Annotated in this window: 42 protein-coding genes and 1 tRNA gene; 21 read left to right on the top strand and 22 right to left on the bottom strand. The window is 50.2% G+C overall.

Annotated elements, in window-relative coordinates:
- Nucleotides 1–305: 305 nt before the first annotated feature.
- Nucleotides 306–1,055, top strand: a complete 750-nt coding sequence (locus EG028_RS27365) for a sensor histidine kinase (protein WP_120519433.1) — start codon at nucleotides 306–308, stop codon at nucleotides 1,053–1,055.
- A gap of 40 nt (nucleotides 1,056–1,095) precedes the next feature.
- A complete protein-coding gene (locus EG028_RS27360) occupies nucleotides 1,096–1,854 on the top strand; it encodes a LytR/AlgR family response regulator transcription factor (RefSeq protein WP_120519434.1) in 759 nt (252 codons plus the stop codon).
- Here the strand turns inward: EG028_RS27360 and EG028_RS27355 are convergent.
- Entirely contained in the window at nucleotides 1,832–4,072 is a 2,241-nt protein-coding gene (locus EG028_RS27355; protein ID WP_120519435.1) for an ATP-binding protein, read from the bottom strand. The two genes, EG028_RS27360 and EG028_RS27355, sit on opposite strands and share 23 nt — an antisense overlap.
- Nucleotides 4,072–5,571, bottom strand: coding sequence for a flavin-containing monooxygenase (locus EG028_RS27350; protein ID WP_120519436.1), 1,500 nt, complete (start codon nucleotides 5,569–5,571; stop codon nucleotides 4,072–4,074). The genes EG028_RS27355 and EG028_RS27350 overlap by 1 nt, the downstream gene beginning before the upstream one ends.
- A gap of 186 nt (nucleotides 5,572–5,757) precedes the next feature.
- Between EG028_RS27350 and EG028_RS27345 the strand changes: the two genes are divergently transcribed.
- A complete protein-coding gene (locus EG028_RS27345; RefSeq protein WP_120519437.1) occupies nucleotides 5,758–6,654 on the top strand; it encodes a class I SAM-dependent methyltransferase in 897 nt (298 codons plus the stop codon).
- Between the two features lie 78 nt (nucleotides 6,655–6,732).
- On the opposite strand, the gene EG028_RS27340 is transcribed toward EG028_RS27345, so the two are convergent.
- The gene (locus tag EG028_RS27340) at nucleotides 6,733–6,993 is read right to left on the bottom strand and encodes a hypothetical protein (RefSeq protein WP_120519438.1); all 261 of its coding nucleotides are present in this window, start codon (nucleotides 6,991–6,993) and stop codon (nucleotides 6,733–6,735) included.
- Between the two features lie 111 nt (nucleotides 6,994–7,104).
- Here EG028_RS27340 and EG028_RS27335 point away from each other — a divergent pair, with 111 nt between their 5' ends.
- The 6 genes from EG028_RS27335 (at nucleotide 7,105) to EG028_RS27310 (ending at nucleotide 12,730) form a co-directional block, all read left to right on the top strand.
- Nucleotides 7,105–7,962 (top strand): helix-turn-helix domain-containing protein, encoded by an 858-nt coding sequence (locus tag EG028_RS27335; RefSeq protein ID WP_120519439.1) that lies wholly within the window; start codon nucleotides 7,105–7,107, stop codon nucleotides 7,960–7,962.
- Between the two features lie 88 nt (nucleotides 7,963–8,050).
- Nucleotides 8,051–8,767 (top strand): siderophore-interacting protein, encoded by a 717-nt coding sequence (locus EG028_RS27330; protein ID WP_120519440.1) that lies wholly within the window; start codon nucleotides 8,051–8,053, stop codon nucleotides 8,765–8,767.
- A gap of 170 nt (nucleotides 8,768–8,937) precedes the next feature.
- Nucleotides 8,938–11,283 (top strand): TonB-dependent receptor, encoded by a 2,346-nt coding sequence (locus EG028_RS27325; protein ID WP_162946650.1) that lies wholly within the window; start codon nucleotides 8,938–8,940, stop codon nucleotides 11,281–11,283.
- 157 nt (nucleotides 11,284–11,440) lie between these two features.
- On the top strand, nucleotides 11,441–11,794 hold the full coding sequence (locus EG028_RS27320) for a DUF6152 family protein (protein WP_120519442.1): 354 nt from the start codon (nucleotides 11,441–11,443) through the stop codon (nucleotides 11,792–11,794).
- A complete protein-coding gene (locus EG028_RS27315) occupies nucleotides 11,794–12,267 on the top strand; it encodes a DUF6644 family protein (protein ID WP_206614530.1) in 474 nt (157 codons plus the stop codon). The genes EG028_RS27320 and EG028_RS27315 overlap by 1 nt, the downstream gene beginning before the upstream one ends.
- A 46-nt stretch (nucleotides 12,268–12,313) precedes the next feature.
- The gene (locus EG028_RS27310) at nucleotides 12,314–12,730 is read left to right on the top strand and encodes a DUF1801 domain-containing protein (protein ID WP_120519443.1); all 417 of its coding nucleotides are present in this window, start codon (nucleotides 12,314–12,316) and stop codon (nucleotides 12,728–12,730) included.
- 2 nt (nucleotides 12,731–12,732) lie between these two features.
- On the opposite strand, the gene EG028_RS27305 is transcribed toward EG028_RS27310, so the two are convergent.
- Entirely contained in the window at nucleotides 12,733–13,152 is a 420-nt protein-coding gene (locus EG028_RS27305) for an SRPBCC domain-containing protein (RefSeq protein ID WP_120519444.1), read from the bottom strand.
- A gap of 103 nt (nucleotides 13,153–13,255) precedes the next feature.
- On the opposite strand from EG028_RS27305, the gene EG028_RS27300 reads away from it, so the two are divergent.
- Complete coding sequence (locus EG028_RS27300) at nucleotides 13,256–14,944, top strand: arylsulfatase (protein ID WP_120519445.1); 1,689 nt, start codon at nucleotides 13,256–13,258, stop codon at nucleotides 14,942–14,944.
- Between the two features lie 21 nt (nucleotides 14,945–14,965).
- Here EG028_RS27300 and EG028_RS27295 read toward each other — a convergent pair whose 3' ends face one another.
- Both EG028_RS27295 and EG028_RS27290 read right to left on the bottom strand, forming a co-directional pair.
- Nucleotides 14,966–15,784, bottom strand: coding sequence for a sialate O-acetylesterase (locus EG028_RS27295; protein ID WP_162946651.1), 819 nt, complete (start codon nucleotides 15,782–15,784; stop codon nucleotides 14,966–14,968).
- Nucleotides 15,785–15,904: 120 nt separating this feature from the next.
- Complete coding sequence (locus EG028_RS27290; RefSeq protein WP_123864815.1) at nucleotides 15,905–16,222, bottom strand: hypothetical protein; 318 nt, start codon at nucleotides 16,220–16,222, stop codon at nucleotides 15,905–15,907.
- A 384-nt stretch (nucleotides 16,223–16,606) separates the two neighbouring features.
- On the opposite strand from EG028_RS27290, the gene EG028_RS27285 reads away from it, so the two are divergent.
- The gene (locus EG028_RS27285) at nucleotides 16,607–18,340 is read left to right on the top strand and encodes a tetratricopeptide repeat protein (protein WP_120519448.1); all 1,734 of its coding nucleotides are present in this window, start codon (nucleotides 16,607–16,609) and stop codon (nucleotides 18,338–18,340) included.
- 23 nt (nucleotides 18,341–18,363) lie between these two features.
- Here EG028_RS27285 and EG028_RS27280 read toward each other — a convergent pair whose 3' ends face one another.
- The 9 genes from EG028_RS27280 to EG028_RS27240 form a co-directional block, all read right to left on the bottom strand.
- The gene (locus tag EG028_RS27280) at nucleotides 18,364–19,449 is read right to left on the bottom strand and encodes a DUF1266 domain-containing protein (RefSeq protein WP_162946652.1); all 1,086 of its coding nucleotides are present in this window, start codon (nucleotides 19,447–19,449) and stop codon (nucleotides 18,364–18,366) included.
- Between the two features lie 126 nt (nucleotides 19,450–19,575).
- Nucleotides 19,576–20,187 (bottom strand): SIMPL domain-containing protein, encoded by a 612-nt coding sequence (locus EG028_RS27275; RefSeq protein WP_120519450.1) that lies wholly within the window; start codon nucleotides 20,185–20,187, stop codon nucleotides 19,576–19,578.
- 32 nt (nucleotides 20,188–20,219) lie between these two features.
- On the bottom strand, nucleotides 20,220–20,645 hold the full coding sequence (locus EG028_RS27270; RefSeq protein WP_120519451.1) for a hypothetical protein: 426 nt from the start codon (nucleotides 20,643–20,645) through the stop codon (nucleotides 20,220–20,222).
- 12 nt (nucleotides 20,646–20,657) lie between these two features.
- Nucleotides 20,658–20,987: a zinc-ribbon domain-containing protein gene (locus EG028_RS27265; RefSeq protein WP_123864814.1), complete on the bottom strand. Its 330-nt coding sequence runs from the start codon at nucleotides 20,985–20,987 to the stop codon at nucleotides 20,658–20,660.
- A gap of 87 nt (nucleotides 20,988–21,074) precedes the next feature.
- Complete coding sequence (locus EG028_RS27260; protein WP_120519452.1) at nucleotides 21,075–21,716, bottom strand: response regulator; 642 nt, start codon at nucleotides 21,714–21,716, stop codon at nucleotides 21,075–21,077.
- Nucleotides 21,706–23,592 (bottom strand): tetratricopeptide repeat-containing sensor histidine kinase, encoded by a 1,887-nt coding sequence (locus tag EG028_RS27255; protein ID WP_120519453.1) that lies wholly within the window; start codon nucleotides 23,590–23,592, stop codon nucleotides 21,706–21,708. The genes EG028_RS27260 and EG028_RS27255 overlap by 11 nt, the downstream gene beginning before the upstream one ends.
- Before the next feature lie 341 nt (nucleotides 23,593–23,933).
- Nucleotides 23,934–24,545, bottom strand: a complete 612-nt coding sequence (locus tag EG028_RS27250) for a DUF5710 domain-containing protein (protein WP_120519454.1) — start codon at nucleotides 24,543–24,545, stop codon at nucleotides 23,934–23,936.
- 97 nt (nucleotides 24,546–24,642) lie between these two features.
- Nucleotides 24,643–25,134 (bottom strand): hypothetical protein, encoded by a 492-nt coding sequence (locus tag EG028_RS27245; RefSeq protein ID WP_123864813.1) that lies wholly within the window; start codon nucleotides 25,132–25,134, stop codon nucleotides 24,643–24,645.
- Nucleotides 25,135–25,290: 156 nt separating this feature from the next.
- Nucleotides 25,291–25,362, bottom strand: a tRNA-Glu gene (locus tag EG028_RS27240).
- A 142-nt stretch (nucleotides 25,363–25,504) separates the two neighbouring features.
- Between EG028_RS27240 and gap the strand changes: the two genes are divergently transcribed.
- Together gap and EG028_RS27230 are read left to right on the top strand one after the other, a co-directional pair.
- Nucleotides 25,505–26,521: a type I glyceraldehyde-3-phosphate dehydrogenase gene (gene gap, locus EG028_RS27235; RefSeq protein ID WP_120519456.1), complete on the top strand. Its 1,017-nt coding sequence runs from the start codon at nucleotides 25,505–25,507 to the stop codon at nucleotides 26,519–26,521.
- A 93-nt stretch (nucleotides 26,522–26,614) separates the two neighbouring features.
- Complete coding sequence (locus tag EG028_RS27230) at nucleotides 26,615–27,808, top strand: phosphoglycerate kinase (RefSeq protein WP_120519457.1); 1,194 nt, start codon at nucleotides 26,615–26,617, stop codon at nucleotides 27,806–27,808.
- A gap of 82 nt (nucleotides 27,809–27,890) precedes the next feature.
- Here the strand turns inward: EG028_RS27230 and EG028_RS27225 are convergent, their stop codons facing one another.
- The gene (locus EG028_RS27225) at nucleotides 27,891–29,264 is read right to left on the bottom strand and encodes a dipeptidase (protein ID WP_120519458.1); all 1,374 of its coding nucleotides are present in this window, start codon (nucleotides 29,262–29,264) and stop codon (nucleotides 27,891–27,893) included.
- Nucleotides 29,265–29,412: 148 nt separating this feature from the next.
- Nucleotides 29,413–29,877, bottom strand: coding sequence for a response regulator (locus EG028_RS27220; RefSeq protein ID WP_120519459.1), 465 nt, complete (start codon nucleotides 29,875–29,877; stop codon nucleotides 29,413–29,415).
- Nucleotides 29,878–30,211: 334 nt separating this feature from the next.
- On the opposite strand from EG028_RS27220, the gene EG028_RS27215 reads away from it, so the two are divergent.
- The 5 genes from EG028_RS27215 to EG028_RS27195 all read left to right on the top strand — a co-directional run bounded on the left by EG028_RS27215 (nucleotide 30,212) and on the right by EG028_RS27195 (nucleotide 33,720).
- Nucleotides 30,212–30,796: a LemA family protein gene (locus EG028_RS27215; RefSeq protein WP_120519460.1), complete on the top strand. Its 585-nt coding sequence runs from the start codon at nucleotides 30,212–30,214 to the stop codon at nucleotides 30,794–30,796.
- 67 nt (nucleotides 30,797–30,863) lie between these two features.
- Nucleotides 30,864–31,319, top strand: a complete 456-nt coding sequence (locus EG028_RS27210) for a TPM domain-containing protein (RefSeq protein WP_120519461.1) — start codon at nucleotides 30,864–30,866, stop codon at nucleotides 31,317–31,319.
- A gap of 29 nt (nucleotides 31,320–31,348) precedes the next feature.
- The gene (locus EG028_RS28040; protein ID WP_120519462.1) at nucleotides 31,349–32,155 is read left to right on the top strand and encodes a TPM domain-containing protein; all 807 of its coding nucleotides are present in this window, start codon (nucleotides 31,349–31,351) and stop codon (nucleotides 32,153–32,155) included.
- Nucleotides 32,156–32,249: 94 nt separating this feature from the next.
- Entirely contained in the window at nucleotides 32,250–33,191 is a 942-nt protein-coding gene (locus EG028_RS27200) for a DUF1835 domain-containing protein (RefSeq protein ID WP_123864812.1), read from the top strand.
- 52 nt (nucleotides 33,192–33,243) lie between these two features.
- Nucleotides 33,244–33,720, top strand: coding sequence for a CHRD domain-containing protein (locus tag EG028_RS27195; RefSeq protein ID WP_123864811.1), 477 nt, complete (start codon nucleotides 33,244–33,246; stop codon nucleotides 33,718–33,720).
- A gap of 233 nt (nucleotides 33,721–33,953) precedes the next feature.
- Here EG028_RS27195 and EG028_RS27190 read toward each other — a convergent pair whose 3' ends face one another.
- From EG028_RS27190 to EG028_RS27170, 5 genes are all read right to left on the bottom strand, one after another.
- Nucleotides 33,954–35,030, bottom strand: a complete 1,077-nt coding sequence (locus tag EG028_RS27190; protein WP_120519465.1) for a dipeptidase — start codon at nucleotides 35,028–35,030, stop codon at nucleotides 33,954–33,956.
- Nucleotides 35,031–35,082: 52 nt separating this feature from the next.
- Nucleotides 35,083–36,156 (bottom strand): D-TA family PLP-dependent enzyme, encoded by a 1,074-nt coding sequence (locus EG028_RS27185; protein WP_120519466.1) that lies wholly within the window; start codon nucleotides 36,154–36,156, stop codon nucleotides 35,083–35,085.
- A gap of 4 nt (nucleotides 36,157–36,160) precedes the next feature.
- Nucleotides 36,161–36,625, bottom strand: a complete 465-nt coding sequence (locus EG028_RS27180) for a RidA family protein (protein ID WP_120519467.1) — start codon at nucleotides 36,623–36,625, stop codon at nucleotides 36,161–36,163.
- Between the two features lie 75 nt (nucleotides 36,626–36,700).
- Nucleotides 36,701–38,023: a gluconate:H+ symporter gene (locus EG028_RS27175; protein WP_120519468.1), complete on the bottom strand. Its 1,323-nt coding sequence runs from the start codon at nucleotides 38,021–38,023 to the stop codon at nucleotides 36,701–36,703.
- A 535-nt stretch (nucleotides 38,024–38,558) separates the two neighbouring features.
- Entirely contained in the window at nucleotides 38,559–41,150 is a 2,592-nt protein-coding gene (locus EG028_RS27170) for a M1 family metallopeptidase (RefSeq protein WP_206614531.1), read from the bottom strand.
- A 133-nt stretch (nucleotides 41,151–41,283) separates the two neighbouring features.
- Here EG028_RS27170 and EG028_RS27165 point away from each other — a divergent pair, with 133 nt between their 5' ends.
- The 3 genes from EG028_RS27165 to truA all read left to right on the top strand — a co-directional run bounded on the left by EG028_RS27165 (nucleotide 41,284) and on the right by truA (nucleotide 44,133).
- Nucleotides 41,284–41,793 carry an acetyl-CoA carboxylase biotin carboxyl carrier protein subunit gene (locus EG028_RS27165; protein WP_120519469.1) on the top strand — a complete coding sequence of 170 codons (510 nt, stop codon included), beginning with the start codon at nucleotides 41,284–41,286 and terminating at the stop codon, nucleotides 41,791–41,793.
- A 35-nt stretch (nucleotides 41,794–41,828) separates the two neighbouring features.
- On the top strand, nucleotides 41,829–43,289 hold the full coding sequence (locus EG028_RS27160; RefSeq protein WP_162946653.1) for a DUF4476 domain-containing protein: 1,461 nt from the start codon (nucleotides 41,829–41,831) through the stop codon (nucleotides 43,287–43,289).
- 85 nt (nucleotides 43,290–43,374) lie between these two features.
- Complete coding sequence (gene truA / locus EG028_RS27155) at nucleotides 43,375–44,133, top strand: tRNA pseudouridine(38-40) synthase TruA (protein WP_120519471.1); 759 nt, start codon at nucleotides 43,375–43,377, stop codon at nucleotides 44,131–44,133.
- Nucleotides 44,134–44,862: the final 729 nt, after the last annotated feature.

Below are 44,862 nucleotides of genomic sequence, written 5' to 3'. Positions count from 1 at the left end.
GGATTAGCATTGCGAACGGTCTTTTGACCAATGACGACAAATAATCTGATTCCTTTTTCCTCTTCTGTTTTTTTTACATAAAACTAAGTTCTTCCTATTTTATAGCCACTACAAACATAGGATGACGTATTTTGCGCCAGCCTGGAGCACTCCTCTCCATATCTAAATCTATGTGGATCATGAAAACCGGGGCACTTCATGTAGCGAGACTCCCTTTCCGTTAAGTCAAACCCGGTATCCGTTAAGTCATCCCTGCCTTACTGCCGTTATTTTGCCAACTTTACCCCCAAAGCAGAGGAGAGGTTATGATCTTAGGATGGATAACAGGTATCATAGGGATTGTCGCAGCCGTATGGGGCTACCGCCTATACCAGGAAAAAAACGAACTGGCCGCCAGGCTGGCCGGCCAGGAAAGGCAAATGCAGCACCAGCGGGAGCAACTATCCAATATGACCAGCTTGTTGAAAATGAAGATATTGCAGGCAAGGCTCAACCCGCACTTCCTGTTCAATTCCCTCAATTCCATACAGTATTTCATTAGTATGGACGACCGGAAGACTTCGCTGCAATACATCAGCCGTTTTTCCGCCTTCCTCCGCAAAATGATCCACTATGGCGATGAGGTCTCCATTCATTTGCAGGACGAAGCGGACCTGATCAAAGATTACCTGGTGCTGGAGCAGTTCCGTTTCCCGGATCGTTTTGAATATAATATCGACCTGCCGGAAGCGCTGTGCCTGGAAGACATTCCGCCGTTCCTCACGCATGGCCTGCTGGAAGAAGCATTGTACAAAGGGGTGCTGCACCTGGGCAAAGAAGAGAAAGGGAAAATATCCGTAGCCCTCCGCTCAAAAGGCGGCAGCCTGGAACTGGAAGTGACGGACAATGGCGTCAGCGGGGCATTTTCACCGGGTATGGACGAACGGGCTGTGTTGTTCAATCACCGGATTGAGCAATTCAACGCGCTGAACCTGCGGCAGATACAGCTGGAGCAGCGCAGCGCCGTAACGACCGGGAACGGGCGGCTGAACAGGGCTGTGATCACTATCCGCTAAACGAAATTTCCTTATATTGTTATCACCTCAAAACCCTAGTATGAAATTCAAGGCTTTAATTGTGGAGGATGAAACGCTGAGCAGGGATTTCCTTTCCAATATGGTGCGCGAATATTGCCCGCAGCTGGAGCTGGTGGCCGTGGCATCCAATGTGGAAGAAGCGCTCCAGCGCATCAGCGCCCATTCCCCGCAGTTGATCTTCCTGGATATAGAAATGCAGACCGGCACCGGCTTCGATGTACTGCAGCAGGCCGGGCATCATGACTTCCACGTGATCTTCACCACCGCATTCGACCATTACGCCATACAAGCGATTAAATTCAGCGCGGTAGATTACCTGCTCAAACCCATCAATCTTGATGAGCTGGAAACCGCGGTGAACAAGGCCGTTAAACAAATGGAAGGCCCAATGCCGGACAACCGGCTGGACCTGCTGTTGAAAAATCTCAACAAACCTGCCGGGGAAGACTTTTGCATCAGCCTGTCCACGTCCGAAGGGGTGGACTTCATCCCGCTGTCCGGCATCATCCGACTGGAAGCCAAAGGCCCTTACACCATCTTTTACCTGAAAGACGGGCGCCAGATCATGGTGAGCAAAAACCTGAAGGAATATGAAATGTCATTGCAGGAGCACGGATTTTTCCGCATCCATAACTCCAATATGATCAACCTGAAGGACGTAAAACGCTGGGTACGCACGGACGGCGGTTATGCCGTAATGAGCGACGGCGCCATGGTGGCTATTTCCCCAAAAAAGAAAGATGAGTTTATGGCACTTATGACAAAGCGGACGGTTTAAGGTTCCGCAGCTCCGATATTGCCTGGTTGCATACCCGCTTTACCATTTCCAACTGCTCCGGCTCCGCGTGTTTTGTTTTTTGCATCTGCGAAAGCGCTTCTCCTATATGCGTTTTCAGCCCAAAGAAACTCACCGATGTGCTGAGTGTATGCGCTATTTTATACACCTGCTCCCCGTTTTTCTGTTTCACGGCTTTCTGCAAAGCTTCCAGGTCTTTAGGCGCCTGGCGCACAAAGGTGCGGATCATGTCTTTGATGAAAGGAATGTTGTGGCGGGTTTGTTCTTTTAAAAATCCGAGGTCTATCACCGATACCTGCTGATAGTTCGAGATCACGGCCAGCAGCTCCTGTTCGCGGAAGGGTTTGGGCAGGTAGTCGTTCATACCCGCTTCCAGGCATTTTTCCCTTTCACCGTTGAAAGCATGGGCCGTGATGGCAATGATCGGCATATCCATCTTCAGTTCTTCCCTGATCTTGCGGGTGGTGAGGTAACCGTCCATGCCGGGGATCTGCAGGTCCATCAGGATCAGGTCCGCCTTTTCTTTTTTCAGGACGGAAATAGCTTTGGTGCCGCTGTTTGCCCCGCTGACCGTAAAACCATTATTAGCCAGCATAATACGGGTCATTTTCTGGTTCAGCACATTGTCTTCCACTACCAGCACATGCATGCCATTGCCATGCACTACCTGTGCCGCGGCCTGTTTGGTTTTGCCGCGTTTGCCGGCTTTCGCGAAAGGCAGGCGCACGGTGAATTCGGAGCCTTTGTTTATTTTACTGCTGAGGGAAATGGTCCCGCCCATCAGCTCCACCAGTTCCCGGGTGATGGCCAGCCCGAGGCCTGAGCCGCCGTATTTGCGGGAAATGGCCGTATCGGCCTGGGTGAATCTTTCAAAGATGGTTTGTTGTTTAGCCGGGGCAATGCCGATGCCGGTATCCCTGATCGTAATTTTCACCTGCATGCCCTGCGTGGTTTCTTCTTCCGTTTCGGCGGTGATGGTGATGCCGCCTTTGTCCGTAAACTTGATCGCGTTGCCGATGATATTGAGCAGGATCTGGGTGAGCCGCGCACTGTCTGCCAGCAGCGGTTTTTGCAGGGCTTTGTCCGTATCGCAGGTATACATCAGTTGTTTGTGCCGCAGCTTGGAAGCAAGCATCAGCTCGATGGACTGTAATAGTTCCGGCAGCACTACCGGGGCTGATTCAAAACTGATCTTGCGCGCATCCAGTTTGCTGAGGTCCATGATGTCGTTGATGGTACTCAGCAGGTTGCTGCCGCTGGCGCAGATGGCATCGAGATATTCAGTCTGCCGGGCGGACAATTTCGTTTTTTTCATCAGCTCCGTAAAGCCGAGAATGGCCGTGAGCGGGGTGCGCAGCTCGTGGCTCATATTCGCCACAAAGTCGGACTTAGCCCGGGAAGATTCTTCCGCCAGTATACGCGCCTTTTCCATTTGTTCCTCCACCGTTTTCCGTAAAAAGAAAGTAGGGATCTCGGGCGGCGCTTTTTTGACCTGGTGTTTGCGGTGCGTTTTCGCGAAGTGCTGAATATGTTCCTCGATGCGGTGCGGGGGGCTCATGATAAAGGTGCATTGTTCATCGCCCTGGGCGCGGCAGCTCACTTCCACGGCGGTGAGCGGGATGCCGAAACTTTCTTCGCACCAGCCGGAGGAATAACCGGTGCTCATGATACATACCGGAAAGCGCGATGCAGCGCCTGAGCGAACCCAGGCGTCTGCTTCAAAGGAAAAAGGATGATGATATATCAGGTAAAAATCATCGTCGGGCGTGGGGTTGCTTTCCGCAAGGATGTCCACAAACGCCCAGCCGGTATAGGCAAAATGCACGGGGCCGGCTGAGAGTTTGGATAGCGGATCGGTTACATGCATCTTGGCGTGAAAAGCCTTGGCATCGTTCATGCCGAGGGCATGAGAGATGTCGAACAGGAAATTGCGGCCGATGCTGAATGCTTCGTTTTCCCCACGGTCCGAGTACAGGCTGAGGATACTGTCCAGGAAATCTTTAGACAGCGCGGAGGCCCTGATGAGCACATATCTTTCGTTGTTGATCTCGATCGTGCCTTCAGAGGGGTTGAGGCGCATATTCGAGAAATATTCCCTTACATTTTCTTCCGCTTTCCTGAAAAGGCCTTCCATTTCTGGCGGCACTTTTACCGAAGGCACATGGGAAGCTGATGCTGCTGGTTTTTTAGCGTTTTTCATTACTGGATGATTTCTGCCGGCTGATACACCGGGATCTGTTGGGGCGCCTTCCGGATAGAGGCTTGCAGCAAAATACGATAATCTTTCGGGTTGATCGGCTTGAAAAATTCATAGGGCAGCCAGCGTGTAGCCCTGGTCTTCAGCCCCATATCTTTCATAAGCATGTCGAGGTGCATGAAGTTGAACGGTGCAATGCAGGTGCCGCTGAACTCCGAGGAAATGGGCCGGCTGGTTTTGCGCCATTGGGCCATATAATCGATATCTTTTTGAATATCTTCTTTGCCAGGCAGTTGCAACGTTCCCTGTACATATCTTACCAACCAGTTTGCGGCGATTTCGGATGTGAGGGTGGTGAACAGGCTGGAGTTGAACCCTACAAATCCCAGCTGCGGCACATCCGGGTTCAGGATATTGCGGAAAAGCCGGAAACCGCCGTCTTCACCAACGATCTTGTTTTTGTACGGCTCTTCCAGGAAGGGCATGGATTGTGTGAAACCCGTTCCGCATATCACCAGGTCCGGCGTGAGCACCGCGCCGTTTTCCAGGAATACCTTGCCGCCTTCAAAATGATCGATCTCCGTTTGCCGGGCCCTGATGGCGCCACATTTTACTTTTTCATAAAACCCTTCCGGCGCTACGCCAAGGCTGCAGCTGATCTGGTCTTCGATGCGGTGTGCCGGCACCATGCCGCAGGCTTTCAGTTTGAACTGTTTTTTTAGCAGCAGCTCCAGCCCGCGCCATTGCGCCCATACCATAGGTTTGCCTACGGTGTGCAGGAATTTCTGGAAACCTGTTTTATAAGGCGCGTCAAAAAATGCTTCGGAGAAACGGGAGAACAGCAGGTAACGCATATTGACCAGGTTACCGAAATAACGGGGCACTTTCCATTGCGCTTTGCGGAACAGCAGCTGGCAGTCTTTGGCAGCGTCCGCGGCCAGCGTGGCGATGTCAGTCGCGGATTTGGCAAATCCTACCACGGCTACGGATTTGTCTTTTAAGATCGTTGCATCGGCTACCTGGCTGGTGTGCAGTACCTGGCCGGTGAAAGTTTCCATGCCTTTGAAAGCCGGGATATAAGGTTTGTGAAAAGTGCCGGTACAGATGGCCACGAAATGAAAACGTAAGGTATCCGTATAGTCTTCTCCTGCATCATAAATATCCATTTCCCAGTTGCCCTGCTCATACCGCAGGCCGGTAACGGCCGTGTTAAAACGGATCGTGGACATAATGCCGAAGTGATGGGCGTAGTCCGCCAGGTATTGCTGCACCTGCGCGCCGGAAGGCCATAATGGATAATCAGAGGGCATAGGGAAATCGGAGAAAGCATATTCATCCCGGGTCGTTTGTGTGGCCACACCGTGATAACTCCTGCTTTTTTCCCAAACGCCGCCAACGGAGGTGGCTTTTTCGATGACAGTGACATGAAATCCTTCGCGGATGAAGGCTTTTGCTGTGGCAAGACCGCTGAGGCCGGCGCCGATAATACCGATATGTTTCATAGTGGGTGGGGTTTATGCTGTAAAAGTACTTTCCCGGCCTATGCACCCGCTGTGTGAATTAATGTATGCGGCATTTTGGTTAACCCAATTCCTGTTTCCGTTAATTGCTTGGTTCACCAGGCCCCTTCCTGCCGCATCTTTACACCATCAAACACAATTCCGCGAACAATTTAAAACATAACCCCAATGACACGCAGTAAAGAGCCTCTGGCTTTCCTACAGGAAGTAATTGCAAACGGCGGCCCGGAAACCCGCCAGTATGAAACTTTACACCAGGTATTTGCAGACATCACCACCGCCTATAGATCCGGCAGCCTGAGCCAGGATGAACTGGCCGTTCTGCAATCTGGTTTCTGTGAAGAGGATGACAGTATGAAAACCATCCTCGGCCACTGCCGCAGCAAACCATTCGGTTATGCCGGCGATTTTCTTATCATCGATAAAATATACCGCCAGCAGGTAACGGCGGACGAGCGCTATGAAAAATGGGACCAGTTCTGGCATGAGCAGCCCGCCTGCAAAGCTGTGCGTAACCGGAAAAGTTATTTTATCCGCACCATCCGCGAAATGCTGGAACGCAAAACACCCCTGCGCCTGCTGAACGTGGCGAGCGGCCCCGCCCGGGACCTCGCGGAAGCATACGCCTGCATTGATCCCGCACTGCTGCAAACCGTTTGTGTGGAAGCGGACGAACATGCCATCAATTTCGCAAAGGAGCTGAATGAACAAAACGCGGGGCAGATAAATTTTGTGCACAAAAACATATTCCGGTTCAATACCGATGAGCAGTTTGATATCGTATGGAGCGCGGGGCTGTTCGATTATTTCGAGGACCAGGTGTTCACCAGGTTACTGCAGAAGTTCATGAGCTGGACGAAACCCGGCGGGGAAGTGATCATCGGCAATTTCGGGGATCACAATCCCACCCGCAACTATATGGAACTGATCGGGGAGTGGTACCTGCACCACCGGTCCGCTGAGGAATTAATAACCATGGCCCTTGAAGCCGGCGCCGGCCACGGGGCTGTAAGTGTCAGACAGGAAGAGGAAGGAGTAAACCTGTTCCTGCATGTGAGGGTCTGAGGGATACAGCAAACAGGTGAATGAAAAAAGGTTGCGGGCTTCTGAAGCCTGCAACCTTTTGTGCTGTAGAGGCTGATATTAACGCAGCCATAATAATTTACCGTATTTGCAGGGTTTGTACTGGCCGCTGGCCGCGTCGTAATAATAAGTGCAAACGGTGAAATGATCCCATTGGCAAACGTAATCCACGCCTATTTCGCCGGCCGGATAAAAAACGCCGTTGGAGCTTCTGTAGTACTGGGCCTGCGAATCGCAGGGGGCTTTGGATGAAGAAGCAACTGCGCTGCCAATGCCGAGCGCGATGGCAATGGCCACCAGGGGGAATCTTACCTTTTTCATAGAACTAATTTTTTGGATGAAGAATCGGGTTAATCAAAATGATGATTGAAGTTAGTGTTTTACACTGCCGGGTGACCACAGTGCTGTTATGATGTATCTTTGCCGGAATTCATGGCAAAAAAGAACACCATACCGGTACATGCAATGAGCAGCCCGCTGGGCGTGCAGGTGAAGCGGATGGGGGGAATTGACCTGAAAAAGGATTCCTTCCTCCTCGACGCTCATCGCGACGATCACTGGATCTTCATTTTCCAGGTTTCGGGTAATAGCCGGATGATGGTGGATTTCAGGGAAGTGGAAGCCAATGGCAGCGGCGCCTATTTTATTTTACCCGGCCAGGTGCATTACGGGATCGGTGCGCTGGATGCGGAACTGTGGTTTGCGGCTGTGGATGCTTCACTGGTGGGCGATGTTTACCGCGCTGTATTCGAAGGGCATGGTACGATCAGCAGCCCTTTGTCGGTTCCTCCCGATGCCTCCGCGATGTTGCAGCAATGTTTTGGTATGTTGAAGGAGAGCCTTGAGCAGGATAATGATACCAGCTTCCGCTACCAGGTAAGCCGCTCCCTGCTGGATGCCCTGTTGGGCATATTTGCCGGGGCTTTCGCGGCGAAAGGAGCGGGCAACAATGGTTCCTCTCAACGGGCCGCTATCATCACCCGGCAGTTCAGATCGCTGCTGGCGCATAGTTACCGTGAGCTGAAGCGGCCTTCGGCTTATGCCAGCGCGTTGAATATCTCCGCCTCTTATCTGAACGAAGCCGTGAAAGAAGTAACCGGCTTCCCCGTCAGTTATTGGATACAGGAAGAGATCATGATGGAGGCAAAACGTTTATTGTTTTATACGGACAATACGGTGAAGCAGATTGCGGACGATCTTGGTTTTGAAGATCACACCTACTTCAACCGTGTTTTTACTAAATCCGCCGGCATATCCCCGCTGGCTTTCCGGAAAGATTGCCGCAAATAGTCCAATCTTTCCTGTTATTCCCCCATTGCCCGCCACGCGGTTTAAGCGTTGTTTTGCAGCAGTATTTTTTTACTAAAAACAGTTTGTAATGGCACATATGCCCAAATGGATAGGCGATGCCATGGAAACCCTCATGGCCTCAAAATTCCTGGCGCTGAATGTTACCGCTGCGGACTATCTCAGTCCGCGCGTGAAGCGCCTCCGGCTGGAAGGCGATCTTGGCGCCGCCGAATATTTCCCCGGTTACGCCGTTTCTTTCCGCGTCAGCAATATGGATTACCGCGACTACACGCCCCTGTATTTCGACAGGGTCAACGGTATCTGCGATGTTGTCGTTCACCTCCACGGAAATGGCCCCGGCAGCAATTTTGCAGATCAGCTGCAGCCCGGTGACCGTGTAAAAATGGTCATACCCCGCGGCAAAAAAATGTACCGCCCCGATGTTTCCCGTCATTTCTTTTTTGGGGATGAAACCTCGCTGGGCACAGCCGTGGCTTTAAAACGGGCGGCGGAGGAAAATAATCAGCCGTATTGGGGTGCATTGGAACTGGAAGAAGAAAATTATACCGTGCCAGGGCTGCTGGGGCTGGATGCCGCTTTGGCAGACAAACGGAGCGGATATAAGGAAACTGCGCTGGAATCCGCCGTGGACAAGTTCCTCGTACAGGGGAGCGATGCGGCGTTTTATCTCACCGGCAATGCTTATTCCATCCAGGTGTTCCGGAAGATATTAAAAGACCGTGGCGTGAAGAATAGCCAGATGGTGACACAAGCATATTGGTCACCAGGCAAACGCGGGCTGTAATGCGATTTTTCCGCATCGCGTAAATCTTTTTCCCGCTTCCGTAAATCCCTCCTGGCTTTGTTACCGAATTTAGCGCTCCGGATAAATAGCCCGATACGGGCGCCGTGGAAAGGATGTTGAGGATGTATGTAGGGTGCTTGTTTGAAGGCTGGTTCGCTAAACTTACCTATATGACAAAGCACCTCTTTTTCCTGGTTTATTTACTGGGAGCACTCAGCATCGCAGCATATGCCGAAGACGGCGCCGGCAATACCGGCAACATCTCCGGTAAGATCACTACTTCAGACGGGCAGCCGGCCGCATCAGTGGCCGTTGAGGTGGAAGGCCTTCGAAAAAACGCCATCTCCAACGACAAGGGGAATTTCCTGATCAAAAATGTTCCTTCCGGCGTCCGCCGCATCCGCATTTCGTTGCTGGGTTACGAAACCGTGATCCGCGAAGTGACCGTGGAAAATGATATGACGGTGAATGTGAGCATCCAGCTGGAGGTTTCGCAAACACAGCTGAAAGAAGTAACCGTAACGGACCAGCGTAACCGTATTGCCGATAAACATTCCGCTTACGTGTCCCGCATGGACCTGAAGAACCTCGAGAACCCTCAATCCTACAGCGTAGCCACGAAAGAGCTGCTGCTCGAAAAAAATGTGCAGGATTACCAGACCGCCGTCCGCTCTATCCCCGGCATCGCGCTGAGCACCGAAAGTTACCAGGGCATCTCGGAAGTGCTGATGCGCGGGTTTACCGCAACGCCCTATATCCGTAACGGCATTTATTTCATGAACCTTATTGCTACGGACGTGCAGAATATTGAGCGGCTGGAAGCCATCAAAGGCCCCTCCGGTACATTGTACGGCTCCCAGGGTATCAGTTATGGCGGGCTTATCAACAAGGTGACCAAAAAACCCTTAAAACGCCACATGGGTGAAGCCGGCCTGAGTATCGGGTCTTTCGGGCTCAGCAGGCTCACGGCGGATTTTAATACACCTTTGAATGAAGACCAGACCGCGTTGCTTCGCGTAAATGCCGGGGCCAGCCGCCAGGGCAGTTTCCAGGACAATGGATACAACCGCTCCCTGATGCTGGCGCCCAGCCTGAGCTACCAGGTGAACGACCGTTTTGAGATCCTGGTGGATGTGGAGCTCAGCAGCGTAAACAGGCCGGCCCTGACATCTTACCCCGTATACAGCGCGTTTGCCGCTGGTTTCGACCGCTACGACAAAGTGCCGCTGGATTATTTTAAAACATATGGCACCAACCGCGCCGATTATCCGCCCAGCACCACTTACAACATCTTCGGGCAGCTGAACTACAAGCTGGGCAGAAACTGGACACTCAGCACAAACATCGCTTACGCGGATTTTAATTTTAACAGCGGCACCATCGGTCTCACGCTGGGTGCGCCCGACACGCTCGTGCGCGATCTCTACGACTTTTACTGGGAATACAACAGCATCGATATCCAGCCGAACCTGACCGGTGAATTCATGATCGGAAGCGTAAAGAACAAAGTGCTGGCAGGCCTGGATTATCAGCATATCAAAACGGTTGCCACCGGTTATTTCCTCGGCCCCCTCGATAAATTCAATTACAAGGATTCTTACCCGCTGTTCCCCGTAAAGGCGATCCGCGCTTCACAGGCTTACAGCGATACATATTACGAAGCGGACTTCAAGCAGGATGCATATGCCGCATATATCTCCGATGTGATCAGTTTCAACGACCGGCTGAACATCCTGCTGAGCCTGCGGTACGATCATTACAAAGACGGAGGTTATCAATACCGGGGTGCGCCGGCAGGATCACCCGGTCCTGATGAAGGCGCCTTTGCCCCTAAGGTGGGCATCACTTACCAGGTGCTGAAAGACAAGATGACCGTATTCGCCAATTATATGCAGGGCATAAAATATGTGGCGCCCGACATTACCGGCAATGTATTCAAACCTGAAAGGGCGAACCAGATGGAAGGCGGCGTAAAGATAGACCTGGTGAACGGCAAGCTGAGCTCTACCATCAGTTATTATGACATACAGGTAAAAGACAAAGTGCGTCCCAGCCCCGCCAATCCCAATATTTCCGTACAGGATGGCACACAGGAAAGCAAAGGCGTGGACGTGGACATTATCGCCAGCCCCGCGGCAGGACTGAATATTGTGGCCGGTTATGGGTATAACAGCAGCAAGTTCAAAAAAGACGCGGCAGGCAAAGAAGGCAAACGGCCCTTTGGCACTCCGCTCAATTCAGGTAATATCTGGGTGAGCTACACCTTGCAACAATCCGCCGCCAGGGGCCTGGGCATTGGCGCGGGGGCCGTTTACAGCGATGAATATTTCGCAACGGACGACAACAACCTCGTGATCCCCGGGTTTACCGTTTTTAACGCAAACCTTTTTTATAACCAGCCCAGGTACCGGCTTGCATTGAGCATGGACAACATTACCGACAAACGTTACTGGAACATATACGGTACACCGCAGATGCCCCGACGGGTGACGGGTACGGTTACTTTCCGTTTCTGAAACCAACCATTCATTATAAAAAGCGCCGGTTTTCCGGTGCTTTTTTTTGATCCATGGCTGTTGAACAGCCGGGGAACAGAATAACAAAACAGGCGCGTAAAAATTTGGTATATTTAGGAAGATGGGAATTTATTAGTAATCATTAAATACTCGCTGTATGACTTTACTAAAAAATATCTTCACGCTCCTGCTTTTCCTGCTTTGCGTTTCCTTCACGCCGTTCCACCATGGATGGGCAAACTACGACCAGACCAAAACACTTGACTACACCGGTACTATCCAGTCATCTGTTTACGAAAACCCGCATTCCGTCATAAAAGTGACCCAGGACAAAAAGACCTGGACGGTGATACTGGCGCCCGTGACCCGTATGAGCGCGCGTGGGGTGACCGCGGAGATGATCAAAAAAGGAAGCTCTCTGCGCGTGGTGGGGTATCCTCACAAGGAAATAAAAGATGAAATGCGCGCGGAAAGGATCTTCATCAACGGCACCAAATACGAGCTGCGTTGATGATGGAAGTGGCCGACTGGCTGCAGGCCCTGGAACAATCCGTGCCCGCGGCCGCCATCCGGCAATCTGCCTGGCTTTACCCTTTCCTTGAGATCGTGCACATTACCGGGATTGTTTTGCTGGTAGGGCCGGCATTGATGTTTGACCTTCGTTTGCTGGGTTTCTCAAAACACCTCCCCATAGCGGGGCTGGGGCGCCATTTGCTGACCTGGTCCGTAAGAGGGCTGTGGCTGGTGGTGCCTTCAGGTATATTGTTGTTTATCACCAATGCTGCTACACTCGGGTATGATCCTGTATTCTGGGCAAAAATGATCCTGCTGGTACTTGCGGCCGGCAATGCATTGCTGTTCCGCGTTTTCAGGCCCACCGGCGAAAACGGTACAGGCCTTCCGCCGGTCACAAAAGTGATAGCTGTGCTTTCCCTCGTATTATGGACGGCCATTATTGCCTGCGGGCGCCTGTTGGCATATTAAAAATGTTCCTTATTTTACCCCTGGTTTACTCAAACCAAATTCTGACATGGCAAAAAACAATAAACCCGCCTCCGAAGAACAAGTCGCAGATTATCTCGGCAAACTCGATCACCCTTTAAAAGATGTGGTGGAAGCGCTGAGGGAAATTGTATTGGCAACAGATACGGAGATCGGGGAGCAGGTGAAGTGGAACTCGCCCAGCTTTTATTACAAGGGAGAGATGAAGGAGTTTGATGCAAAAGAATACAAAAGGGATATCGTCGTGTTTAACCTGCATAAAAAAGATACGGTCCTGCTGGTATTTCCCACGGGCGCCGTGGTGAACGATAAAACAGGCTTCCTGGAAGGGAAATACCCGGACGGCAGAAGGATGGCGAAGTTCTCAGCCATAGACGAAGTGCAGATCAAAAAGAAAGACCTCCAGGCCGTGTTGAAGGAATGGCTGAAACAGGTAGAGAAATAATCCTACTGCGAGGTTTCGGCATATTTTTTAAAAGTCTCCAGCACCGACGCGCAGAAACGCTCCTGCTCATTCAACGGTGTTTTCCGCTCCGGCTCAAAAGTTTCTGTAATGGTGGTGCCGCCTGCTGTTTCAGTGAAGCGGTTGGTCGTTTTTCTCCCGTCGGAAAGCGTATAGCTCATTGTCCGGTGTATGGCCACTTCATCATACACTCCTCCAAAATCAAATCCCCCGCTGCCATCTTTTGCTTTCATGACGAAGAGGAATTTCCCGTCGGTCACCGCGTCGTTTTCCACATGCGTGGTATGCCAGTCGGTTGAAGGCTGGTTCCATTGAATAATGTGCCTGGGCTCGTTCCACAGCCGCCATACTTTTTCTACCGGGGCATCGATAAAGATCTCCACGGTGATTGCCTGTTTTTCCATAAAACAAATGTAACGGGAATGATGCAGATGGATGCGGGGCGGCTGTTCCTTTATGAAGGGGTTTTTGTGCCAAAATGATAAGGAATTTATATTATATTGAAATATGTTTACCCGTCTGCTTTTCATTGGCCTTCTTTTTACGGGCCTGCTTTTCTTATGTGAAGACGCCTCTTCGCAGGCTGCCAAAAAGCCTAATATCATTCTTATCATGGCGGATGACCTCGGTTATTCGGACCTGGGCTGTTATGGCGGAGAGATCAATACACCCAACCTGGATTATCTCGCTTCGCGGGGAGTAAGGTTCAGTCGGTTTTATAATACTTCGCGCTGCTGCCCGACAAGGGCTGCTCTGCTCACCGGCATGGACAATCATAATGCCGGCATTGGCGATATGACTGCGGACAGGCATATGGCGGGCTACCGCGGCGCACTGGGCCGGGATGTGGTGACGATCGCGGAAGTGCTGAAAGATGCCGGCTACCGCACGGCGATGTCCGGCAAATGGCATGTGTCCAACACCATCGAAGAACCGACGCCGAAGGCGCAGCTGGATTGGCTGAATCATAAAACAGACCGCCCGTTTTTTTCACCGGTAGAGCAATACCCGGTGAACAGGGGATTTGAAAAGTATTTCGGAACGATCTGGGGCGTCATTGATTTTTTTGATCCTTTCAGCCTGGTGAGCGGCACGGAGCCGGTAAAACAGGTCCCGGGCAATTATTATCACACCGATGCCATCAACGATTCCGCGGCGAAGTACATCCGGGAGTTCAGCAAAGGGGGACAGCCGTTTTTTATCTATGTAGCCCACAATGCGCCTCACTGGCCTTTGCAGGCCAAACCGACGGATATCGAAAAATACAAAGACACTTACAAAGCCGGCTGGGACGCTATCAGGAAAGCACGGTATGAGAAACTTGCAAAGTCCGGCCTGATCGATCCCGCGAAAGCGGCACTGTCCCCACGGATAAAAAATGCGCTGGCCTGGGAAAACAATCCGGATAAAGAATGGGACGCACACGCCATGGCTGTGCATGCCTCCATGGTGGACTGCATGGACCAGGGTATAGGAAGGATCATTTCCACGCTGAAAGAAACCGGGGAATTGAATAACACGCTCATTCTTTTCCTTAGCGACAACGGCGCCAGCCCCGAGGATTGTTCCCGTTACGGCAAAGGTTTTGACCGCCCCGGCGAAACGCGGGACGGCAGGGACATCATTTATCCGACGGATAAAAAAGTGATGCCGGGGCCGCAGACCACCTTTGCTTCCATTGGCGAGAGATGGGCCAATGTGGCCAATACGCCGTATCAATACGCCAAAATGGAATCGTATGAGGGCGGTGTACGCACTCCCATGATCGCCTTCTGGCCGGAAGGAATAAAAAACATAGGGACAATTGCCCCGCAGGTAGGGCATGTAATGGATTTTATGGCCACGTTCACCGAGCTGTCTGGCGCTGTTTATCCTGTTACGTACAAAGGAAATAAGATACTGCCGATGCAGGGCCAGAGCCTGGTACCGGCTTTTAAAGGGAAAAATGGCGAAGGGCGTGAATACCTGTTTAACGAACATATGAACGGCCGTTATGCCCGCTCCCGTGAATGGAAGCTGGTATCACTGAGCAGGGACACCAGTTGGCGGCTGTACAGGATCTATGACGACGAAACGGAGTTGAATGATCTTGCCGCAAAATATCCCGGAGTCGTGAAAGACCTCGAAACAAGATGGCGGCAATGGGCATTGGAAAACCGTGTATTACCAAAGCAGCCGCCCAAAAACGGGAAGTAGGATATCGATCTTATCCGGGTATTATTTTTTTCTCAGCGATCCCATCGCTTCCGCATATCTTTTGCCGAACATACGTTGGGAGGCCGCGTCAATATGAACGCCATCCGCAAGAGGTGTAAAACCTTTCCCGGAAACTACTGTGAAAAAGGACAAGGATTTCGCGGCGTCATAAATGGTGGGATTCACAGCAGCCGATCCTTTATTAAAATCAGGCAGTTCTCCGGCCACAAACGGCAGGTCCGGCGTGTGGAACGCCTGGCGGAATTTAGTCACGAGCTGTACAAGGTTGTTGCTGTAAGCGGCGGCTTTTTCCGGTGCGGTGTCAGCTTCGCCCTGGTGCCAGAGAACGCCTTTTAATACGCCGTCTTTCATCGCCAGCCGCGTACGAACAATGGCATTGTTCCAGGGATAGGAGCGGGTCTGCTCCCAGAAATGGTCATTCAGCCAGTGATCCATGCCGGAGCCGCCCGCGGCGCAGGGTATCAGCCCGATGACAATATCAGGATCGTGTTTGATCATTTCACGGGCGAAACTTAAACCGGGGCCAACGCCAGCCGCGGTTTTATCGAAGTGTACCGGATCTTTGGCGATTTCCCATTCCCCGTCCCTGTTCAAGGCCAGTATGCGCGGGTCGCCAACTGTATCCTGCGGCGCTACGATCCCTCTGCCGGCCATGTTGGATTGACCGGCCAGCAGGTACAGGTGAAATTTTTTAGCGGGCACTTTGATCACCGCCTTTTCCCTGTTCTTTGGGAATACGGATGACTGCTGGGCATAGAGGATATTTGCGGCTGACAGCAGCAGGGTCAGCACGAGGTATCGTAAGGGTATTCTTTTCATCGGTAGAAACATGGCTTATCCGTAATGTTGAAATTTCCGGCCTATAAAAATAATAAACAGGGGGAGGATTTTCCAGGAATCTGCAAAATAGCCCGGAGAGGCCATGTGGATATTTTCTACCTAAGCGTGTTTTATTTTACGGGCCAGGTAATGAATGGCCAGTGCCAGAACGGTCCAATAACAGGCAAAACCAACAAGAAAGAATGGCGGCGGCGTATCCGGGTCCTGGCGCAAAAAATTAATAAAAGGCAATAGCGGACCGACCAGGATGATTTTGATGGGGGATAGGATGGTGGATACAGTGGATTTCCACGCTGCCTGTGATCCCGATCCCACGAGGGATTCAGGCGGCTGATCCAGTAGTGAGGTGGTGGCAAAGAGAAAAACAAATGCCAGGATGACGAAGAGGAGAACAAATTTTATCCTTGAAATTTTCATACCAGTACAGTTTAAATTAAAGTGGTAAGAATGCTTTTGCTGAACAGCTTGAATAGATTAAAAGTACTTTGAGATACAAAGTTAAATGAAAATATATCTTCTTGCAAAGTATTTTTTGAAGCCTTATTCCGGATGGTTCCCGGGTTAAAAAGAAGAACAATAGGTGTTTATTTACAACCAGTTACGATTATTTCGCTGGATTTAGGCCCCGGAATCTCTGACATAAACGGAATATTTGTAAATTAGGAGCAGCGTGAAGATTGCCTTCCGGACCAGCCCCGCCGGATGCCCCGACAAACTTATGAGCAGTAGAGAACAGGTGACATATACTTATGAATGTATCGTCAATTCCAAAATAACCCCAGGTTCGCAAATCTATTTTTTATGAGACAGATCAACCTCGCACTTATCCCGGTCTTTTTCTTTTTTGCATGCGGTAGCCGCAGCGGGTCGAAAAGTAACCAGCTGCCCGATAAAATTTCTCAGTCCGTCGGTTGCGCTATCCCGCGCACGTCCGATAAAGACTGGTATACCTCCGGTAAAAAGGCCCCGTTATTTGAAGGGCTGGGGGGTATTGATTTTAACATTTCAACTTCCGTTAAAGAAGCGCAGGTGTATTTTAACCAGGGCATGATGTTTTCCTACGGTTTTAATCATGCTGAAGCGGCAAGGTCGTTTTTTGAAGCAACACGCCTGGATTCCACCTGCGCCATGGCTTATTGGGGCTTTGCGTATGTGCTGGGCCCGAACTACAATGGCGGTATGGAAGAGGATAATTTTGAACGTGCCTACGTAGCGGCTGCGAAAGCACAATCGCTTTCGGCTAAATGTACGCCCAAAGAAATTGCGCTGATCGGGGCATTAACTGCCCGGTATGCCCAACAGCCGCCGGCAGACCGCAGTTCCCTGGACGTTGCCTATGCTGCCGCGATGAAAAAGGTATACGCGCAGTATCCTTCCGATCCCGATATAGGAGCGTTATACGCGGAAGCTTTAATGGATCTGCACCCCTGGGATCTGTACGACAAAAAGACAAAAGCTCCGAAAGCATGGACGCCGGGACTGGTCGAAATATTGGAGCGCCTCATGAAGGAACATCCGAAACATCCGGGGGCGCATCATTTTTACATACATGCGCTGGAGGCTTCCGCCACTCCTGAGAAAGCAATAACAAGTGCGAGGGTGCTGGATACACTGGTGCCTGGCGCCGGCCATCTGCTGCATATGTCTTCGCATATTTATATCAATACCGGGGATTATCACCTTGGTTCGCTCTCCAATATCCGTGCGGTGGAGGAAGACAGTGTTTATACGACCGCCTGCCACGCGCAGGGTGCATATCCCCTGGCATATTTCCCGCACAACTATCATTTCCTGGCCGCGACGGCAACATTGGAAGGTAATTCGGCATTGGCCTGGGAGTCCGCAAAAAAATTACAGGAGCATACATCCGAAGAAATTATGCGGATGCCGGGCTGGGGTACATTACAACACTATTATACCATTCCGTATTACATAGCGGTAAAACTATCGATGTGGGATACTATTGCCGCTCTTCCCGCTCCGGGAAAAGACCTCGTGTATCCCCGGGCAATCTGGCATTACGCAAAAGGAATGGCATTTTTAGGGAAACATGATATTGCGGATGCACAAAAAGAAATGGACAGCCTGGGTTTATTAGCCGCGGACACTATTCTTCAAGACCTTACCATTTGGAATATTAACACCACCGCCGATCTTGTACAAATTGCCTCAAAGGTGCTGTCCGCGGGAATAGCGTTGCAGCAGGGGAAAACAGATCAGGCTGTTTCCATGCTGCGGGAAGCAGTGGTCATGGAAGATAATCTCAATTACAACGAGCCGCCGGATTGGTTTTTCTCGGTCAGGCATCACCTGGGAGCGGTGTTGCTCAAAGCCGGGAAATATAAAGAAGCGGAGGAGGTATATCGCCGGGACCTGCAGACCTGGCGGAAGAATGGCTGGGCCTTAATAGGCTTATCCAATGCTTTGACGATGCAAAACAAAAAGGATGAAGCGCAGAAGGCGCGTGTTGCTTTTGATGAAGCGTGGAAATATGCCGATGTGAAAATTAGTTCTTCTTCGGGAATTACTGATTAGCGGGTTTGGGCGTAACGCCAACATTAATTATTGTCATTATTTCCTGGTTGAAAACCAATTGAATTGGGGGCATTTTTTTTGATTTCTTCTTCCACGTAATCTTTACACCCGTTCAGGATCACATCCGGTAAGATGTTATGGTCCTTTCGGGTCCAGCTTACGTCTTTTATGGACCATTTGCAATTATTATTGTATGCCTTTTGTATTTGTGCCATTTCATTGGTTTGTTTAAAGTCGTTGCTCCAATAGGCATGCCCAATGCGGTAATTGTTAAAAAAAGCATCTGGCTCATCAAAAAGGGCATGGATATAATCGGCGGCTTTGAGTATTTGCTCCCAGGCTTTTTGTTCTGTAATGAGGCCGGCCATAAAAGAGGTCCTGGAAAGTTCAATTATGCGTTGGAGGTCAAATGCCCAGACCAATATTGCTGGATTGCTGCCTTGTGGTTCCCAGCAGGAGGTAATATAACGTTCGGGGAGCTGCGTCAGTTCTTCCAGGCGGGAGATCATGGCATTTCTCGTTTGGTCCGTCATTAGCTGTTTATCCGACGCAAAGAGCCTGCTGTGCATACCTGCAAAAAGCTGGTCTATCCGCTCGTTATATGTTTTCTCAGAAAGTACCTTCCAGGCCTCGTCGTTGGCAGCCAGCCGGTCTTCTTTAGTGACTATTTGAAAAGTAGTAAACCGTGTTTTTCGGGGCATCCGTATTTCAGCAGGCCAATATTCCAGCGTTTCCACCCAGCTGCCGGTATGATAACAGGATGGGGCTTCCAGTTGCAGCGCTTCTCTTTTTTCCTGTGGCAACCAGGTGAGCCCCCCGGCCAGCCGGTAGTACTTTTTTTGCTCAGCGGTATTTTTAAACATCATCCTTTTTGTCACCAGGATGATCATGGCGATAGTAAGCAGGCTCAAAACGGCTATAATGCCATACATTGTCCAGTTCTCTATTTTGCCAATGGTTGTCAGCCTTTTTAGAACGGGGATGGTTATCCCCAGCGGAATGCACAGAAGAAGTAATGTCACATAGAGCAGTCCCTGATTATTATGATTGGGATTGCCTTTCGGCTTTGCATCCTGCTCACCGGGGTGGTTTTGAATGAATGTGCTCATTTGCGGCATTTTATTTAACTACAAACGTAAGAAGAAAAAGGACCGGATGCCCATTAAAATAAACGGGTTGTTAACAATGGATGAAAGGCGTTATTTATTTTTCAGCAAACCTGCCGTATGCCGGTACTACTCTATCGCAAATTTGACTGATAGATAGTAGTATTGGTCTGTAGCCGGTTTATAGTAGAAGTTTTCTTCAGATACTAATTCAGGAGAGGTGTAGTCCGTAACGGTAAGAACAGCTCCCAGTTTTTTATTGAGCGCCTTTGCAAGGCTGGCGGCTTTTTCTTTACAGACACTAAATGCAGCATCATAAAGTTTTTCATCATCTTTAACAGGTTTGAACTTTAATCTTGAGCCTGCAATAGTAACAACGCCGCCCCCGTTGGCCAGCCTGGTTGCCTTGAGCAACTCTTCTTTGGTGCGGGTTTCGAAGGTATATAAAGTGCCCTCCCTATAATATTGCAGCGCCTGGTAAGCCATTTTATCTTCTTTAAACCGGCTTTCCTCCAAACCGGCCGCTTTGGCTTTGGCAAAAAAGGCTTTCTTTAAGTCTTCGAAAGGTTTCCTCCCTTCTGTTTCTCCATACTCCTCTGCTATGGCAAAATCTATGTAGTAAGATTCAACTTCCCTGTCTAATTTGGCAACGCCCCTTACTTCTATGGAGGTTTCCTTTTCCTGGGAATAACTGTTCGATGCCGCAAGCAATACCATTGCGGCCAGTAATATTTTTTTCATGGTTTTATTTTTAAGTTGCCGGAATTTTTTTCTTACGCTATCGTAAAGATTAAGGAGGCTACGATCATCCATGCGCCTACAATGATGCCCAGTATGCCCAGTTGGCCCTGTTTCGGCGCAATTTTCGCTCTTATTTGTACCGCTTTTTCCCGGGCTTTTTCATTTTTAGAGAGAAAGAATTTGGTGATGAGGGGGAACCCGAGTAAAAAACCTAAGCAGGCTTCTACCAGGCTGCCAGCCATTAATGTTACCCACCAAACCGGGGCGGATGTAAGCCAGCCCATGTTTAAAACACCTGTTACCAGGCCCCAGATCCCCCAAAAGCAAAAAATAATGCCTATCCATCCCTGGTAAGGCGCTACTTTTTCCAGCAGTTCCTTTGCGTTGGGTTTTCTTGATAAGATCAGAGAGGGTACAGCAATGATGCTTAATAAGATCAATGTAATTCCGTAGATCATGATGATTAGTTTTTATTTTGAAATGAAAAATGCAATGATGAGAAGGAGGAGGGCCAGGCAGGAACCGGTGAACACGTACCAGGGGTACTTTGCCTCCTTTTTAAGTTCGTTTGCCGTGGCATTGAGGTCCGGGGGCATTTCACCACCCGTAAGCACCTTACGGCAATGACTGCAGATACTGTATGTTTTTTTATAAACGGGGAACACTGGTATCCAGAACACATGGAAGTAGATACAGTTGATTTGGATGAGCAGGCTCTCCCTGACTGAACAATGATTGCAGGAGTGCTCAAGAACAGGCTCCAGGTCGATTTTCTTTTCCCTTATTCCAAAAACTATCATACCGTTTTGTTTGAAACAAAGGTAGACCCGGACGATAGGGGTAACAACATCGTTTTCAGTGAAAATCACTACCCTGTTTTCAGGGGGTTAGCTGAGCAGGCCTAGCTTTACGGCATACCTGGTGAGCCCTGCCAGGTTACGCACTTTTAATTTCAGGATAAGGGTTTTGCGGTAGCTTTCAATGGTGTGTTTGCTTAAAAAAAGTTTATCGGCAATTTCCTGGGTAGTATATTCTTCTGCAATTAGTTTTAGCACATCCCTTTCGCGGGAGGTTAACATTTCAAGGGTTTCTTTTTCTTTTGAGAAAACACTTTTAAGATACCCCTGTTTAACGGCTTCTGAAAAATATTTTTCGCCTTTCAGGATCATTTTGATCGCTGTAAGCAATTCGTCTGAATCTGCATTTTTTGATAAAAATCCATCTACATCATGCTGAACAAGGGCATCAATCATGTTATTGTCGGTATGCATGCTCACGACTAATGTGCTGATTTCCGGCCTTTTTTCTTTAATGTGATTATTAAGGGTAATGCCATCCACATCCGGCATGCTGATGTCTGTGATTACAAGATCCACCTGTTCTTCCGGATGCTGATCAAGGTAGTTCATCACCAGTTTGCCATTGTGCGCATAATACAGAACATGCAGGTCTTCCTCCTTCTCTATTAACCTGATGAGACCTTCTAAAAACAATTTGTGATCGTCAGCCAGGATAATATTATGCTTCATGCCATTCCGGTTTTAATGGTATTTCAATATCTATTACTGTGCCTTTCGACGGGAATGAATCAATGGAAAGTACCCCATCGAATAACTTTAACCGCTCCCGTATATTCTGGAAGCCAATGCCATGTTTGGTGGTTTCTACAGAAAAGCCCCGGCCATTATCTTCAAACAGCAGTTTCACCAGGCCATCCATCTTTGTCAGTTGTATCTCCACTTTCGATGCCAGGCTATGTTTTTGGGAATTGGTGATCAGTTCCTGTATTATTTTATATATCTCCACTTTTAGCGTAGTGCCAATAAGGTCTATTTCTTCCCTGGGATAAGCCTGAAAAGATATTTTAGCGTTCCCCGGGATATCAAATTGCCTGAGATAACCCGAGATCAGTTCGGTGAACCCTGTATTGGTAAACTTCTGCGGAATGAGATCATGGGAAAGATCACGGACCTGGTGGTAGGTTTCGTCCACCTGTAGCATCAGCTCTTTTAACCCGTTCACATTGTGCTGGCTGGAAAGCCGGAGCTTAATGGCGGCGAGGTTGCCGCCAATACTGTCATGCAATTCTTCCGCTATCCGTTTTCGCTCTTTTTCCTGCCCGCTTACAGAGGCTTTCAGCAACGCCAGTTCTTTATCCTTTAACAGCGCCGTGATTTTTTGCTGATTCATTTCATCCATTGCCGTATTAAGCTTGCTTTGCGCCTGTAGCTTTTGATAATACAGATACAGCAAGCCGATAACAGGCAGGAGGATCACCAGGAACCCTATTAGCAGGCCATACTTTATGGTTTTTTGTTGCTGCAGTTCATTTTCCTTGTTTAGTATCTCTTTTTCTTTCTGAACAGTCTGGTATTTAATTTCCAGTTCATTGATCTCTTTTTTATTCTGCCGGTTTAATACTTCCCTGGAAACACCCATATACTGGGTCATTAGTGCATAGGCATTTTTATAGTCGCCCGTGGAAGCGTGCAGGGTACGGAGGCTATTCAGCACTTTCAGTTGCGCTTTCAGATCGTTCCATTGCATGGCATTTGCATACACCATGGAGAGAAGTCCTTTGGCATTTTCATATTCCTTCTTTTTAATAAGGAGATCTCCCAGTCTTTGCCCGGCGTTAATGTATATGTCAAAAAACTGCTGGGCCTGTGCATTTTTTATCACTTCATTGTAAATGGAAAATGCTTCTTCCGTATGCTGATCCAGTTCGGCTATAATACCCAGCGTCAGTTTTGTTTGAAGTTCGTTTTTTAGCTGATGTTGCTGCCGGAAGAATAGAAGCGCCTTTTCAGCATACTGTTTTGCCCTGATCAGATCATTTTTCTCCAGGTAGATCACACTTAACCGTTCATAGGCAGTATGTATCAGTTGCTCATCCTGTGTGGTTTTCAGCAGATCGTTGTATGCCTCAATAGCTTTGTTATATTCATTCCGGGCAAAATATACATTGGCGATGCCCAGTTTATTTTCGTTGATAGCCGCGGTATTGCCTAGTATTTCTGCAAGCCGTATGCCCTCCAGGTAATAGCGCAAAGCTTCATCTTGCAACCCTTGTTCACTATAAGCCTTCGCCAAAGTTTGAAAAAGTGCGGATTGATAAAGGTGTTTGTCGCCGGACTTAACAGTACTATTGTTTAATGCATCCACCATCTGTTGTGCATAAAAGATCACCGAATCAGTGGTGCCATGGGTGGCATGGAACGCAATTAAGGGCTGTGCGGCCAACATTTTCTCTTTAATATCGCCGGCATGTTTCAGTTGCTGCAACAGGGAATCGGGGGTATAAACAGGAAGTTTACCAAACCCCACAAAGCTTTCCTGGTTTTGCGCCAGGCAGGAAAGAGAAACCATCAGCATACATATGAAAAACAGCAGACTTTTACTCATTCACATTTATTGGGTTTTTCTTTAATCGTTGTTGGGTTGATCTCAGATCATCCGTAACAACGGGGTTATGTTTTATTTTATTTATGAAAGGTAATAATTAAACAATTCATTATGAACGACATGGGGGAGAAATTGTTGCCGTGAACGAATGGTGCAGAGGTTTAACCAGGCTTCACGTTGGGACAAAAGCAACGGTTAATACGGTATGAGCAAAAAAAGGGAGAATTATCTAACCAGTTTGTGCGAGATTTGCTTAATTTTTACAACCTGGTAGGATGAAAATTGATTGCCAGTTTGTAATTCATTCTTGTTTATGAATATAATGGTTTGATTGTCAATTTTTATTCCGCTTCCTGAAAACCATCCCAATAGTATTCACCTTCATAAATGGCCGAATCTATATAATAATCGAATCTGAGTTGTATTTGTTCCATCTGCTTTCCTCGAAACAATGTTCTCTTTTCATTTTGATAACCACCGAATACATAAGAGCGATCAATATTATAATCATCTCCTTGTATTGTATGGCAATGGATACAGTTATTCACCCACACATTTTTCTTTAATGTTTTGGAGTAAGTTTCCCGGAAAAAGGGAAATCGTTCGCTCAGTATAGAAACAACAGCAATATCTACAGATTTAATGTCTACAAAAAAAGCTGGATAGTCGTATATAGTCCAAATAGAATCAAACACGCTTGTGATATAAACCTTTGCACCTAATCCTATTAGTGGAGTTGTTTTGTGACATTTCCAACATTCTCTTTCGCTTTGGGCAATAAGGTAAGGGTATTTAACAAAAGTACCGCCGTTGGGTGGTAACCATACTTTGAATGGATTGATATCTTTAATATGATCAGGTATAACCCAGGTTTTTACATCAGGTACCCATACTGCACCTAGTTTCTTTGCCTCATCTTTATGGCTAAAAGGAACATCAATTTTTATGGGCATAATGAAAGATTTTACAAACAATAGAAGTTGAAAAAGAATTTTGAAAACTATAAATGAAGCAGGTAACTTTTTATAAGACCGAAGCCCGGTTTTAGAATCACTTCCAGCTAATAGTTAAATCTTTCAACTCAACCTGAAAATGCCCTGCGGAAGGATCGAAGAATTTTAAAGGGACTATTTTTAAGATTTTTACTGAGGGTAATACTTTCGATAATATGATAACTGTTTTGAGTGGAACATCAGTATAAAGATCATTACTTTCAGATACTGATCCAACGGAAATTTTTTCACTTTTATATTCATTGCCCTCTATGTCGGTAGCTTTAACCGGACTAAAGAGAATTCTTCTGTTAGCATCGTGATTCTTCAATGTTAAGATTATACTTATTGTTTGGCTTTTAGTATTTCCCTCGCATTTTATAAGGTTGAAATCAATCTTAGCTGCAGTCACAGTATTAGTTGGCGTATTGATCTGTAATGTTTTCTTGAGGTACTCATTCTCTTTTTTCAGATCATCACAATTGGTTTGAGCTTTTGAAATATAGCCAATTAATAAAAGGAAGGTTGTCATAATAGAAATGGTTCGCATAAATGGAATTTGAAAGGGTTGAAGAGAGCCTTGGATAGCTAGTTAACAAGATGAATTTAAGTATAAAAATCTACTTTGTAAAATTTGTCGGCTCGGAGAGTATCATTAATTGTTTTAAAATAAAAAAGGCCGCCTTTTGGCGACCTTTTATCGTTGTACCGCGTACGGGAGTCGAACCCGTCATTCCTCCGTGAAAGGGAGGCGTCTTAGCCGATTGACCAACGCGGCATTCCTTCATTTGGGATTGCAAAGGTATAATCCATTTCGATATTTCCAAAATAAATTTACTTAACCTAAATATCTATTGATTAATCCCTGCTAAGGACGTAATTTTGCAATTCAATTTTTCATCTACAAACTACAGTGTAAAATGGGAACTTCTCTCAAAATTGGTATTAATGGTTTCGGCCGCATAGGCCGTTTGGCGTACCGCCAAATTTACAATATGCCGGGCATCGACGTGGTGGCTATCAACGACCTGACAAGCCCCGCTGTTTTAGCGCACCTGCTGAAATACGATTCCGCACAAGGTAGATTTGGACAGGAAGTGAAGCACAGCGACAATTCCATCACCGTTAACGGCGATGAAGTGAAGATATACGCGCAGAAAGATCCCTCACAGATACCCTGGAAAGACCATGGTGTGGACGTAGTGCTCGAATGCACCGGCTTCTTTACCGATAAAGCGAAAGCCGAAGCTCACATCACTGCAGGCGCTAAACGCGTGGTAATCTCAGCACCCGCTACCGGCGACCTGAAAACCATCGTTTTTAACGTAAACCACGATATCCTGGATGGCAGCGAAACCGTTATCTCCTGCGCTTCCTGCACAACCAACTGTCTGGCCCCCATGGCGAAAGTGCTGAACGACAAGTTCGGCATCGTTACCGGCCTCATGACCACCATTCACGCTTATACGAACGACCAGAACACCCTGGATGCTCCCCATCCCAAAGGTGACCTGCGCCGCGCACGCGCCGCAGCTGCGAACATCGTTCCGAACAGCACCGGCGCCGCCAAAGCTATCGGCCTGGTTCTGCCCGAGCTGAAAGGTAAACTGGATGGTAGCGCACAGCGTGTTCCCACCATCACCGGCTCCCTCACGGAACTGACCTCCGTACTGGGCAAAAAAGTGACCGTAGAAGAGATCAACGCTACCATGAAAGCCGCGGCCAACGAATCTTTCGGTTATACCGAAGACGAAATCGTTAGCTCCGACATCATCGGCATCAACTTCGGTTCCCTGTTCGACGCTACCCAGACCAGGGTAATGACCCAGGGCGACCTCCAGCTGGTGAAAACCGTTTCCTGGTACGACAACGAAATGAGCTACGTATCCCAGCTGGTACGTACCGTTAAGTACTTTGCAGAACTGATCAGCAAATAAGCGGGTCTACAGATATTTACCAACCCTCCGCGATAAGCTGTATCCACAGCCTACCCGGAGGGTTTTTTTCTTACCTTCCTAAACTCCTTCATTATGAGCAAGTTCTCTGATCATAACTTCAAAGGCCAGAAAGCCCTTATCCGCGTTGATTTTAACGTCCCCCTGAATGATCAGCTGGAAATTACGGACGATACCCGCATGCAGGCCGCCGTGCCCACTATCAAAAAGATACTGGCAGACGGTGGTTCCGTGATCCTCATGAGCCATCTCGGCCGCCCGAAAGACGGCCCCACCGATAAATATTCCCTCAAACACCTGGTGAACCGCCTCGTGAAACTCTTGGACGGTGTTACCGTGAAGTTCGCCGAAGACTGCGTAGGTGAAGTGGCCGAAAAAGCCGCCGCCAACCTGCAACCCGGCGAAGTGCTGCTGCTGGAGAACCTCCGCTTCCACAAACAGGAAGAGAAAGGCGACAAAACCTTTGCAGAACAGCTTTCCAAACTGGGCGACGTATACGTGAACGACGCCTTTGGCACTGCTCACCGCGCGCACGCCTCCACCGCGGTGATCGCTGAGTTTTTCCCCGGGGACAAAAAGATGTTCGGACTCCTGATGGAAGCCGAAACCTCCAGCGCGGAAAAAGTACTGCATAGCTCGGAAAAACCTTTCACCGCCATCCTCGGCGGCGCTAAAGTGAGCGACAAGATCCTCATCATCGAAAACCTGCTGGCCAAAGCAAACAATATCATCATCGGCGGCGGTATGGCGTATACGTTCCTCAAAGCCCAGGGCAAAGAGATCGGCAACTCCCTCGTGGAGAACGATAAACTGGACCTCGCGCTGGAACTGCTGGCGAAAGCCAAAGCTCAGGGCGTGCAGCTGCTGATCCCCGAAGATTCAGTAGCGGCGGACAAATTCGCGGCTGATGCCAATACCCAGGTAGTATCCAACGACAGCATCCCTTCCGGCTGGATGGGCCTGGACATCGGGCCGAAGTCCATCGAAAAGTTCAGTGAAGTGATCGCTGCATCCAAAACCATCCTGTGGAACGGGCCGATGGGCGTGTTTGAAATGCCTGCCTTCCAGGGCGGCACCAAAGCTATCGCGGACGCTATCGTGAAAGCAACCGCCGGCGGGGCGTTCTCCCTCGTGGGTGGAGGTGACTCCGTAGCTGCTGTGAACCAGTTTGGCCTGGCGGACAAAGTGAGTTATGTATCCACCGGCGGCGGCGCCATGCTGGAGTATTTTGAAGGTAAAGTACTGCCCGGTATCGCAGCTATCAAGTAATAAAAGTTTACCGCATAAGAAAAGGCGCCTGGGATTTCCCGGCGCCTTTTCTGTTTCTGCAAATTAGTTGTTGCAGCAGGTATTATTTTTTGCTTCCTTCCGCAAAGTACTGGTGGAAGTAAGGGATCGTTTCGATGCCTTTGTAGAAGTTCGCCAGGTCATACTTTTCGTTGGGCGAGTGCAGGTTGTCACTGTCCAGCCCGAAGCCCATCAGCACGGTTTTCAGTCCCAGTACTTTTTCGAACAGGGCCACGATGGGAATGGAACCGCCGCCGCGTACGGGGATAGGTTCTTTCCCGAAAGTTTCGGTGATAGCCTGGCTGGCTGCTTTAAACGCCAGGTGATCCGTAGGCGTTACATATGGAGAACCGCCATGGTGAGCGGTTACAGTTACTTTTACGGATTTCGGCGCGATCTTCTCAAAGTGCGCTTTGAACAGGTCGGAGATCTTAACCCAGTCCTGGCCGGGCACCAGGCGCATGGAGATCTTGGCAAAAGCTTTGGAAGGCAGTACGGTTTTGGCGCCTTCACCGGTGTAGCCGCCCCAGATACCGTTCACTTCCAGCGTGGGCCGGATGCCGGTACGCTCGATAGTGGTATACCCCTTTTCGCCCCAGAGTTCTTCCACGCCCAGGTCTTTTTTGTATTCGGCTTCGTCAAAAGGCGCTTCGTTCAGCTTTTTACGTTCAGCTGCGCTCAGTTCCTGTACGCCGTCATAAAAACCGGGGATGGTGACATGATTATTTTCATCGTGCAGGGAAGCGATCATTTTCGCCAGGATGGTAGCGGGATTGGCCACTGCGCCGCCGTATACACCGGAGTGCAGGTCGCGGTTAGGGCCGGTCACGCCCACTTCCATATAAGCCAGGCCGCGCAGGCCGGTATCGATGGAAGGTGTATCCAGGCTGATCATGGACGTGTCTGAAATCAGCACTACGTCCGCTTTCAGGCGCTCTTTATTGGAATCCAGGAAAATGCCGAGGTTGTTGGAGCCTACTTCTTCTTCCCCTTCGATCATGAACTTCACATTGCAGGGCAGGGTGTTGGTTTTGATCATGGTTTCAAAAGCCTTCACATGCATATAAAACTGGCCTTTGTCGTCACAGGCGCCACGGGCGAAGATCTTCCCGTCTTTGATCACGGGCTCGAACGGGGGGCTGGTCCAGAGGTCCAGCGGGTCCGGCGGCTGTACGTCGTAGTGGCCGTAAACGAGTACAGTAGGGAAGGAAGGGTCGATGATCTTTTCGCCATATACGATTGGATGGCCTGCTGTAGGGCATACTTCCACTTTCTCGGCGCCTGCTTCCTCCAGTCTTTGTTTCACGGCTTCCGCGCAGCGTTTTGTGTCTTCATTATGCCGGGAATCCGCGCTTACAGAGGGGATTCGCAACAGTTCCAGCAGCTCGTTCAAAAAACGGTCTTTGTGCTGGGCCTGGTAATCTTTCCAAACTTGCATGATTGAGCTATTAAACGTTCACAATGGACGCAATTTAAAGGAAAATGCACTACGGGCCTTATTCCTTTCCATAAAAGTGATAACCGGGAAACAATAAAAAAGGAAGCGCCTTGCGGTGCTTCCAGTTCAAATTATATAGGGAAATATGTTACGAGATCAATTTCTGCCGGAGAAGGAACTCCAGTTTTTCGTTTACATCCAGCAGTTTTTCGGTCAGTTCCCGGTTTTCTTTGCGCAGGGCGTACACTTCGTAGGCCTTTTCGATGTTATGACGAAGCTCTTCGTCGTTCCAGGGCTTGGAGAAATATTTGTATACCTGTCCTTTATTGATCGCATCGATCACGGCATTAATATCCGCATAGCCGGTGAGCAGGATGCGGATCGGTTCCGGGTATTTATTGAGGATACTCTCAAAAAATTCAATTCCCGTCATTTTGGGCATACGCTGATCCGATATAATGATGTGAAAATCATGATCTTCCAGCAATTTATAAGCATCATCCGCAGATTCGGCCGTTTGAACCGTATAAATCCTCCTGAACGATGCCTTAAATGCATTCAGGTTATGTATTTCATCATCGATATAGAGGATGTGAATGTGTTGTGCACTCATTATAACGCAGTAGACTTAATGTAAGTTAATAAAAATAAATGAGTTAGAAACAACGGAAAGTTGCGCAAGTGTCAAAACCAAAAACACAGGCATTAGCATTCTCTATAACTTCAAACCGTAATGTCAGATCCACATCCATCCACGGGAAATCAGGACCAAACATAGATATTTTTTAACATTCGGTTTCCAACTTTCTGATGACTGCCAACATGTAATTCGTAACCGCTGGAAGTTGCCCGGTAACCGTTCCGGTTTGAACCTTGTTTTGCGCTTTCCGTTATTTCTTGTAGGTTTGATAGTACCCGTTACCAAACATTATAAAAAAAGATAGAATATGAAAACTGGAATCATTGTAATCATTGTCCTGGTTCTGCTGGGCTTTTTCGGTTGCAGCAAGTACAACGGATTGGTGAAGAAAGATGAAGTGGTGCAAAAAGCGTGGGGGAATGTTGAAACGCAGTATCAGCGCAGGGCGGATCTGGTCGATAACCTGGTGAGCACCGTAAAGGGTTCCGCCAATTTCGAACAGGAAACACTGACCAGGGTGATAGAAGCACGCGCCAAAGCAACTTCCGTACAGATCAACGCAAATGATCTGACCCCTGAAAAGATCCAACAGTTCCAACAGGCACAGGGCGAACTGGGCGGTGCGCTCAGCAGGCTGCTCGTATCAGTTGAAAAATACCCCGAGCTGCGTACGACAGAACAATTCCAGACGCTCATGGCGCAGCTGGAAGGCACGGAAAACAGGATCGCGGTTTCCAGGAACGATTTTAACGGCGCTGTGAACGAATTCAACAGCAGCGTACGCACTTTCCCGAACAATATCATCGCGGGCCTCGGCGGATTCAGCGCCAAAGGTTACTTCAAAGCTGCTGAAGGCAGCGACAAGGCGCCCAAGGTTGATTTCGGCAAGTAATATATCATACTGAACGGCGGATGAAGGCGTAGACCCTGCATCCGCCGTTAATAATATTCCATTTGAAATGAAATTATTTTCATTCAATAAAAAAGAGCTTTTCTCCGAACCGGAGAAAGAACGGCTGATACAGGCCATCCGCCTTGCGGAGCGCCTGACCTCCGGGGAGATCCGCCTGTTCGTGGAAAGCCGCTGCGAGTACGTGGACCCGATGGACCGTGCAAAGGAAGCCTTTATGGCCCTGGGCATGGACAAAACAAAACAACGGAACGGCGTGCTGCTCTATATCGCCCTGCGCGATCACCAGTTTGCCATCCTGGGAGACCAGGGCATCCATGAAAAAGTAGGGAACGACTTCTGGCAAAAAGAAGCCCTGCTGCTCAAAACACATTTTTCTTCTCACAAGATCATTGAAGGCATCGAAGTATGCGTGAAAGAGATCGGAGAATCCCTGTATCATTATTTTCCATACGAAGCCGGTGACCAGAATGAGCTGCCGGACGATATCGTGTTCGGGAAATAATCACAGCAATGATTCATAAGCACAAAACAATGAAGTTTACCCGCTGGTTACTATTATGGGGTCTGATACTGACAGGATGGAGCGCTATTGCACAACAGATCCCTCAAAAACCTAATCCGCCCCGCCTTGTGAATGATTTCGCGGGCGTACTGCTCCGTTCCGAAGTAGATGAACTGGAACGGAAGCTGGTGGCCTATGACGACAGTACTTCCACACAGGTCGCTATTGTGCTGGTGAAAACCACGGGCGACTACGACATTGCGGAATATGGCCTGAAGATCCTCCGTGAATGGGGCATCGGCGGCGCTAAAAATAACGGCGTACTCATCCTCGCGGCGATAGAGGACCGGAAAGTGAGGATAGAGACCGGCTACGGCATGGAAGGCTCAGTGCCCGACGCCGTTGCTTTTGGGATTATCAATAAGGTATTAAAGCCCAACTTCCGCGACGGTCACTATTATCAGGGGCTGGAAGAGGCTACAGACGATATTATCGCAGCGGCCGCCGGCGAATATAAAGGTGTTCCCCGCAGCACCAAAGGCGGCGGCACCAGTGGCGGCAGTATTTTCGGGATCATTGTCCTGATACTCATTATCCTGTTTTTCGTAGGCCGCGGCGGTGGCGGCGGAGGAGGCGGAGGCAGGGTGATCAGCCGCAGGGGCGACAGCGTATTTGGAGGTATCCTTGGCGGAATGATCGGCAGCGCCCTCGGTGGGGGCGGCGGTGGCTGGTCAGGCGGCGGAGGAGGAGGAGGCTGGTCCGGTGGCGGCGGAGGCGGTTTCGGCGGCTTTGGCGGCGGCTCCGGCGGAGGCGGCGGCGCAAGCGGCAGCTGGTAAAAGGATTGTCAATGGTATAGCATTGCATTGATAATCCGGGGATGTTTAAGCATATTCTGATTATCGGCAGTACTGGCATTGAAAATCTGTTTTTATGATCCTACATATTCTTAACGGGGACGCTACGCGTTCCATTTTCCAGGATAGTGGTATTGAAGGGGACATGATCGTGTGGCGGGAAATGCTCTGCGAAGGCAGAACGCCCGCCACCCGGAACATGTCCCGTTTTTTTGAAGAAAGGGCCGCTTTTCTGCAACAGGCCTACGGCATAGACAGTGCTTCCTATCTCTCCGAAGCGGAGCGCGACAAACAAATACTGCAAAATGCCGCCAGTTACGACGAAATAGTCCTCTGGTTTGAATTCGACCTCTTTTGCCAGGTGAACCTGGTGTTTGTATTGTATTACCTCAGCCAGCTTTCCATCAAACTCCCGCCCGTAAGCATCGTTCAGCTGGACCATCACCCGGACGTGCCCAATTTCCGCGGCCTCGGAATGCTGCAATCCCGTCATCTCCCTCCTTTATTTAACGCCCGTACCCATATCCTGCAGGAAGACTGGGACCTGGCCCGTGCAGCCTGGGAAGCTTACAGCGCAGACGATCCGTTGGCGCTGGAAGAGCTCAGCCGCCGCCCCAGCCGTCACCTGCCTTATCTCGGCAAAGCTTTGCAGGCGCACCTCCGGAGGCTTCCCAGTGCATCAAACGGCCTCAATGCGGTGGAACATTTTTTCCTGGACAGGCTGGCGCTGGGCAAAATCCGTGAGCGCGATCTTTATTACCAGTTCTGGAATGAGCTAAAGATCTATGGATTCGGGGATTTCCAGCTGGACGTGTATACCAACCGCCTGCAACAGGCCGGCGTGGTAAAACGCGAAGACGAAATGCTGAGCATCACCGAGCTGGGAGAAGAAGTGCTGAAGCAGGAAGAGAATTACCTTTCCTTCGCCTCCAGCAAAAACATCTGGATCGGCGGCATCCCGCTGGACCATACCCCCTGGCGCTGGGATGATGAGGAAGGCAAAGTGATCCATTCCTGATAGAGGCAACCCGCGACGCCCCATCGCCGTATACTTCTCTAAACACTACACTATGAAAAAATTGCATGTCTGGATGCTCATTGCCATGGGCTTATTCTGCACGCTTGCGGTCGCATGTAAAAAAGATAAGGACGAAGAAGAAACCAAACTTTACAAAGTAACCAACGCGCCCATGACCGGAGCGCAGGAAAACCCCGCTGTTGTTACCGCCGCCACTGGCAGCTTTGACGCTACCTACAACCCCGAGAGCAAAGAATTTAAGATCACCGTACGCTGGCAGGGCCTTAGTGGTAACGCCACCCTCATGCACATCCACGGCCCGGCTGCGAGAGGTGCAAACATCGGCGTGCTCCAGAACTTCGCGACATTATTCACGCCCACCCCGGCAGGCAGCTTCACTACCGCCTTCACGATCAATGGCACCAATCAAACGGAGGCAGACCTGCTGGCTGGCAAATGGTATGTGAACATTCATACTGCGGCGAACGGAGGAGGAGAGATCCGCGGACAAATAGAACTTACTTACTAGTGAGATAAAGACGGCTAAAAGAGAACAGCTGCTTCGTTTTGCGGAGCAGCTGTTTATAAAGAGTTTGTATTTCCCGGAATGCGGGGCTGGCTTTTTTGTATGTCCGGCCGGTCTCCATGAAGGTTGCAACGATCCGGATACCACCTGCGAAAAACTGTGGACAATCTTAACAAGGGTCCGGTTGCAACTGCTTTCTGTAACCGGAGAAGGGGCTGCTGCTACGGCGGCCCTTTTTATTTCCACGCATCCATCAGGAAACGGATCCAGTTTTTGCTGGTGATGTTTTCAATATCTGTTTCCGCATAACCCCGCTGGCGCAATATTTCAGGTACTTTTTGCAGCCCGGCGATAGTGCCGAGGTCGTACGGTGATTGTTCCGTACCAAAAGCGCCGTCCAGGTCGGAGCCGATGGCGGCATGAAGGCTGTTGCCCGCCAGCTGGCAGATATGATCGATGTGGTTCACTACATTTTCCATGCTCACGCCCATCTTTTCAGGGGTGCTTTCTCCGCGTACCCAGCCCGGGGTGAGCATCCAGGCGTCAAAGGCGGTGCCTATCACGGCACCCCGCTCTATCAGGATGGAGAATTGTTCGTCCGAGAACTGGCGGTTGTGCGGCACCAGTACCCGGCTGTTATGATGGCTGGCCCATACAGGGCCGGAGAAGTGGTCCATGGCTTCAAAAAAACTTTCGTCGCAGAGATGCGTGGCATCCAAGATGATACCGAGACGTTCCATTTCTTTGAGCAGCGCCCTGCCTTTGGTGCCCAGCCCGCCGGTAGAATCGGTGCCATAGGCATATACGCCGGGGCCGTAATGCGCGGGGCCTATGGCGCGGAGGCCCGAAGCATAGGCCTTTTCCACACAGGCCAGTTCAAAAAATGAATCCGCTCCTTCCAGGCTGAGAATAAAACCGACAGGGAGCGAGCTGGTGTCTTCCGCATTTTCCCAGAGTTTGAGATGAGCGCTCAGCTCCGCCGCATTGGTGATCTGTTTCATTTCACCGCGCGCTTCCATGGCCTGGTACCAGGCCAGCTGGCCCTGCGTCTGCGCCCAGGCCTGCTCCTGGGAATGCCATCCCGGCAAAGGATTATCCAATCCTACGTATCTCGCTATCTGTGTGGCTACGCACAGGCCTACGCGGCCTTTGCGCATTTCGGGGAGGGACACCGTTCCGCGCCCGCGGTCCGGTTTATCGGTAAGGCCTTTCTCACGGTCGCGGATGGCCTGAACAGATTTGGTAAGATCGCGGTTCCACTCCAGGGCATTCATGCTCAGATCCAGGTGTGCGTCGAAAATGAAAGATTGCATAGGTTCGTTTGGTGGTGAGATATGTTAGTTGATATGGTGCGTAAACATTCTTCTAATTGATTTTCCTGCCTCTGGCGATGGCCCATGTCCCGGTGTTTGCGCCGTTTTCTATCATCTGCGCTTCGTTGTACAGGGCCACGGTGGGGCATACATGCCAGGGCGTGCCCATTAGTATATCGCCTATTTTCAGTTTATCCGCATGCGGTGTTTTTACCACCAGGTGCTCTTCGCTTTGGGAAATCACTTCATATTCAGGCAGTTCATGGAAAAACACCCTTTTGGTGATGGGATTTTCTGCGGATACCGCTTTGTGTCCGAGGTCCAGCGTTACCTGGCCTTCCGCGGGTTTGGAGAGCACGCGGGTGAGCAACAGCGCGGCCGGTACAAATCCCTGTTCAGAGAAATTGGTGGCATAACCTTCGTCCCAAAGGAGGCAGGTGCCGGGGCTCAGCATTACGTTGCTGCGGCGCGCATGTATCTGGAAAGTGGGCGTGCCGCCCGCGATGATCTCCGGATATTCCATCTGTTTGGCCAGCTCGGCAACGGGTGCAAATGCTGCATCGCACTCGGCCGTGCGTTTTGCAAAGTCCGTTTCGCGGATGTGGCCGTCGTAGGCGTGAAGGCCGCGGCAGAAAACGTTCGGCAGTTCGCGCAGCTGTTTGTAGAGGGTTAGCGCTTTTTCAGGAGCAATGCCCGTGCGGTGCATACCGTTGTCCATGTCTATGTACACGCCTGCTTTGGCGTTGATCCCGGCAAAGATGCCATTGATCAGTTCAGCGGAGGCGATGTTGTCCACCAGGGAAGCGAATGAAATAGCGGGAAACCGTTGTGTGAGCGCCGCATAGGCTTCCGCAGTGGGGGAGTTCTGCTGGTAGGCGATGACGATATCTTTGGCGCCCGCTTCCGCCAGCATCAGGGCTTCCGCGTACGTGGCGCATTTAAATCTCGTGATGCCTTTGGCTAACTGCATCTGTACGATGGGCGCCATTTTGTGTGTCTTCACATGGGGGATGAGCCTTTCGGGGCTGCCTGCCATGGATATCATTTTGTCAATGTTGCGGCTGACTTCTTCTTTAAATACCAGAAGCGCCGGCGATGCGATGTTGTTACGATAGTCAGGTTGCATTATCTTAATCTTCCAGTTCAAAAACAGCTTCTATTTCCACCGTGATGTTCTCCGGCAGGGAACCCATACCCACAGCGCTTCTCACGCCCACGCCGTTGTCCGGCCCCCAGATCTTTACAAACAGTTCGCTGCACCCGTTGATCACGTGCGGATGTTTGCCGAAATCGGGCGTGCCGTTCACCATCCCCAGTATCTTGATCACCCGTTTGATCCTGTTCAGGCTGCCGAGTTGCGAAATAAGGGTGGAAAGGATGGTGAGCCCCACCTGTTGTGCCGCCAGCTTTGCGCCGTCCGCATTTACATCCAGGCCGGCTTTGCCGTGCAGCAGCGTGCCATCAGGCAGTACCGGGCCATGACCGGATACATACACGAGCTTGTCAACGATCAGTAAAGGCTTGTAAACCCCTTTGGGAGCGGGAGCGGGAGGTAACTGAAGTCCGAGCGATTCAAAATTGGCTGCTGCGTTCATCACGAATTTTGTTTAAAGTTATCCAATAAATTGAAGTAATTCCAATACTCCCGCGGGAAATAAAATGGGTCATGATCACATGAACAGCTGCAATACCAGCACGCCTCCCAATCCGCTGAGGGACACGATCGTTTCCATCACGGACCAGGTGGCGAATGTCTGTTTCAGGCTGAGATTAAAATATTCCTTGAACAGCCAGAACCCGCCGTCGTTCACATGGGAAAACATCAGGCTGCCTGCGCCGATGGACAATACCATCAGCTCCGGATGCACGGTTTGCTGCTGGATCAGCGGGAGCAATATGCCCACCGTGGTAAGGCCCGCCACCGTGGCCGATCCCACGCATACGCGGATGGTCGCGGCAATGATCCAGCCCAGCACCAGCGGCGATACCGGCAGGTGGCTGAGCGATTGCCCGATATACGTATTGATACCGCCGTCTTTGATCACCTGCATGAACACGCCGGAGCCTGCAATGATCAGCATGATGGGCGCTACTTCTTTAAAAGCGTTTTCCATGGATTTCATGACTTGTTTCATGGTCTGGCCGCGGCGCAGGCCGAGGAAATACGCCGCTCCCAGTACGGAAAGCAGCATAGCGATATTGGGATCGCCGATGATGGCTATAAAACGGTGCAACGCGCTGCCCTTTAGCAGGAAGGGATCAAGTGCGGTGGTGATGGTAAGCAGGATGAGGGGAAGCATGGCGGTGGCCAGGCTGATGCCAAGGCCGGGCAGCTCATGCGCCTCGCGGAAATTGATGCTGAGCAGGCCTTGCTCGGGTGTCACCTTCAATTTTTTGAGCGTGCTGCCAAACAACGGCCCCGCCAAAGCGATGGTAGGTACGGCGATGATCAGCCCGTACAGCAGTGTTTTGCCAAGATCCGCTCCCAGCTGCTGACAGAGGGCAGTAGGGGAGGGGTGGGGCGGAAGGAACCCGTGCGCGGTGGACAAGGCGGATATCATCGGGATGCCGAGATAGAGCAGGGGCAGGCGGGTGGAAATGCCCGTGGCGAAAATGAGCGGCACCACGATCACAAAACCGGCAGTGTAAAACATGGGAATACCCACCAGTAACCCCGCCAGGGCCATTCCCCACTGGATGTACCGCACGCCGAAGAGGCGTACCATGGAAGTGGTGATCTGTTGCGCCGCGCCGCTGTCCGCTACTATCTTGCCCAGCATGGCGCCAAAGCCGAGTATGGTCACGAGCGATCCGAGTGTACTGCCAATACCGGTGGAAATGGCTTTGCCGATCTGCGGCCCGTCCAGCCTGCAGGCTAGCGCCAGCAGGATGCTCACGATGAGAAAAGAAATGAAAGTATCCAGCTTTGCCCACATGATGAGCACGATCAGCAGGAGGATGGCAAACAGGACCAGTAACAAGGGTGAGATCATAGCAGACGGTGGAATTTAATGCTACCCAATATAAAAAAATATGCGCGCAAAGGTCTTTTTAAGAATGATTTTTGCTGTTATTCCGCCATGGATAACATTCTTCCGGGGAAACTATCATCCCCCGGGTTTCCATCAAAAAACAAGTCCGGTTTGTGCCTTCCTTTAAACTGAACCAGCCCCAGACCAGCCTTCGGGGCGCTCAATACTGCCCGAAACCGTCTTTTTAGCCTGAAAATATCCCTTCTAAGTCCAGGGTAAGTCCAAGGTAAGTCCAGGTAAAGTCCAAGGTAAGTCCAGGTATACTCCTATGACCACCCGATGATACTTCCCTTATACTTCCCTGATACCTCCCTCATACCGGCCTCATACGGCCTCTAACCCCCTCATTATCCCAGGTCTTAAAACCGCGTCACCATGGCGACATGCCAGCCTTATTCTGATTCTTTCTCCCTGGAATCAGGTACGTGCTTGCGGAGGGCATAAAAAAAAGCAACTCCCGTTGAGGAGCTGCTCTTAAAAAAAGGTGCTGCGGGAGCTATTCTTCCTTGCTGTTTTCTTTGATCTTATTCGCTGCCTTCAGGATATAATCCGCCTGGCTGTTCAGCGCATTGCGCAGGTCACCGGAAGCGGTGGCGGCTTTTTCCTGTTTCTTTTTGGCGATAGGCCCCAGCAGGTTCACGATGTAATTGTTTACCCAGCTGTTGTTGAAGCCGGTCACCACATCCACCACTTCGTCAATGCCTTTGGTAATGGTGGGCGTATCGTCCACGGTAGCCAGGATATTGAGGTAAAGGATGGCCGCGCCGATCTTCTCCTGGCCGGTGCTTTCCTGCAGTTTGGCGGAAAAGAAAGGCACATCACTTACGTCGCCGTTTTTAGCGTATACATTCGCGATGCCGCTGTTCAGCAGGCCTTTGGCGTCTTTTTCCATGGTTTTAGCCAGTTGGTAGGCTTTTTTCGTGTCCAGCTCGGCAATAGCATTCAGGGCTGTGCCTTCCACCATATAGGAAACGTCTTTCAGAGCGCTTTCGAACAGGGGCAGATATTTCGGGTCTTTCAGCCTGCCGAGCTGTTTCAGCGCGGCGGCGCGTACGGGAGAAAACTTATCGTTTTTCGCCAGCTCCGTCAGTACAGGCAGGGCGGCGGTTTTGATCTCGCTGTTCTCTATTTTGAGGCTGGAAATGGCCAGTGCGCGCAGTCCTTCATATTTGTCGTTCAGCGAAGCGATCAGCGTGGCGCGTGCGGCGGGGTTGCTTGTCTGCTGTTTGGAGCAGGCTTCGATGGCCTCGCGGCGGTCCAGGTAATTGGGCGCGTTTTTGTACTGGAACACATACGTGTTCAGGTCCCTGCGGTCTGTCTTTTTCAGGATCAGCACTTTCTCCGCGTCCACATTTACAAAGTCCGGCTTTGCGCTCACGGGGAGGGTGAAGGTGGCTTTCTTTTCCGTCAGGCGTACATTATGACGCTCTTTTTTGCCGCCGGCATATACATCTATGGCGAAAGGCAGGTCAAACACCTTTTCTCCTTTCTGTTCGACGATCACTTTGGCTTTGCCCGCTTCGCTGTAATCGTAGGAGATGTCCAGGGTGGGGTAACCTTCGCCGTAATACCATTGGTTAAAGAACCAGTTCAGGTCCTGGCCGGTCACTTCTTCCATGGCCAGGCGCAGCTGGTGCGCTTCGGTAGCTTTGAATGCGTTTTCGCGGAGGTACAGGTTTAGGCCTTTAAAAAACGCATCGTCGCCTACAAAAGTGCGCAGCATATGCAGGATGCGGCCGCCTTTCTGGTAGCTGATGGCATCGAACATATCTTCCCTGCTGTGGTAGTGGAACCGCACCAGGTGATGATCGCCCTGGTATTCGGCAGATTCCAGGTAGTTGTTCATGGCGGAATAAGAATGTTCATCCGCTGCGTCTTTACCGAATTTATGTTCAAACCAGAGGTATTCGCTGTAATCCGCGAAAGACTCATTCATGGTGAGGTTGCTCCAGGACTCGGCCGTGACGAGGTCGCCAAACCAGTGGTGGAACAGCTCGTGGGCGATCACGGATTCGCCCAGGCGGTCGTCATCGTCCAGCAGCTCGCGGTCTGTTTTCTGAAGGAAGTCGCCGTGAATGGTGGCTGTCGTGTTCTCCATCGCGCCGGAAACATAGTCGCGCACGATGATCTGGGAGTATTTCACCCAGGGGTAATCGTAGCCGAGCAGTTTGGAGAAGAAAGTCATCATTTCAGGCGTATTGCCAAAAATGGCTTTGGCGTGAGGCGCATAGGCCTTTTCCAGGTAGTAGTTCACCTCTTTGCCGCGCCAGCTGTCTTTTACGATAGCGAAGTCGCCCACGGCCATCATAAAGAGGTAGGGGGCGTGCGGCAGCTCCATGCGCCAGGTATCCGTACGGGTGCCGTCCGCATTAGGTTTCTGGCTTACCAGTTTACCGTTGGAGAGGGTCACATATTTTTTCTCCACCGTCATGCTGATCTCGGAGGTGGTCTTTTGGTTCGTCCTGTCGATGGTGGGGAACCATACGGAGGAAGATTCGGTTTCACCCTGCGTCCAGATCTGGATGGGTTTTTTCGGGTCCGCCCCGTCAGGGTTGATGAAGTAAAGGCCTTTGGCCTCTGTGATGGCGGCGCTGCCCTGTACTTTCGCCTCATCGGGTTTGGCGGTATATTCTATGTAAATCGTATACGATTCGTTGTTTTTATACGTTTTGTTGAGTTTCAGGCGTATTTCGCTGCCATCATATTCGTATTTCAGCGGGGTGGAGCGGGCTGCTTTCAGCATGGCTTCGCTGGGGAATTTGATGGTGGAGGAGCCGCTGGTCTGCACCAGGGATATAGATTTCACGTCCATTCCTTTTGCGTCCAGCGTAAGGCTGTCCGTGGGATAGAAGTGCGGTTTGAGGGAAATCCAGGCCTTTCCGTAGAGGTAACGTTTCGCGTAATCGAAACGTACGTCCAGTTTGGTGTGAATGAGATCATTGATTTTAGTAGAAGTAGCTCGATAGATTTTCAGTTCCGGGTCTTCCTTCTCCTGGGCTGTGGATTGGGCGGATGCCTGCATGGTGAGCCCCATGATTGCGAGGCTGGCCAGCAGAAGGCCGGTAAATTTCCTGGTCTGTAAATACATGAAAAGACATTTAGTTCAAAAATAGGCCCTCTGAAGGAGGGCAGGGGTCAAATTTAAACAAATGGCCCAAAAACGAGGCAAGCGGTTAAAATTGTTATTTTTGTAGGGGACAGGACAGTTCAGATATGATATTATGATCAAAGCAACAGTGAATGGCGGACAGTCATTCGAAATAACCCCTGCCGGCCCCGGCGCCGGAAATGTGGAATGTAACGGGAAGCAGGTGAATTGGAGCGCGGAAGCGCTGCCCTCCGGCGATTTCAGCATTCTCATGGACGGTAAGAGTTTCGTGGCGCAGGTGGTGAAAACAGACCGGGATACCAAAACAATCAGCCTCCAGATCGGCCAGTCGCTTTTTGAAGTGGCCCTGGAAGAGCCGATGGACCGCCTGCTGGCCTCCATGGGCATCAGCGAAGCCTCCAGCCGTAAGATCAATGATATCAAGGCGCCCATGCCGGGTATGGTTCTGAAGGTGCTGGTAAGCCCCGGGCAGGCCATTCAGAAGGGCGACCCGGTACTGATCCTGGAAGCCATGAAAATGGAAAACGTATTCAAGGCCGCGGCGGATGCCGTGGTGAAGGAAATAAAAGTCTCCGAGCGCACAGCCGTGGAAAAAGGCGAAGTATTGATAGTGCTGGAATAATATTTGTTACAGGTAACGTTATGCACCGATTCAGAATGAAACTGTTATATCTGTTCTGCTGCCTTCTGGCCGCTTCAGGCCTTGCGGCGCAGGATCCATCTTATTTTGTTTATATACAACACGAAAAACAGCAGCCGTTTTATGTGAAGGTAGACGGCAAACTGCTGAGCTCTTCCGTGAAGGGCTACGTGATATTACCCAAATTGCAGGCCGGCAAAGTGCCGGTGACCGTGGGTTTTCCCAAAAGCGAAGCCCCCGAACAGCAGTTCGTGATCAGGCTGAATGGCAGCCGGGACTATGGGTACCTGCTGAAAAGCACCGGTGATAAGGAATACACGCTATACGACCTGCAAACCTTCGCCACGCTGAAAAGCGGCGGCGGGGCTCCGCCTCCCGCGGAAGAAGTGACGGTCACCCGTGTGTCCAACGAAAACGCCACCCAGGAGCAAAAAGACCTGATCAATAATGTACAGGCCGATGTGGAAGCCGCCCTGGCCAAAAAGCCGGATACGGTCGTGGAGCCGAAGAAAAAGGGCAGTTTCGCCACCGCGCTGGATAAGGTGGTGACGGACGACCGGCCGGAGGACATGCCGCTGGAGATCCCGAAAGCCAAACCCGTAGCGCCTCCTGTAACTGAAGTGGCCCCTGTGGCGGCGGCTGTTGCAGAAGAAGCTGCGCCAGTGAAAAAGCCCCGGAACAAAAAACGCGGCAAAGAGCGCGAACCTTTGACGGAAGAGGAACAGGCCCTGCTTAGCAGCGTGATGGAAGATGAAAAGAAGGCCGCGGCAGACGAAGCCCTCAAAGAAACCGATACCACCGCCGTAGCGGTGGCTCAGCCCGAAGGCGGGGAGCAGGCACCTGTTGCCGAGCCGGTGAAAGAGAAAAAAGAAAAGAAATCCAAAAAGAAACGTGACCAGCCGGAGCCCGAATTCATCGATTTCGGATCGGCGCCCGCCACCACGCCCGCTGCCGCGCCTGCGGCCGCCGCTGGTGAAGTGGTAGCCGAAACAGCCGGCGCCGTGGGTGAAACCGCTGAAATGAGCGCCAAAGAAGCCCGTGAAGCCAAACGCCTGAAAAAGAAAGCGGAACGGGAGCTGGCCATCCGCGAAGGCGAGATAAAAGACAGCATTGCCAATGCGGAGTTCAACAAAGACGAATCAACAGCGGAAAAGAAAAAACCGGTGATCAGCATGGTGAACTCCGATTGCGCGAAAGTGCTGGAAGTAGATGACTTCCGCAAGCTGCTGCGTACGATGAACGGCAAAAAGACAGACGAAGATATGGTGGACGCATTCAGGAAAGGGACCCGCAGCGTATGCGTGAGCACGGAGCAGGTGAGGGCGCTTACCCAGCTGATAGCCACTGAAGAAAATCGTTACCAGCTGCTGGATGCGGCTTATGCCAGGACGTACGATTCGCAGAATTTCTCTTCCCTGTCAGACCTGTTGAAAGAAGATTATTACAAGGGGCGTTTCAAGGCCATGCTGAAGAAATAGCCCTTCTTTTATACCGCTTTTGCAAATGGTGAATGACGTTGTTATTCACCATTTGTCGTTTTAAAATTCCCTACTTTCGCGCATCATGGCCAGGTATTTCATAGAAGTAGCATATATGGGGGGCCGCTACAGCGGCTTCCAGGTGCAGGAGAACGCGCTCACGGTGCAGTCTGAGATAGACCGCGCCATCAGCCTGCTGATGCGGGAAACGGTGGAGACTACAGGCTCCAGCCGTACGGATGCGGGGGTGCATGCGCGGCAGAACTTCCTGCATTTTGATACAGAGAAGGCGCTTCATCCGCAGTTTATGTACAAGATGAACGCCATATTGCCGCAGGATGTGGTGCTGAAGGGCGTTTACGCGGTGGCGGACGATCTGCACAGCCGTTTTGCCGCTACCGGGCGGGCTTACGAGTATACGTTGTACCCGTTCAAAGACCCATTTATGCGGGACAGGGGGTATTATTATCCGTATACGATCAATATGGAAGCGTTGCAGGAAGCGGCGGCTGCGGTGATGGAATACACGGACTTCAGTACGTTCAGCAAGCGGAACACGCAGGTGAAGACGTACAATTGTGCTATAAAGGAGTCTTATTGGACGCAGGAAGAGGGACGTTTAGTCTATCGCGTTAGTGCGAACCGTTTTTTGCGCGGGATGGTGCGCGGGCTGGTGGGTACGATGCTGAGAGTGGGGCGTGGGAAGCTGACGATGGCTGAATTCCGCGCTGCTATTGAGAGTAGGGACTGTACGAGGGCGGATTTTGCGGTGCCGGGGCATGGATTGAGCCTGATGCGGGTGATGTATGCGGACGGGGTGCTGGGGGAAAATATTGGAAGATAGAATCCGTTGTGGTGGGGGATTACAGTTGTTTGTGAGAAATAATTGCTGAAAACATTTGGAAGTACCGGGAAAAAGTTTCTACCTTTGCATCCCGCTAACACGGAAAACACGTAGTTCTTTGCATCGTTTTTCTTTTTGCTGCACGGCTTACAATCTTCGCCAGCAGTGGTTTTCCGAGGTTTTCAAATCAGAGAGGAGGAATAAAAATTCAAAAGAAAAATTTGGTTGTAAGAAATAGTTCTTCTACCTTTGCGACCCGCTAACGCGGTAAACTACATCAGTTCTTTACATGGTTTTGCTTTCCGGAAGTCTTTACAGGCTTGACTTTCAGGAGAAAATGATCTCGGAAAAAGATTGAAATTTTCTTCAGAAAAATTTGGATGGAAATAAAAACTCTTCTACCTTTGCACTCCCTTCTGAAACGGAGTGAACGGCACGAAGAAATGGAAAGGAAAAAGTTCTTAAAATAATACAAAAGATATGGCTTCGGGCCGGGAGGATCGGATCCTTGATATCTGCGAAAGGTTAACGATGAACAACTGCAAAAGTGCAGCTGGAGTTAACTGAAGTTCTTTGAAAGTTTGGAAACAACAGCACTGAAACTTTACCAGCAATGGTGAGGCGGATGTAAAAAACACAGGTAATGTTAGCGATAACATATTAATTGAAACGTCTGAAATTACGAGAGTAAATTTAGTCAGTTCAAACAACTCATTTACAATGGAGAGT

Source organism: Chitinophaga barathri (assembly GCF_003807585.1).
Classification (GTDB): domain Bacteria; phylum Bacteroidota; class Bacteroidia; order Chitinophagales; family Chitinophagaceae; genus Chitinophaga; species Chitinophaga barathri.
Note: the sequence above shows the minus strand (reverse complement) of the source record. Positions and strands in the feature narration are given on the sequence as shown.

What these genes read in the sequence shown, in the direction of transcription:
- EG028_RS27365 (WP_120519433.1), top strand. Translation starts at nt 306, where the DNA reads ATGATCTTAGGATGGATAACAGGTATCATAGGGATTGTCGCAGCCGTA.
- EG028_RS27360 (WP_120519434.1), top strand. Translation starts at nt 1,096, where the DNA reads ATGAAATTCAAGGCTTTAATTGTGGAGGATGAAACGCTGAGCAGGGAT.
- EG028_RS27355 (WP_120519435.1), bottom strand. Translation starts at nt 4,072, where the DNA reads ATGAAAAACGCTAAAAAACCAGCAGCATCAGCTTCCCATGTGCCTTCG.
- EG028_RS27350 (WP_120519436.1), bottom strand. Translation starts at nt 5,571, where the DNA reads ATGAAACATATCGGTATTATCGGCGCCGGCCTCAGCGGTCTTGCCACA.
- EG028_RS27345 (WP_120519437.1), top strand. Translation starts at nt 5,758, where the DNA reads ATGACACGCAGTAAAGAGCCTCTGGCTTTCCTACAGGAAGTAATTGCA.
- EG028_RS27340 (WP_120519438.1), bottom strand. Translation starts at nt 6,993, where the DNA reads ATGAAAAAGGTAAGATTCCCCCTGGTGGCCATTGCCATCGCGCTCGGC.
- EG028_RS27335 (WP_120519439.1), top strand. Translation starts at nt 7,105, where the DNA reads ATGGCAAAAAAGAACACCATACCGGTACATGCAATGAGCAGCCCGCTG.
- EG028_RS27330 (WP_120519440.1), top strand. Translation starts at nt 8,051, where the DNA reads ATGGCACATATGCCCAAATGGATAGGCGATGCCATGGAAACCCTCATG.
- EG028_RS27325 (WP_162946650.1), top strand. Translation starts at nt 8,938, where the DNA reads ATGACAAAGCACCTCTTTTTCCTGGTTTATTTACTGGGAGCACTCAGC.
- EG028_RS27320 (WP_120519442.1), top strand. Translation starts at nt 11,441, where the DNA reads ATGACTTTACTAAAAAATATCTTCACGCTCCTGCTTTTCCTGCTTTGC.
- EG028_RS27315 (WP_206614530.1), top strand. Translation starts at nt 11,794, where the DNA reads ATGATGGAAGTGGCCGACTGGCTGCAGGCCCTGGAACAATCCGTGCCC.
- EG028_RS27310 (WP_120519443.1), top strand. Translation starts at nt 12,314, where the DNA reads ATGGCAAAAAACAATAAACCCGCCTCCGAAGAACAAGTCGCAGATTAT.
- EG028_RS27305 (WP_120519444.1), bottom strand. Translation starts at nt 13,152, where the DNA reads ATGGAAAAACAGGCAATCACCGTGGAGATCTTTATCGATGCCCCGGTA.
- EG028_RS27300 (WP_120519445.1), top strand. Translation starts at nt 13,256, where the DNA reads ATGTTTACCCGTCTGCTTTTCATTGGCCTTCTTTTTACGGGCCTGCTT.
- EG028_RS27295 (WP_162946651.1), bottom strand. Translation starts at nt 15,784, where the DNA reads ATGAAAAGAATACCCTTACGATACCTCGTGCTGACCCTGCTGCTGTCA.
- EG028_RS27290 (WP_123864815.1), bottom strand. Translation starts at nt 16,222, where the DNA reads ATGAAAATTTCAAGGATAAAATTTGTTCTCCTCTTCGTCATCCTGGCA.
- EG028_RS27285 (WP_120519448.1), top strand. Translation starts at nt 16,607, where the DNA reads ATGAGACAGATCAACCTCGCACTTATCCCGGTCTTTTTCTTTTTTGCA.
- EG028_RS27280 (WP_162946652.1), bottom strand. Translation starts at nt 19,449, where the DNA reads ATGAGCACATTCATTCAAAACCACCCCGGTGAGCAGGATGCAAAGCCG.
- EG028_RS27275 (WP_120519450.1), bottom strand. Translation starts at nt 20,187, where the DNA reads ATGAAAAAAATATTACTGGCCGCAATGGTATTGCTTGCGGCATCGAAC.
- EG028_RS27270 (WP_120519451.1), bottom strand. Translation starts at nt 20,645, where the DNA reads ATGATCTACGGAATTACATTGATCTTATTAAGCATCATTGCTGTACCC.
- EG028_RS27265 (WP_123864814.1), bottom strand. Translation starts at nt 20,987, where the DNA reads ATGATAGTTTTTGGAATAAGGGAAAAGAAAATCGACCTGGAGCCTGTT.
- EG028_RS27260 (WP_120519452.1), bottom strand. Translation starts at nt 21,716, where the DNA reads ATGAAGCATAATATTATCCTGGCTGACGATCACAAATTGTTTTTAGAA.
- EG028_RS27255 (WP_120519453.1), bottom strand. Translation starts at nt 23,592, where the DNA reads ATGAGTAAAAGTCTGCTGTTTTTCATATGTATGCTGATGGTTTCTCTT.
- EG028_RS27250 (WP_120519454.1), bottom strand. Translation starts at nt 24,545, where the DNA reads ATGCCCATAAAAATTGATGTTCCTTTTAGCCATAAAGATGAGGCAAAG.
- EG028_RS27245 (WP_123864813.1), bottom strand. Translation starts at nt 25,134, where the DNA reads ATGCGAACCATTTCTATTATGACAACCTTCCTTTTATTAATTGGCTAT.
- gap (WP_120519456.1), top strand. Translation starts at nt 25,505, where the DNA reads ATGGGAACTTCTCTCAAAATTGGTATTAATGGTTTCGGCCGCATAGGC.
- EG028_RS27230 (WP_120519457.1), top strand. Translation starts at nt 26,615, where the DNA reads ATGAGCAAGTTCTCTGATCATAACTTCAAAGGCCAGAAAGCCCTTATC.
- EG028_RS27225 (WP_120519458.1), bottom strand. Translation starts at nt 29,264, where the DNA reads ATGCAAGTTTGGAAAGATTACCAGGCCCAGCACAAAGACCGTTTTTTG.
- EG028_RS27220 (WP_120519459.1), bottom strand. Translation starts at nt 29,877, where the DNA reads ATGAGTGCACAACACATTCACATCCTCTATATCGATGATGAAATACAT.
- EG028_RS27215 (WP_120519460.1), top strand. Translation starts at nt 30,212, where the DNA reads ATGAAAACTGGAATCATTGTAATCATTGTCCTGGTTCTGCTGGGCTTT.
- EG028_RS27210 (WP_120519461.1), top strand. Translation starts at nt 30,864, where the DNA reads ATGAAATTATTTTCATTCAATAAAAAAGAGCTTTTCTCCGAACCGGAG.
- EG028_RS28040 (WP_120519462.1), top strand. Translation starts at nt 31,349, where the DNA reads ATGAAGTTTACCCGCTGGTTACTATTATGGGGTCTGATACTGACAGGA.
- EG028_RS27200 (WP_123864812.1), top strand. Translation starts at nt 32,250, where the DNA reads ATGATCCTACATATTCTTAACGGGGACGCTACGCGTTCCATTTTCCAG.
- EG028_RS27195 (WP_123864811.1), top strand. Translation starts at nt 33,244, where the DNA reads ATGAAAAAATTGCATGTCTGGATGCTCATTGCCATGGGCTTATTCTGC.
- EG028_RS27190 (WP_120519465.1), bottom strand. Translation starts at nt 35,030, where the DNA reads ATGCAATCTTTCATTTTCGACGCACACCTGGATCTGAGCATGAATGCC.
- EG028_RS27185 (WP_120519466.1), bottom strand. Translation starts at nt 36,156, where the DNA reads ATGCAACCTGACTATCGTAACAACATCGCATCGCCGGCGCTTCTGGTA.
- EG028_RS27180 (WP_120519467.1), bottom strand. Translation starts at nt 36,625, where the DNA reads ATGAACGCAGCAGCCAATTTTGAATCGCTCGGACTTCAGTTACCTCCC.
- EG028_RS27175 (WP_120519468.1), bottom strand. Translation starts at nt 38,023, where the DNA reads ATGATCTCACCCTTGTTACTGGTCCTGTTTGCCATCCTCCTGCTGATC.
- EG028_RS27170 (WP_206614531.1), bottom strand. Translation starts at nt 41,150, where the DNA reads ATGTATTTACAGACCAGGAAATTTACCGGCCTTCTGCTGGCCAGCCTC.
- EG028_RS27165 (WP_120519469.1), top strand. Translation starts at nt 41,284, where the DNA reads ATGATCAAAGCAACAGTGAATGGCGGACAGTCATTCGAAATAACCCCT.
- EG028_RS27160 (WP_162946653.1), top strand. Translation starts at nt 41,829, where the DNA reads ATGAAACTGTTATATCTGTTCTGCTGCCTTCTGGCCGCTTCAGGCCTT.
- truA (WP_120519471.1), top strand. Translation starts at nt 43,375, where the DNA reads ATGGCCAGGTATTTCATAGAAGTAGCATATATGGGGGGCCGCTACAGC.